This window comes from Chengkuizengella sp. SCS-71B (assembly GCF_040100845.1).
In the GTDB taxonomy this organism is placed as follows: Bacteria; Bacillota; Bacilli; order Paenibacillales; family KCTC-33759; genus Chengkuizengella.
Window position 1 is genome coordinate 1,267,586 of the sequence record NZ_JAZHSH010000001.1, and the last position, 57,671, is coordinate 1,325,256.

35 protein-coding genes and 6 pseudogenes (2 of these 41 running past the window's edge) are annotated in these 57,671 nt (G+C 35.8%); 28 read left to right on the top strand and 13 right to left on the bottom strand.

Going from position 1 to position 57,671, the window contains the following annotated elements; all coding sequences use genetic code 11:
• The 8 genes from VQL36_RS06335 to VQL36_RS06370 all read right to left on the bottom strand — a co-directional run.
• On the bottom strand, positions 1-925 hold the 5' portion of the coding sequence (locus VQL36_RS06335; RefSeq protein ID WP_349248500.1) for an MFS transporter. 284 nt of this gene lie to the left of the window's left edge; only the first 925 of its 1,209 coding nucleotides appear in the window; it begins with the start codon at positions 923-925; its stop codon lies beyond the left edge, outside the window.
• 70 nt (positions 926-995) lie between these two features.
• Positions 996-2,243, bottom strand: a complete 1,248-nt coding sequence (locus tag VQL36_RS06340; RefSeq protein WP_349248501.1) for an ATP-grasp domain-containing protein — start codon at positions 2,241-2,243, stop codon at positions 996-998.
• 54 nt (positions 2,244-2,297) lie between these two features.
• Entirely contained in the window at positions 2,298-3,482 is a 1,185-nt protein-coding gene (locus VQL36_RS06345; RefSeq protein ID WP_349248502.1) for a PLP-dependent aminotransferase family protein, read from the bottom strand.
• A gap of 30 nt (positions 3,483-3,512) precedes the next feature.
• Positions 3,513-5,042, bottom strand: coding sequence for a pyridoxal phosphate-dependent decarboxylase family protein (locus tag VQL36_RS06350; RefSeq protein ID WP_349248503.1), 1,530 nt, complete (start codon positions 5,040-5,042; stop codon positions 3,513-3,515).
• Positions 5,039-5,842: an SDR family NAD(P)-dependent oxidoreductase gene (locus VQL36_RS06355; protein ID WP_160647567.1), complete on the bottom strand. Its 804-nt coding sequence runs from the start codon at positions 5,840-5,842 to the stop codon at positions 5,039-5,041. Before VQL36_RS06355 ends, VQL36_RS06350 begins: the two co-directional genes overlap by 4 nt.
• Before the next feature lie 21 nt (positions 5,843-5,863).
• Complete coding sequence (locus VQL36_RS06360; protein WP_349248504.1) at positions 5,864-6,211, bottom strand: hypothetical protein; 348 nt, start codon at positions 6,209-6,211, stop codon at positions 5,864-5,866.
• Between the two features lie 13 nt (positions 6,212-6,224).
• Complete coding sequence (locus VQL36_RS06365) at positions 6,225-6,767, bottom strand: hypothetical protein (protein WP_349248505.1); 543 nt, start codon at positions 6,765-6,767, stop codon at positions 6,225-6,227.
• 3 nt (positions 6,768-6,770) lie between these two features.
• A complete protein-coding gene (locus VQL36_RS06370) occupies positions 6,771-7,091 on the bottom strand; it encodes a hypothetical protein (protein ID WP_160647565.1) in 321 nt (106 codons plus the stop codon).
• A gap of 543 nt (positions 7,092-7,634) precedes the next feature.
• Here VQL36_RS06370 and mmgD point away from each other — a divergent pair.
• The 13 genes from mmgD (at position 7,635) to VQL36_RS06435 (ending at position 23,405) form a co-directional block, all read left to right on the top strand.
• Positions 7,635-8,750, top strand: a complete 1,116-nt coding sequence (mmgD, locus tag VQL36_RS06375) for a citrate synthase (RefSeq protein WP_349248506.1) — start codon at positions 7,635-7,637, stop codon at positions 8,748-8,750.
• A 93-nt stretch (positions 8,751-8,843) separates the two neighbouring features.
• Entirely contained in the window at positions 8,844-10,292 is a 1,449-nt protein-coding gene (locus tag VQL36_RS06380) for a bifunctional 2-methylcitrate dehydratase/aconitate hydratase (protein WP_349248507.1), read from the top strand.
• A 126-nt stretch (positions 10,293-10,418) separates the two neighbouring features.
• The gene (locus VQL36_RS06385; protein ID WP_349248508.1) at positions 10,419-10,853 is read left to right on the top strand and encodes a DUF6526 family protein; all 435 of its coding nucleotides are present in this window, start codon (positions 10,419-10,421) and stop codon (positions 10,851-10,853) included.
• Between the two features lie 264 nt (positions 10,854-11,117).
• Positions 11,118-11,636, top strand: a complete 519-nt coding sequence (locus tag VQL36_RS06390; protein ID WP_349248509.1) for an AraC family transcriptional regulator — start codon at positions 11,118-11,120, stop codon at positions 11,634-11,636.
• Positions 11,637-11,715: 79 nt separating this feature from the next.
• The gene (locus VQL36_RS06395) at positions 11,716-12,825 is read left to right on the top strand and encodes a glycoside hydrolase family 105 protein (RefSeq protein WP_349248510.1); all 1,110 of its coding nucleotides are present in this window, start codon (positions 11,716-11,718) and stop codon (positions 12,823-12,825) included.
• Positions 12,826-13,013: 188 nt separating this feature from the next.
• Entirely contained in the window at positions 13,014-15,314 is a 2,301-nt protein-coding gene (locus VQL36_RS06400; RefSeq protein ID WP_349248511.1) for a helix-turn-helix domain-containing protein, read from the top strand.
• Between the two features lie 157 nt (positions 15,315-15,471).
• Positions 15,472-17,031 (top strand): extracellular solute-binding protein, encoded by a 1,560-nt coding sequence (locus VQL36_RS06405; RefSeq protein ID WP_349248512.1) that lies wholly within the window; start codon positions 15,472-15,474, stop codon positions 17,029-17,031.
• Between the two features lie 259 nt (positions 17,032-17,290).
• Positions 17,291-18,265, top strand: a complete 975-nt coding sequence (locus tag VQL36_RS06410) for a sugar ABC transporter permease (RefSeq protein ID WP_349248513.1) — start codon at positions 17,291-17,293, stop codon at positions 18,263-18,265.
• A gap of 15 nt (positions 18,266-18,280) precedes the next feature.
• Positions 18,281-19,156: a carbohydrate ABC transporter permease gene (locus VQL36_RS06415; RefSeq protein WP_349248514.1), complete on the top strand. Its 876-nt coding sequence runs from the start codon at positions 18,281-18,283 to the stop codon at positions 19,154-19,156.
• 13 nt (positions 19,157-19,169) lie between these two features.
• Positions 19,170-20,279 (top strand): hypothetical protein, encoded by a 1,110-nt coding sequence (locus VQL36_RS06420; RefSeq protein ID WP_349248515.1) that lies wholly within the window; start codon positions 19,170-19,172, stop codon positions 20,277-20,279.
• On the top strand, positions 20,276-21,550 hold the full coding sequence (locus VQL36_RS06425) for an MFS transporter (protein ID WP_349248516.1): 1,275 nt from the start codon (positions 20,276-20,278) through the stop codon (positions 21,548-21,550). Before VQL36_RS06420 ends, VQL36_RS06425 begins: the two co-directional genes overlap by 4 nt.
• Positions 21,519-21,845, top strand: coding sequence for a cupin domain-containing protein (locus VQL36_RS06430; protein ID WP_349248517.1), 327 nt, complete (start codon positions 21,519-21,521; stop codon positions 21,843-21,845). Before VQL36_RS06425 ends, VQL36_RS06430 begins: the two co-directional genes overlap by 32 nt.
• Before the next feature lie 15 nt (positions 21,846-21,860).
• Positions 21,861-23,405, top strand: coding sequence for a glycoside hydrolase family 28 protein (locus tag VQL36_RS06435; RefSeq protein WP_349248518.1), 1,545 nt, complete (start codon positions 21,861-21,863; stop codon positions 23,403-23,405).
• A gap of 17 nt (positions 23,406-23,422) precedes the next feature.
• Here the strand turns inward: VQL36_RS06435 and VQL36_RS06440 are convergent, their stop codons facing one another.
• Positions 23,423-24,412 (bottom strand): LacI family DNA-binding transcriptional regulator, encoded by a 990-nt coding sequence (locus tag VQL36_RS06440; RefSeq protein ID WP_349248519.1) that lies wholly within the window; start codon positions 24,410-24,412, stop codon positions 23,423-23,425.
• Positions 24,413-24,765: 353 nt separating this feature from the next.
• Between VQL36_RS06440 and pelA the strand changes: the two genes are divergently transcribed.
• From pelA to uxaC, 10 genes are all read left to right on the top strand, one after another.
• Positions 24,766-28,365 (top strand): pectate lyase, encoded by a 3,600-nt coding sequence (gene pelA, locus VQL36_RS06445; RefSeq protein WP_349248520.1) that lies wholly within the window; start codon positions 24,766-24,768, stop codon positions 28,363-28,365.
• Between the two features lie 122 nt (positions 28,366-28,487).
• Positions 28,488-29,318, top strand: a complete 831-nt coding sequence (kduI, locus tag VQL36_RS06450; RefSeq protein ID WP_349251136.1) for a 5-dehydro-4-deoxy-D-glucuronate isomerase — start codon at positions 28,488-28,490, stop codon at positions 29,316-29,318.
• Between the two features lie 40 nt (positions 29,319-29,358).
• Positions 29,359-30,114, top strand: coding sequence for a 2-dehydro-3-deoxy-D-gluconate 5-dehydrogenase KduD (kduD, locus tag VQL36_RS06455; RefSeq protein WP_349248521.1), 756 nt, complete (start codon positions 29,359-29,361; stop codon positions 30,112-30,114).
• Between the two features lie 14 nt (positions 30,115-30,128).
• Positions 30,129-31,274 carry a Gfo/Idh/MocA family oxidoreductase gene (locus VQL36_RS06460; protein WP_349248522.1) on the top strand — a complete coding sequence of 382 codons (1,146 nt, stop codon included), beginning with the start codon at positions 30,129-30,131 and terminating at the stop codon, positions 31,272-31,274.
• Complete coding sequence (locus VQL36_RS06465; protein WP_349248523.1) at positions 31,258-32,346, top strand: Gfo/Idh/MocA family protein; 1,089 nt, start codon at positions 31,258-31,260, stop codon at positions 32,344-32,346. Before VQL36_RS06460 ends, VQL36_RS06465 begins: the two co-directional genes overlap by 17 nt.
• Positions 32,347-32,380: 34 nt before the next feature.
• The gene (locus tag VQL36_RS06470) at positions 32,381-33,334 is read left to right on the top strand and encodes a sugar kinase (protein WP_349248524.1); all 954 of its coding nucleotides are present in this window, start codon (positions 32,381-32,383) and stop codon (positions 33,332-33,334) included.
• 53 nt (positions 33,335-33,387) lie between these two features.
• Positions 33,388-34,047: a bifunctional 2-keto-4-hydroxyglutarate aldolase/2-keto-3-deoxy-6-phosphogluconate aldolase gene (locus tag VQL36_RS06475; RefSeq protein ID WP_349248525.1), complete on the top strand. Its 660-nt coding sequence runs from the start codon at positions 33,388-33,390 to the stop codon at positions 34,045-34,047.
• Positions 34,048-34,105: 58 nt separating this feature from the next.
• Entirely contained in the window at positions 34,106-35,617 is a 1,512-nt protein-coding gene (locus VQL36_RS06480) for an altronate dehydratase family protein (RefSeq protein WP_349248526.1), read from the top strand.
• A gap of 21 nt (positions 35,618-35,638) precedes the next feature.
• Complete coding sequence (locus VQL36_RS06485; RefSeq protein WP_349248527.1) at positions 35,639-37,147, top strand: tagaturonate reductase; 1,509 nt, start codon at positions 35,639-35,641, stop codon at positions 37,145-37,147.
• A gap of 56 nt (positions 37,148-37,203) precedes the next feature.
• On the top strand, positions 37,204-38,607 hold the full coding sequence (gene uxaC, locus VQL36_RS06490) for a glucuronate isomerase (RefSeq protein ID WP_349248528.1): 1,404 nt from the start codon (positions 37,204-37,206) through the stop codon (positions 38,605-38,607).
• A 122-nt stretch (positions 38,608-38,729) separates the two neighbouring features.
• Here uxaC and VQL36_RS06495 read toward each other — a convergent pair whose 3' ends face one another.
• From VQL36_RS06495 to VQL36_RS06510, 4 genes and pseudogenes are all read right to left on the bottom strand, one after another.
• Positions 38,730-39,716 carry a pectate lyase family protein gene (locus VQL36_RS06495; protein WP_413789562.1) on the bottom strand — a complete coding sequence of 329 codons (987 nt, stop codon included), beginning with the start codon at positions 39,714-39,716 and terminating at the stop codon, positions 38,730-38,732.
• Positions 39,696-40,724, bottom strand: a pseudogene (locus tag VQL36_RS06500) (RICIN domain-containing protein); the annotation flags it as partial. The gene VQL36_RS06495 and the pseudogene VQL36_RS06500, both read right to left, overlap by 21 nt.
• Positions 40,719-41,714: pseudogene (locus VQL36_RS06505) on the bottom strand (pectate lyase family protein); the annotation flags it as partial. The pseudogenes VQL36_RS06505 and VQL36_RS06500, both read right to left, overlap by 6 nt.
• Positions 41,715-41,960: 246 nt before the next feature.
• Positions 41,961-42,386 (bottom strand): annotated as a pseudogene (locus VQL36_RS06510) (carbohydrate-binding protein); the annotation flags it as partial.
• A 1,176-nt stretch (positions 42,387-43,562) separates the two neighbouring features.
• Between VQL36_RS06510 and VQL36_RS06515 the strand changes: the two are divergent.
• The 5 genes and pseudogenes from VQL36_RS06515 to VQL36_RS06535 form a co-directional block, all read left to right on the top strand.
• Positions 43,563-46,742, top strand: a complete 3,180-nt coding sequence (locus VQL36_RS06515) for a glycoside hydrolase family 9 protein (RefSeq protein WP_349251138.1) — start codon at positions 43,563-43,565, stop codon at positions 46,740-46,742.
• A 60-nt stretch (positions 46,743-46,802) separates the two neighbouring features.
• A pseudogene (locus VQL36_RS06520) lies at positions 46,803-48,566 on the top strand (glycoside hydrolase family 9 protein); the annotation flags it as partial.
• A gap of 261 nt (positions 48,567-48,827) precedes the next feature.
• Positions 48,828-52,289: pseudogene (locus VQL36_RS06525) on the top strand (glycoside hydrolase family 48 protein); the annotation flags it as partial.
• Between the two features lie 48 nt (positions 52,290-52,337).
• Positions 52,338-53,612: pseudogene (locus VQL36_RS21135) on the top strand (cellulose binding domain-containing protein); the annotation flags it as partial.
• 71 nt (positions 53,613-53,683) lie between these two features.
• A protein-coding gene (locus tag VQL36_RS06535) for a glycoside hydrolase family 6 protein (protein ID WP_349248529.1) crosses the window boundary here: on the top strand, positions 53,684-57,671 show its 5' portion. The gene runs 11 nt beyond the window's last position; the window shows 3,988 of its 3,999 coding nt (coding positions 1-3,988); the start codon lies at positions 53,684-53,686; its stop codon lies beyond the right edge, outside the window.

A 57,671-nucleotide genomic window follows, 5' to 3' on the forward strand; every position in this document is an offset into this window, starting at 1 on the left:
TAACAGGAAAAATAGCGGTAAGGATCATAGATATGGTGAACATAAATATTCCTGCAAGTAAGATTTTTATATTGCCAAACTTATGAATAAGTAGAGTTATGATCATCCCAGCTAGAAGTGATCCAATCCCATATAACATTTCATGAATACCATATATTTTACCATCTGCCTGCAAGGTTGCTTCAATATAAATTGGAAATACATAATTTGTAACCATAATAACAATATAAGGGGTAAATGCAGAAAATAATAACAAAAATAAAAATGGACGCTCTTTTAAGTAAACGTATCCTTCACGCATTCTTTGCCAGAAGGAAGTGTCTATCATTTCATGGTTGAGTTGTTCTTTTTGAATGTAAGGTATCGTTGACAAAATCACAAAAGCAATCACGTAAGTGATCGCATCGATGATTAATATCCATTGAAGTTCAATTTTTTCAATTAATATACTGGCAATGCCTCCTGCAATAACAGCAGATAATTGTCCTTGAATTTCCATTAACCCGTTTAAGGTTTTATATTGACTGTGGTCAAATATTTCTTGATTCATGGCAAACATCGTAGGATAAAATAATGAATCATATAACATGCCGATGGAAAATAAAACAACAAGATGCCAAGTATTATAATTTCCATTTATAAAACCTATCAAAACGAATAAACTGATAATGATAAATCCAATCATTTCAGAGTATAATAATAATTTTTTGCGTGAGTGTTGATCTACTAGATTTCCAATAAATGGAGCTATTAAAAATAAAATGATGGTTAATAACAGGGTAACATATCCCAAAGTACTTGCTCCATTTTCTCTGGTCACAATCATCCAGGGAATTGCAATCATAGTGATACCAGAACCAATAGATGAAAAAATATTTGCCGCTAATATTTTAATAAAACGTTTATCTCTAACAATTAGACTCATTATGAAATTGATTCGCCTTTCAGTTAAGTAGGCTCCATAGGAGCTTTTTCATTATGTTATAAATATATGATTAGGTAATGGAAAAAACGGAATGATTAGATTCTAAATTTCTTATTTTATAGTAATCTTCTTCAATTTGTTTAGAATTAGTACTAGTTAAATAAATAAATCCTGGATGATCAATGGCTTCCTTTGTGATAGAAATATGCTCTCCTATCTTCTTTTTCATTTCGATATCTGTAAAGGATGGCAAGTTTTTAATATCATTTAATCCAGGATAGCTATGTATAGTGCCATTTTCATTGGATATTAAATTTACTATAGTTAAAAAATGATTTAGTTTGTAAGGTTTATCCATAAGGCTTTTTATTTTTTCAGGTTTAACATAACAATCAGCAGTTAATGAAGCATGACTATAATTCAAAGCACTCATCATAATATCTTCTTTATATGCCATTCCCATTATTCTTGCACCTGTCTCTATTAATACAGGGCCTTCTTTAGTCAACATCACTTCAGTATGAGAGGGGCCATGTACAATTCCTAGTGCAGTAAGCACATCTTTCACATAAGGAATGAGCTGATCTTGAACTACTCCTTCAGATTCTAAAAGTTCCGATTTGTCATAAATCGTATATTTCCCATCAATTAGAATCATACTTTCTTGCCAAATATCACTTATGTAGTGCTGGCCATTAAGGCTAATTGCGTTAATAATGTATTGAGTTCCTTCTAAGTATGTTTGGGCAAGTACTTCATCATTTTTAAACCCTAATATATTCGTTTTATTGTATATATTATGAAAAGCTAAGTAAACTTCCTCTTTTGAGTTGCAAAACCTCACGCCATCAGAACTAGCACTATTGATAGGTTTTATTACAATAGGCCACTTGTTTATATTTCTGATCCATTTTAGTATTTCACTATATTGATTGGTTTTAAAATGGTCTACAGTTTTAATACCTTGAGATTTTACTGCCTCAGTCATCAAGAACTTATCTCTTCTAGATTTACTAAGTACTTCTACATTTCTTATTAAATCTAAATGATAAGATAACAAATCTGAGAGTTCTACTCCTTCTTCTGCTCCAGGAAGTACAAACTCAGGATGATAGGGTTTTAATTTTAGAATTAGTTTTTCTAAATCTCCATCATAAATAAAACTCTCTTCAAACTGATATTTATGTATATGAGAGGCATTGACATCCAGTTCATCCATTGTACTTCGTACATGAATCACTTTGTATCCGTATTTGTCAAAGTGATAAGGAAGCTGGCTTCCACTTGAATAAGCGTCAACGATTACACAGCTTTTCATATGTCATCTCCATTTCTTCTAAGATTAAAGGGGTACTATTAAATGAAAACAATTCTATACTTCTAATAAACTAGCAATGAACATAATTCCCTTTGTAATTTGTTCTTCATCTGCATAACTGAAAGAAAGTCGCAAAAATTCTGATCCATCACAGGGATCGATAAAAAAATGCTTTCCAGGAATGAAACTAACCCCTTTAGTTAGAGCTTTTTTCAGTAGTTTATCAGTATCTATAGTAGGTAGATGTACCCAAATAAAAAATCCACCACTAGGTTCAGTCCAATGGATAGTTGTAGGCATGTATTTTGAAAGGGCCTCTTTTATAAATAAAAGTCGCTTGCTGTAATCGGATCTAACTTGTTGAACATGTGTAGAAAAATCACAATGTTTTAAATAGTACGCGGTGACTGCCCAGGAGAAAGCATGATCTGCATCCTTCTTAAAATGAGACATTGCTTCAACCATTTTTTTTGGTGCTACTGCCCATCCAATTCGTAAACCTGGTGCTATTACCTTAGACATGGATGATAAATAAATAACTCTATCAAATTTATCAAAAGATTTAATAGGTGGAAGCTCTCCTTTAGATGCAAGTTGACCATAAGCATCATCTTCTACAATCAGAAAATCATACTCTTCGGCAAGTTTTAATAACTGAGTTCGTCTGCTCAAATCCATTGAAATACCAGTTGGATTGTGGAAGGTTGGCACCGTATAAATCAGTTTTGGAAGTTGAATTCTATTTTTTCGCCTATACGCCAAGTCCTCAGCTAGAAAATCAACATCTAGACCCTTTTGATCCATTGGGTAACTTATAAAGTTGGGCGTATAGTTTCTAAAAATTTCTATCGCTTCCATATACGTAGGGGATTCCAAGGCAACTAAATCACTTTCATGCAACAATACTTTAGCTGTAAGATCTAGTGCTTGGGTACTCCCAGCGGTGACAATCATTTTTTGATTATCTAAATGAATACCACGAATGTAACTATTTTCCTTCAATAATATTTTCAAATTCTTTTTTGATGGACTTCCTTCATACTGAAAAGGCAGATCTCTTTCTTTGTTTGATAGATTTAATGCAGCCTTCATTAAATCCTCAATCGGAATTGCGTTTGGATGAGGATATCCAGCATGCAGATTAATATTTTGTGAAAAAGGTTTAGGCGCCCATTGGCCTGGTGGTCCAACTTCGAGCGCCTTGTGAATAAGAGGTGGAAAAAAACGTTCAAAATTCATTTAAACACCCTGCAATTCAATAGTTTATGTTTATTTTAACATGATAGGAGAGGGGAAATCCTGATTTACCTCTTTGGCTATTTTTTGTATTGTATCCCATAATGTTTTTATATCATCTAAATTTTGTTTTATATTCCCTATTGAAATTCTAATAACATATCCTTCTCGTATTACCGCGTGTGATAGGTAAACGAGTCCCGATTGATTTAGTTTTTGCATAATTTGAGCATTTAGCTTATCTAAATATTTCTTGGATTCCTCATTTTCATCTAACTTCAACTCTGTCCAAATATTTTGTAAATGTTCGGGAACATAACGAATGCATAAAAGTGGAAAATGTGAAGTTGTTACACATTCAAAATCAGGGTGTAAGTTCACTTCTTTTTCTAACCATTCAGTAAGTTGGATGCTTCTTCTCATTCTACTAGTCAAACCCTCTAATCCAAAACTACGGATGATCCACCATAGCTTTAATGATCGGAAGCTGCGCCCTAGTTGTAACGAGAAATCCATATAATCGATGCTGCCATCTTCATTTTCCGTTTGTAAATATTCTGGAACTAAACGAAAACTATTGGAAAGTGCTCCCTGTCTACGACAAAACATAGCTGTAACTTCAAGTGGAGTATAGAGACATTTATGTGGATTGACCACAATAGAGTCACCAAGCTGTAAATCCTCAGACTTATTCTTTATTTCTGGAACTACATTCCAAAAACCCCCATAAGCTGCATCAATATGCAGCCAAATTCCATGCTTTTTGCAAATATCTGAAATAGAAGACAGTGGATCTACTGATCCTGTAGCCGTAGTTCCCACTGTTGCAACTACTGCCATAGGTCGAAATCCTTTTTCTAGATCGGATAAAATCACTTTTTCTAATTCCTCAGGAATCATTTGGTAATATTCATCTGTAGGAATTCGAACTGCATGATCTGTTCCTATTCCTAGAGCTATAGCAGCTTTATCCACTGAACTATGTGCTTGATCGGAAGTATAAATTCTTAAAGTTGGTAGCACTCTTCCAGTAAGGCCTTTGGTGCGAACCTCCAAATCAGTTAAGGCATCTCGTGCTGCGACAAGCGCGTAAAAAGTTGCTAAAGAAGCATTATTTATTAAAACACCATCTGAAGAAGGATCATAACCTACCATTTCTGTAATCCATCTAAGTACTATTTTTTCGAGAGCAGATGCAGCTGGAGAAGCCTTCCAAACCATAGCATTTACATTTAATGAAGATATGAGAAGATCAGCCAAAATACCTGGGAAACTTGCTGTAATACTAAAATAAGCATGAAATGATGGATGATTCCAATGTGTTAAATGAGGAATGATTTTTTCCCATGTTTCATCCAATGTTAAATCAAACGATTCTGCTTTGTTGGGTATAGGTCCATCTAACATATTTAATAATTCTTTTGGGGTTATGTCTGTACTGACAGGCGTTTCACGTATGTTTTCAAAATACTCTCGAATTAATTGAATCAGTTTTTGTCCTTGTTCTTCGAACTCATGTGGAGCCCAATCTCCTAAATTCAAATTTTCGTTATCCGTTTTCATTTTATACCATCCTCTACAAATAATTCATGGACAATATGATCATGATCAGTTGGTCGATCTTCCCAGTCCCAAGCACCAGAAACACTCAAATTAGCTCCAGATATATAAGAAGCACGTTCGGAAACTAAAAAGGCAACTGAATCAGCGATCTCTTCTGGTGTTCCCAATCTCTTCATAGGAACACGTTGACGCATCCATTCCACTTGTTCAGGTGACTGATATCCATTTTCAATGAGCCCTGGTGAAATACAATTCACTGTAATTCCGTAGGAGGCTTCTTCAACTGCTAAAGAACGAGAAAAAATGATAACACCTGTTTTGGCAATGGAATAAGCAGCAACATTAGGTGCACCACGAACGATATAGTTTGGACTTAGACCTATATTTATAATACGCCCCATCCGACGTTTGCGCATTCCAGGTATAACGGCTTTACACATATAAAAAACACTGTGTAAGTTGCTTTTAAATACTTCATCCCACTCGTTTACAGCAATTTTAGAAATCGGTTTTAGATGAAATTCACCAACATTATTAACAAGTATATCTATGGATCCTAGTTGATTTGTAACTTGAACAACAAGTTTATCAACGTCATCAGGATTCGTTACATCCGCTTGAAAAATCATTGCTCTTCTACCTAGCGAATCAATTTGATTCATTACTTCAATTGCTTTTTCTTTTTGTCCACGATACACAATAGCCACATCCGAACCCTGCTTAGCAAGTTCTAAAGCAATGGCCTTTCCAATACCTCTAGAGCTACCTGTAACCAATGCAACCATATTAGTTAAACTCATATCAAACACCTTTCTATTATCTTATTTGATGTGACTATGACTATGACTATCATGGTCATGTTCTACTTCTACTTCTAATTCATGAAAGTAAATAATGTTTCGTGGTTTTAAGCAATATTTGGCATAAAATGCTGTTAATAGAGATTCCTCTTTATCTCTGAGATCAACATGGAGTTCTTGACTTTTCCAAGGGTATTGCATGATAACTTCATTTGGCTTCTCTGAATTCTGATAAAATGAAGCATGACCGCACCAGCCTAGATGTTCATGAGCACCTGGACCTACTAAATCATCCATTTCCTGCATTAGTTCCAAGGCTTGCTTTTCAAGACCATTTTTTAAATACCATGTTTCCATTACAGTAATCATTTAAAATTCCCCCTTATTTATTTGTTTTGCGTTTTTCTTTATAAAAATTTTGCATGAGAGAGACCCCATCATCAACAAAATGCTGACATACCAATCCATGGTGCTCACGATTATGAGCTTGAGTATCCATAAATTGATTCCAAGATTTCGTAATCAATGAAGGCCATTGATGTTTATCTCCTAATTTCTGTACCATTAGATCACGCAGTTTGCGAAATTTGTTCAGCATTAATTTATGATCAATGTTTAATACCCCGCTGAAACCATCATTAAGAAACGGAGGCATCATCGAGGGTCTGATTAATTCCTCATAAGATTTGGGCGAGAAGTCCGACGTATACTTCATAGTAGCAGTGGAAGCTTTCATTAGATTAGAAAGTCTATCAAGTGATTTAGTTAGCAAATTCCATTCTCTTTGATTCAAAGCTTGAATACTCGAATCCAGTAATGTATTCATAGTAATGATAATAATTTGAAACGATTGGTGTCCTTGTTTCCAGCGCAATACTGCTTGCTGGTAAGCTGTTGAAATAGTTTCTACCGAGTTTGTTTGCATAACTTAACTCTCCCTTTGTTCACTTTGAGAAATATCCACCCATTTTTCCAATGTAACTTGGAATACATTTAACCAACCCTTAAGAATTTCATATTTCTCTATTGCCTCCAAGCTAGTACCATCTAGGTCATGTAATTGGTCTTCATATAAAAGAATACAATTTTTAGACCAGTCAATCAGATCAGGATTGTTTCTTTTTAATCGAAAATAAAGATCATATTCTTCTTCAGAGGACCTTCCTGAAAATAAATCTGGTACTTTTGAATTTTTTGGAATGGATAGAGGTTTTATTAAACCATAGTCCAGATCTAGTTCACTACTCATCTCAAAACACCTCCTTATATAATTCTTGAAGGCAATTAAATAACTATAAATTTCTAGAAATTACATAAGATTATATTCTAGAAAATAAATCAAATACCTTCAAATAAATGGATATTACTTGCTGATTGAATCACCATTCATAGTTATCATTTCTTACAACAGAATGCTTCACAACACTTAATAAAGGAGTAGATCACCAATTCTGTTAAGTAAAAAAATTAAAACCTGAGACTGGAAATGATTCCCTATGTTTAATACATCATTCACTTTACATAATAGATCTAATTAATAAAAACACTGTTTATGTTCATATTTAATTAAAAATTGGGAAATAATCTATTTTTCTCCTATATTCTAAATATTTTCATAAAACAATATACATATATGTATATTTTATGTAAGCGGGGATTGCCAATCAGGTCTCTATCTAGAACTGACCTAAATATTCATTTAGTCAAAAAAGTGATATTATTATATAATAAACATATATTGAAAGTGCTTTCTTATTTATTATTTTGATATAAAAAAAGAGGAGGAATATGTATGCAGACTGAAAAACAATACATACCAGGTTTAGAAGGGGTGATTGCTAGTGAGACGAATATATCCTATCTAGATGTGGAAAATGAGGAAATTGTGATTCGCGGTTATGATTTGATTGAACTTGCAAAAAATTTGAAGTATGTAGATATCATATCTCTTCTATTAGATGGTTATCTACCAGAAAATGAACAGCAAAAGAAGCTAGAGCAACAATTGCAAAAAGAGTATGAACTCCCTGAAAATATTTTATCCATATTGAAATTACTTCCATCTAAAACCCACTCCATGGACGCATTGCGTACAGGTATTTCTGCTTTAGCTGGTTATGAAGAAGACCTTGAAGATCGATCACAAACTTCGACCCGTGATAAAGCAATTCGACTGTTAGCTAAAGTACCTAATATCGTAGCTAACAGTTATCATGCAAAAGTGAAGCAACCTTTCATCGAACCTAGACAAGATCTATCCTACAGTGCTAACTTCTTGTATATGATTACTGGAAAAACGCCTTCAGAAAGTGAAATTGAAGCATTTGATCAGCTATTAATGGTTTACAGTGAACATGAAATGCCTAATTCTACGTTTGCAGCAAGAGTTATTACTTCAACACAGGCAGATATTTATGGAGCGTTAACGGGAGCTGTTGCTTCACTGAAAGGAACCCTTCATGGTGGCGCGAATGAGGCAGTCATGAAAATGTTATTAGAAGCAGAAACAAAAGATAAAATTGAACCTTTGATTTTAGAAAAGCTGGCAAATAAAGAGCGTATTATGGGGTTTGGACACCGAGTTTATATGAGGAAAATGGATCCTCGCGCATTACTAATGAAGGAAGCATTGTTGAAGCTAGTTGAAGAAAAAGGGAATAAAGAATTATATGATATGTGTGTCATCGGTGAAGAAGTGATGAAACGAGAAAAAGGATTGTATCCAAATTTAGATTATTATGCTGCACCTGTATATTATTTATTAGATATTCCAATTGATCTATATACACCGATCTTTTTATCCTCTCGTATTGTTGGCATTAGTGCACATGTAGATGAACAAAATCAAAATAACCGGTTGTTTAGACCTAGAGTGAAGTACTTAGGACCGCGTAATCTTCATCCGTAAGTAGTTCGTGGATTTACAGAGATTAGTACCCTGAACATCTCGGTATGATAAACTATAAATATATTAAATTTTAAAGATGAAAGGAATCATAATATGAGTCAAATTACATCTCCAAATGCAGAAACACAAAACTTTGATTCTCTCATAAAAGAGATAGCAGAATATGCAGTAAATTACAAAGTGAATAGCAGTGAAGCATATGATACTGCTAAATACGTATTAATTGATTCATTAGGATGTGCAATGCTTGCTTTGCGATTTCCAGAATGTACAAAACATCTTGGTCCTATCGTATCCGGAACCATTGTAGAAAATGGAGTGCGTGTACCTGGTACACAATTCGAACTAGATCCTGTTCAAGGTGCTTTTAATATTGGAACTATGATTCGCTGGCTTGATTACAACGATACTTGGTTGGCACAGGAATGGGGACATCCATCAGATAATTTGGGTGCTATATTAGCTGTAGCCGATTATATGAGTCGTCAGAGAATAATCGAAGGCAAAGAAGCACTATTGATGAAGGATGTGCTAACCGCCTCGATTAAAGCACATGAAATTCAAGGTGTGCTAGCGTTAGATAATAGTTTAAACAGAGTTGGACTTGATCATGTCTTGTTTGTAAAGGTTGCTTCTACCGCTGTTGCCGCGGCAATGTTAGGTGGTACATTAGAGGAAGTGATGAATGCGGTTTCAAATGCTTGGATTGATAATGCCAGTCTTAGAACCTATCGACATTTTCCAAATACAGGATCAAGAAAATCGTGGGCTGCAGGAGATGCAACAAGCCGAGCTGTATGGTTATCATTGATGGCTAAAAAAGGAGAAATGGGTTACGCTACTGCACTGACAGCTGAGAAATGGGGTTTTCAGGATGTTTTATTTAAGGGTGAGCAATTAACACTTGCCCGTCCTTTTGACTCCTATGTGATGGAGCAAGTGTTATTTAAAGTTTCATTCCCAGCAGAGTTTCATGCTCAAACAGCTGTAGAATGTGCAGTGAAACTTCATGATGAAATAAAGGACCGTTTAGAAGATATTGACAAAATTACAATCAATACTCATGAGGCTGCAATTCGAATTATTGATAAAAAAGGACCTTTGAAAAACCCAGCAGATCGTGATCATTGCTTACAATATATGACTGCGATTGGTTTAATTTATGGAGATTTAATAGCAGAACACTATGAAGAAGAATTCGCTGCAGATCCTAGGATTGATCTCTTGCGTGAGAAAATGATAGTCGAGGAAAATGAACAATATAGTGTGGATTATTTAGATGCAGATAAACGATCTATTGCAAATGCAATACAAATCTATTTTAAAGATGGTAGTAAAACAGACAAAGTGGAGATTGAATATCCTATAGGTCATCGCAAGAGAAGAGCAGAAGCTAAACCAAAACTATTAGAGAAATTCGAAAATAATCTAGCTACAAGATTCCCTGCGAAAAAAGTAGAAAAAATGGTTGAGCTTTGTATGGATCAAAAAAGACTTGAAGAAACTGCAGTGCATGATTTTATGAAATTATTAGTCATTTAAATTAATTTTTATAAAAGTACCCTTCGTATGTTTGATCGGAGGGTATTTTTACTTGAAGATAAAAACCACAGAAGCATAATATATTTTGCATTTTCATAGAAATTTAGTATAGAGGAGGAGATTAAAATGAAAGAGCAAAACTATCGTAATCATGCTCGGTTGCACCCAATATATCACTATTTTGGTGCATCCATAGTACTGATGGTCTTTATTGGTACAATCATTAATTTAATTTTATCCATATCAGCAGGGGAAAAAATTTCTATTGCTCTTCTTTGGGTTGGAAGCTCTATTGGACTATTTGTAGTTTTTGGACTTGTAAGGATATATTCCATCAAGGTTCAAGATCGTGTAATTCGTTCGGAAGAAAATTTGCGTCATTATGTTCTTACAGGTCGTTTGTTAGATCCAAGTTTAACAATGAGTCAAATTATTGGTTTGCGATTTGCAAGTGATGAAGAGTTTCCAGCTTTATGTGAACAAGCGAGTAAAGAAAATCTAGATAGGAAACAAATTAAAAAAGCAGTGAAGAATTGGCGAGGAGATTATTATCGTGTGTAAAGAGTTATAAATTAAGATATAAAAAAGCGCTGAAAAGTGCTTTTTTTTGGTTTACTTCAAACAAGATATTGAAAAAGATTTATCCACCTATTAAATGATTACAAATATATGTTTTTCACTTTTAAAATTTTCATTTGGAATTTTAGAAAATTTTTAGTAATATTTATCAGGAAATTTAATCAGTATTGCTATAAAATTAAAATATACTTTCAAAATAAAATAACAACGTTGTTATTGTTGGGATGAAAGGAGGTTTGAATTATTTTGAAATTTTCCCTTCAAAATGGAAAGATTAAATTAAAAATTGAAGTACTTAATGAGTTTAATCATTATATTAATGTAAATAAAGATGAATTAATGTTTCTATTAATCGAATTGTTAAAGCAAAATAAAACTTGTGTTCATTTTAAGGATGATATGTTGAATCATCAGCATTCTTTAAGCATAACTGATCTTATGAAAGAATATGTCATTCTACATTTAAATGATGAAACACTTACATTAAAAAAGCTATCTAGTGAAGTTTTTTACATGAATAGAGATTATTTAGGAAAGTTGTTTAAAAAAGAAACAGGAGTAAATTTTACTCAATATGTTTTAAATGAAAGAATAAAAAAAGCAAAGAAAATGTTAGAAAAATCGAAACAGATAAAAATACAAAAGGTCGCGAAGTGTATAGGATATGGCAACAACTCTTATTATTTTAGTAAAGTATTTAAAAAACATACTGGATTCTCACCTAGAGAGTATAAATCCATGTTATTAAGTTCTGAATCTGATTGACAAGATTAATAAACCTGAATTATGCTATATTTATAATAACAACGTTGTTATTTCGTTGGAATAGAAAGGGGAAAAATCAATGCATAAAAATGTAACTCAACAAAAATTTAAATTTAGTTCGCCGCTTGAATGGGGTGAAGCCGCATGTCAATCTATTAATGAGACTTATTTTCCAGGTGATCTTCCTCCAGCAAATCGCTGGCACTATCATCAAGGCGTTTATCTTTATGGCATGATAAAATTGTGGGAGCAAAATCAAGATAGAAGTTTGTTTGAGTATATTAAGGGGTATGCAGATCATTTGATTGACGAACATGGAAATTTTATTTTTAATCGATCTGAGTTAGACTCCATTCAAGCAGGAGATATTTTATTTACTCTTCATCAACAAACTGGAGATGAACGTTATCGTAAAGCGGCAGATAAGCTATTATCATTGTTTGACACATTCAATCGCACATCTGAAGGAGGGTATTGGCACAAGGATAGATATCCGTATCAAATGTGGCTGGATGGTTTATATATGGGTGGTTCATTTGCTATGTTTTATGCAACATATTACGGTAAATCAGATTTATATGATATGGTGTTAAAACAGGAGAGATTGCTGCGTAAGTATACAAAGGATGATCAAACGGGACTATATTATCACGCTTGGGATGAAAGTAAGGCAACTTCATGGTCTGATCCTGTAACTGGAAAAGCACCTGAGTTTTGGGGTAGAGCTATTGGATGGTATATTTTTGCATTAACTGATTTCCTAGATTTATTACCAAACGATCATGCTGGCAGAAATGAAATCCACCAGGCATTAAAGGATGTAATATCATCCGTTATAAAGTATCAAGATTTAGAAACTGGATTATGGTATCAGGTTGTTGATAAGGGACACCATAAAGATAATTGGTTAGAAACTTCATCCTCTAGCTTGTTTGTGTATGCAATCGCTAAATCTATTAATAAAGGCTATATTACTTCAGCATACAAAGAAACAGTACTTAAAGGCTTTGATGGGTTGATCTCAAAGATTTACTTTAATGATAACGATCAATTTGTTATGCCTGATATATGTGTAGGTACAGGTGTAGGGGATTACCCACACTATATTGGCAGGTCTAAATGTGAAAATGACTTGCATGGTATAGGCACTTTCGTTCTATCTTGTGTTGAAATGAGTAAATTAGTTTAATTTTAAAATAATCTTAATATAAAGTTAATTTTTACTTTTGTGATTAATTTTACATTGACAATGTTTATTAAATCTACCTATTATATGATAAAGAGAATACTAGAGATTTAAATCAAAGATAATTTGAAAACGTTAACATTTTGAGTGTTTTTTGGAATTTATAGCAAGAAACAACAAGGGGTTTTCATATGAGGAAAAAGAGCTTATTAACTAAATTGGTTTTGTTCGGATGTATATTAAGTATTATGCCTGTTTTATTTGTTGGAACCTTCTCTTATATCCAGTCATCTAAACAAGTTCAAAAGCAAATTAACTTTAGTGAAGTTCAATATATAAAACAACTTAATTTAAATATTGAACAAATATTTGTTACCTTAAATCTTACTTTAAATAATTTAATTAATTCTACTGTTATGGAACAAGCCCTTCAAAGTGAGATGAATTATAAAGAGTTTCAACTCTACAATAACTTAAGAAAAGAAATTAGCCACCTTCAATCTTTTGATTCGAAAGTTTCTGATGTTGTTATTTTGAGTAAACAAGAGGATTGGCTCGTCAAAAACTCTGGTTTATATCGTTTAAAAAGCCACGATGATTTTGATAAGTACATGAATTTCTTTGAGTTGAATTCTAATTCCGAATGGGTATTACTAAAATCACAGGATTTTTCAGACAACTTTTTTAATGCAAATTGCGAATACTCTATTAGTTTAGTGAAAAAATTACCAGCTAGAGTAACAAATAAAGATGGATTAGCTTTTGCACATATTCCTACTTGTAGCATTTCTGAAATCATTACTAAAGAACGTGAATTTGATAAAGTGATGATTATAGATGGAAGTAATCGCATTTTAGTACATGAGGATCAAGAGATGATTGGTAAAACGTTGATAGAAACCCCTTATTTTACTGATGAAATTGAATTTAATGAGAATTCAGGACAATTCCAAGTCACTGTAGAAAATCATCATAATACAGTAACGTATTATAAATCAGATTTTAATGGATGGATATATCTTTCTATTGTATCTCTAGACAATATGACCGTTGAATCCAAAAAAATAGGTTGGTTTACTTTATATATATGTGGTTCTATTATTATGATTTCTATTCTATTTGTATGGTTAACGACTAGAAAACTGTACTTACCAATTGGCAGGTTAATTCAATTTGTTCAGGAACGTTTGCCTATTGAAAATGAAAAACCGCAAGGTGAGCTTCAATACATTCAAAAATATATGCAGGAGTTGTTTTCCTCAAATTCAAAATTAGAAGATGAAGTTCGAGATCATAAGCAACAGGTTCGGTCACTATTTATAAGCCGGTTATTAACAGGAAATATTCGTGTTTCAGAAATGGAAAATAAACTAGCGTATTTTGGATTACAACAAAGAGTGAATCAATGGAAAAAAATAATGATGTTAACTGTTCAAATCGATACAATTGAAAAAACGCGATACGAAAATAAGGATGTTGATCTATTATACTTTGCAATTTCTAACATCGTAGAGGAGATTATATTAAAGGACAATCGATTGCCTTCAGTGTGGATTGATCAAACTCTAGCAGTCTTAGTTGGATTTGATGCTGAAGATATAAAAATAACTAATGACAAAATCTATGAATTAACTGAAAAATTACAAGGACTTATTCGGGTTTACTTAGATTTATCTGTAAGTATAGGAATCAGCCTAGTATATGAAGATATCAGCTTCGCTCCAAGAGCCTATCAAGAAGGTTTAGAAGCATTAAAACATCGCATAAAATTAGGTACGGGTGTCATTATTCATTATGGCAATGTAAGTTCTACAAATCATTCCATAGTCATTCAATATCCGCAAATTGCTGAAATGGAGCTTTTAGATGCAATTAAACTATCTGATAAAGGAGAAGCTCTTACACAGTTGAACAATTGGATGGACAAAGTATTTAATCAATCACAAACTTTAAATGAATATCAAGTGTATTTGATGAGATTGCTTAACAACATTATGATTATGATGCAAGAAGCTAGTATTCCATATGAACAAATTTATCAACTAAGAACTCCCCCGCATGAGGACTTATTAAAATTACAAGTGAGAGATGATGTAGAAGATTGGTTTAAAAATAAATTATTGCTTCCTCTTATACAGATTTTTGGAGATAGAAGAGACTCCTTATATCATAATTTATCTGAGGAAATGATTGATATGATTCATTCACAATATGATAAGGATTTGACACTAGAAGAATGTGCATCAAAATTACATTACAATGCTAACTACCTGAGTAGTGTTTTTAAAAAAGAAACAAATACCACTTTTAGTGAATATTTATCTAGTTATCGTTTTAGAATTGCTAAGCAATGGTTATTAACTTCAGATATGACAATTAAGGAAGTAGCGGATAGGTTAAAGTATAATAATTCACAAAACTTTATACGATCTTTTAGAAAACAAGAAGGGATGACTCCAGGAGAATACCGTAAAAAGTATAAAGGAAATTAGCATTTATGGGATAATCATTTCCTTAGATTAGTCTGAAAAACCTTTTAAAATGCAGTATTTTAATTAAAACGATCTCAAATATGAGAATGTGATTATATACGAAATGAAAAGAGTGAGATTAAGATGAATATGTAAATAAAAAAATGGAGGTCGAAAAATGAATAAAGTCAAGAAAATTCTTACTCCAATCTGCGTATTAGCATTATCTGTTGGGTTGTTCGCAGGGTGTCAAAGTAATACTCAAGAAGCGGATCCACCACCGAAAGAAAGTGGAAAAGAAAACACAAAAAAAGAAAATAATGAAGAAAAAGTAAAAGATCCAATTAGTATTACTATTATGGCTCCATTAAAAGAGCCTGAGTCTCCACCAGATTTACTATTAAATGAGATTGAAAAGTTAACAAATACTGAATTAGAATATCAATTTTTCCCTGATGAGAATTATGAGGAGAAGTTAAATACTTCTTTAGCTACAGAGAGTTTTCCGCAGGTTGTCTATTTAAAAAATGCTAACTCCTTCTTATTGTTTAAAGAAGCAATACGTGATGAACAGTTTTGGGAACTTGGACCTTACTTAAGCGAATTTAAAAATTTGAGCAGTCTAAAGGAAACTACGTTAAATAATACAAAAGTAGATGGGAAATTATACTCTTTATATGTAGGAAGGCCATTATCGCGTGCTGGAGTTATTTATCGTCAAGATTGGGCTGACAATTTAGGGATAGACTCACCAACAGATGTCGATGAATTATTTGAAATGTTCAGGGCATTTACTGAAGACGATCCAGATGGAAACGGTTTGGACGATACGTTTGGACTTACAGATCGAAACGATCTTGTATACGGAGCGTTTAAAGCAGTTGCTTCTTGGCATGGTGCGCCAAATAACTGGGGAGAAAAAGACGGGCAACTTTTACCTCAGTTCATGTTTGATGAATATATTGATGCTATGGATTATATGAAGAAGGTTCATGAAGCTGGATATATGAATCAGGATTTCCCTGTTACTAGTAAATCAGACCAAAGGAATCTTTTCTATAACGGTACAGCAGGTGTGTATATTGGAACAATGTCTGATGTAAGCACAATTAATAATGAAACAACGAAAAACTTCCCAGATGCAGTAATGGACGTTCAAAACTACATTGAAGGTCCTCATGGAGAGTTTGGTACGTGGTCTGCACCTGGATATGGAAACCTTGTTCTTTTTCCAAAATCATCTGTAAAATCTGAAGAAGAGCTTAAAGATATTCTTGGTTTCTTTGATAAAATGATGACACCAGAGGTTTCAACTTTGATGTACTGGGGAATTGAAGGTGAGCATTATGAAGTAAAGGATGGAAAAGCGTCTGCATTTGCAGATAAAAAAGATCAAATTAAGCGTGAGGTTAAAGCTTTTAAAGACAGTGTGATTGGTGAAGTTCAAACTAGTGGAAGACTAGATGGTTTTTATGAGTTGCCTGCACGTATTAAAGCAGAAGAATTGATTTTAGACAATAACGATTATTTAATATTTGACCCAGCAGCAGCTTTAGATTCCGATACGTATGCAGAAAAAGGCTCTAGACTACTAGATTCAATCAATGATGCAACCTATAATTATATCCTTGGTGAAATTGATCGAGCTGGTTTTGATCAAGTGGTTGAAAATTGGAAGAATAATGGTGGTAACGACATTATAAAAGAAATTAATGAAGCATGGGATGCAATAAATTAATTACATAAACCCCCATGTATTACGAACCTTGCTCTAACGATGAGCAAGGTTCGTTTTAAATTTAAAGATAAGAATGATTAGATTAATGGTTATTTGGTATGTAAGTTTCCTACTAATCATTATCTTTGATTACCTAGAGTACAACCCATAAACCGTTAATATATTAAGGTTTATGGGATCATGATTATAGACGTTATTTCTATTTCTAACGTAAGATTTGCTTAAGTTATAGAATAAATAAGTGGAAAGGAAGTAGGGAATGAGTGAAATTCAGTTAGATAGTGATCTCCATTATAAGCAAGAATCTGTATTGAAGCAGAGAAAAACAAGTTCAGAACGTTGGAGACGAATCAAAAGAAATAAGCTTCTCTATTTAATGATTTTACCAGGTGCTTTATATTTTATTATTTTTAAATATGTACCGATGTATGGCTTGGTCATTGCTTTTCAAGATTACAAACCTTATAAAGGGATATCAGGAAGTGAATGGGTTGGCTTTGAGCATTTTACGACATTATTTAATGATCCTCAATTTTGGCAAATATTTGCGAATACATTGATTTTATTTGGAATGAATCTTCTTTTCTTTTTTCCAATTCCTATTATTTTAGCCCTGATGTTAAATGAAGTACGGCACTCTCTTTATAAACGAACGATTCAAACGTTAGTTTATATTCCACATTTTATGTCTTGGGTTATTATCGTTTCCATTAGTTTTGTTATGTTAACACTCGATGGTGGACTGATTAACGATTTGATCGTATGGATGGGTTTTGAAAAAATAAATTTCTTATTAAGTCAAGAATGGTTTAGGCCTATGTATGTCCTCCAAGTTATCTGGAGGGAAGCGGGTTGGGGAACGATTATTTATTTAGCTGCAATCGCTTCAATAGACCCTCAATTATATGAAGCTGCTAGAATGGATGGAGCAAGCAGGTTAAGACAGATTTGGCACATTACTTTGCCATCTATCCGTAATGTAATTGTTCTTTTACTTATTTTAAAAATAGGTGACATCCTTGAGCTAGGTTTTGAACATGTGTACCTACTTCTCAATTCAGTAAATCGTGAAGTTGCAGAAATATTTGACACCTTTGTATACACAGCCGCATTAAAAAATGGACAGTTTAGTTATGGTACTGCTGTTGGATTTTTTAAATCATTTGTTGGATTGATTATGGTTATAGCAGCGAATAAGCTCGCTAAAAAATTTGGGGATGAAGGATTATATTAATAAGGAGGATTTAACATGGTAGAGGATAAAAAGCTAGGCAGCAGATTATTTCACATTACGAACTATACTTTATTAGGCATCATTGGCTTAATTACAATTCTCCCTTTTATTCATATCATAGCGGGTTCCTTTACAACGACTGCAGAACTTGCACGTAAACCTTTTGTACTTATACCAACAGATTGGAGTTTGGATGCTTATCGTTTCGTGTTTTCTACAGATACGATTTTTAGAGGATTAGCGAATTCGATTGGTATTACTTTATTTGGAACTTTGTTCAGTATGTTTATCAGCTGTTTGATGGCTTATGGATTATCAAGAAGAGATTTAGATGGTCGAAATGTAATCATGTTTTTTGTTGTTTTTACTATGTTGTTCAGTGGTGGAATGATTCCTACTTTTTTAGTTGTAAAACAACTTGGATTAATAGATTCTTATCTTGCGCTCATTATTCCATACACGATTAATGCATTTAATATGATCATTTTAAAAAGTTTTTTCCAAAACTTGCCTGAAGGTCTTGAGGAATCTGCAAAGATTGATGGCTGTACTGATTTCGGTATTTTCTTTCGAATCGTTCTTCCTTTGTCTATGCCTGTACTTGCTACCATTTCTTTATTCTATGCGGTTACTTATTGGAATACGTATTTACCGGCAATCCTTTATTTAAACGATTCAGATAAATGGCCTGTACAGGTAATACTTAGACAGATTGTCGTTCTTGCAACTGGATTAAACGTTGATGATTCAGGATTTGAAGATTCAGCACCACCATCTCAGGCTGTAAAAATGGCGGTCATTGTTATTGCTACTCTACCAGTATTGTTGGTTTATCCTTTCTTGCAGAAGCATTTTGCTAAGGGAGCATTTGTAGGATCCATTAAAGGTTAGGTGTTGTGTTTAGATGAATAACAATCATATGTTTATAGAATTGTTAAGTGAAGTAGACTTCTTATTCGAAGATTTTTTTCTCTGGCTTGCTGGACAATACGATGCTGAAAGCGGTGGGTTTTATTATGCAAAAAGTTCTGTATCAGATGTAAGGTTTAAACCAGATATAGAATCCACAGCACAAGCACTTAATATATTAATTAGAAATGAATTATTAAAGGATATGCCAGCAGTAATTCAAAATAAAATGATTCATTTTTTTCAATCTAAACAGATCCAACAAACAGGCTATTTTTATGATGAAAATGAGGATATGAAAAAAGATGAGGTTATGGTTCATAGAGCGATTAGTTATTCGGCAGGCGCTTTAAGAAAATTAAACAGCAAACCGTTGTATCCACTTCCCTTTCAAGCAAACTCAGCACCTGATTATGTCAAAAGCCCAGAAGCTTATATGGAGAAATGGGAAAGTATTGATATGAGCAACAGTTGGAGAGGTTGTGACCTTTTAGCAAACTCCTGTTTTTATATGTTAGATATGCCTGAAACAGATAGAGAGCCATATATTACAAAGGCCACTCAGTATTTAGAGAAAATACAAGATCCTGTTACGGGGTTATGGGGGCAAGGCAGTTTATATGTAAAAATATCTGGAACGTTTAAACTCCATACCTTTTATAGCAAATTGAATATACAAATGCCAAATACGGATAAGATTTATAAGAGTATTTTACATTGTTTAAGGACAGAGGAAGCGGTGGATATGTGTTATATTCGTAACCCGATCAACTTGTTGTCTTATATGAATGTACAGATTTCGATTGATGAATTAAGAGATATAATTGAAATTTCAGTACAAAATATGAAAAGGTTAAAAAGAAAAGATGGAGCGTTTTCTAGGGAGCTTGAACGTTCCCCATCTGCCCCTAATATAGCTCAAATAAAACATGGGAAATATTATCCGAATATGCCGCCTCCTGTTCATTTAAGTCAAGGTTTGTTAGAAGGAGATATGAATGCTAGCACTCAAGCAGTTTTGATTAGACTTCAACTTTATCAGTTATGTCAATTAAAAGCTCCAAGATTAAATGAACAATTTCCTTTTTATTCGTATATATCATGAAAAAGGGTGTGCAGTTGCTTAAGAAATTCAGTATTCCTCATGAGAAGAAATTTTCTAAGGAGGCAGTTTGGACATTAACGAACCATACCGTATATCAATTTGCGAATTCATTATCTATTATTTTTATTAACTTATACTTGTGGCGCTTGACGAATAGTCTTTTTATTAATGGTTTATTTAATCTTATAACATTAATTTCAGCACCCATCGGTACAATGATAATGGGTAGATTTGCCAAACAAAAAGATCGACTTGTTGTGTACCGCTATGGAATACTGCTTACAGCTATTTTTTATTTATGCATTCTATTCACCCAAGAGAAGATGGTAGATTATTTTTATATTTTTGCTATTTTGAAAGGTATTTCAACTGCTTTTTATTGGCTTGGGTATTTCACCTTAATGTTTGATGTATCCAATAATCAAAATCGCCATCGATATTTAGGCTGGAACTTGATATTAACACATATCGCTACCTTAGTTGGTCCAGTGGCAGCTGGTACGATCATTAGTCAATCTGATGCATTATCTGGATATCCTATCGTTTTTATGATTGCGTTTTCCTTATTTTTAATTGCTGCGATTGGCAGTTTCAAAATGGAGAAAAGCGAATTTCATCATAAAAAGTACTATATGAAATATCTCCCGATGATGCTTAGAAAACGCCCATCACTTATAAAAACATTACTCGGATGGTTTATCATTGGTTTTCCTCAAGGTATTTTAATTTATATTCCATCGATATTATTGTTTGATGTCATTCAAGATGAAGGAATTATTGGAAGCCTAAATGCGATCTTCCTTGCGTTATCTATTTTATCAAGTTATATGATCACTAGATTTGCTAAGTTGGAATTTACAAAAATGTATTTATTGATTGCAGGTTTTGGTTTTACATTTGCCTCTATGTTTGTAGTTTGGGAGCTTTCCATTTATACACTTATTTTGTTCATGTCCATTCACGCTGTGTTTAAACCTTTACAAGCAAATTCATATGCAGCCCATTATTATCAATGGATTGAGAAGTTGCCTTTAAAGCAACATTTCAGAGTTGAGTCTATCGTAATTCGAGAGACTATTATTAATACGGGGAGAGCATTAGGGGTTTTTATTATTATGATGTTATCTCAGGAATTAAATTCGGTTTCGCTCCCTTGGATACTTTGTTTTGTATTGATGTTTCAGTTGATCATTCCAAGCTTAGTGGATGGACCCTATTTTAAAAAAGGAGTGGATTTTCATGCTAAAGACAGGCGTTTGGGAGGAAGTTGATGAGGGGGTTTCGAGAAAAATACATCCTCCAGGAAAACACATCATGATGATGGAAGTTCGTTTTCAAAAAGGAGCTGTAGGAGCCCTGCACAGTCATCCACATGAACAATACACGTATTGTTTAAAAGGGAAGATGGAGTTTACGATTGATGGTGAAAAAAAAGTACTGCAACAAGGGGATACTCTTCATATACCTTCAAATGCTTTACACGGTGTCATTGCACTTGAATCAAGTATTTTATTAGATACCTTTTATCCATTAAGAGAGGATCTATTAGAGCTAGAAAATGATTAAAAAGGAGGCAGGATGATGTCATTTTTTAATATTATAGATTATGGAGCCAAAGGGGACCGTGCTTCGGATAATACTGAAGCAATTGCTGCAGCCCTTGAAGATTGTTCTTCTATGGGAGGCGGCACGGTTTATATCCCCGCGGGTACTTTTTTAACAGGTCCAATTACACTTCGCAGTCATATTACGTTGTTTATAGAAGCTGGTGCTAAACTACTTTTCAAAGATGATTTTAATCAATATCCTCCTGTAAAAACTAGGTGGTCTGGTTATGAGTGTTATGGTTACCACCCTTTAATATATGGTTATGGTTTGACAAATGTAACCATCAAAGGCGGTGGAATTATTGATGGACAAGGAGAAGCTTGGTGGAAGGTGAATCGAAAACTGCGTAAAAAAGAAAAATACGTATCAGAACGAACGAAAGAAATTGCCGAGTTAAATCGAAGTTTAACAGATTCTGTACATAACAATATCGTGGAATGGGAATCTCAGTTTTTCAGACCTCCTTTGCTGCAATTGATGCATTGTGAACAAGTGACATTGGAAGGTGTAACATTACAGAATTCTCCGTTTTGGAATACTCATTTGGTGTATTGTGACAATGTTAATGTACATGGTGTTAATTTCAAAAACCCTTCAAATACTCCTAATGGGGATGGTTTTGATATCGATTCATGTTCAAATGTAAGAGTATCAGATTGTCATTTTGATGTAGGTGACGATTGCCTTTGTTTAAAATCAGGAATTAATGAAGACGGAAGAAGGGTAGGGAGGCCTACAGAGAACATTACCATTACTAACTGTACAATGCTGCATGGTCACGGTGGAGTTGTATTTGGTAGTGAAAACTCAGGAGGAATTCAAAACGTTACTGTTTCAAATTGTGTCTTCATTGGCACAGATCGTGGCATCCGTATAAAAACGAATCGTGCGCGAGGCAGTTATATACAGAATATATTAGTGAACAACATTTATATGGAGGATGTATTTTGCCCATTTGCGATTAATTCCTTTTACAGGCATGGGGTGGATGATAGAGATCCAAATATGAACAACCCCAATGCTATTGAAGTTACTGAAAAAACCCCTCGAATAAAACATATCCAAGTAAAAAATGTAACTGCAAAAAAATGTCGCGCTGCAGCTGGCTTTATTTACGGTTTACCAGAAATGCCAGTTGAGGAAGTTACACTATCTCATGTAAATATTGAAATGACTAAAGATCCTAATGAAGTTGGAGGTGAACCTGACATGGTGAAAGAGAAAAAAGTCATGGCAGGTGCGGGGATTTATGGAAAACATATTCAGGATTTAGTGTTGGATCATGTTCGGGTTGAAACTAGACAGGGAGAAGCGTTAGTACTTGAACAGAGTTCACAGATCGAGCTAAATCATTTTTCTATGAAAAATAAACATGACCAAACTTCTGTTGTTAGCTTAAATCATGTTCACGATATATATATTGATGGGAAGGATGCACTTTGTGCAGAGAAAGCAGATTATCTACAATATGATGCGAATACTTGTAAGCAACTTATATATTGTGGTGAAAAGTTATAAGATTACAATATATAGGACTATCTTTTATTAGAAGTTGAAGACCGAATGATAAGTTCAGGATCTAAGGAAATAACATTTGGTATTTCCTTTTTTTCTGAAAGTAGTAATAGTTGTTTAGTGATATAATCTGCAATTGTCATTAATGGGACTCCTACAGCCGTGACTGGAATATTAAGCTCAGCCATTTGTGGTATATGGTCATAACTAATGATTGAAAGTTCATCTGGTATATTTATATTGAGTTCGTTCACGGCTCTTAAGAGTCCCCGTGTGATATCATAACTTCCGCAAATGACCGCTGTTGGGCGCTCAGACTCATTTAATAAAGCTTTTTTTGCAGAAGAATATCCGCTATATAAATCCATATTGTTTGTTCTTATTAACATATGATCTTTAACTGTTATTCCAAAACTGTTCATTGTTTTGATAAAACCTTCAACCTTCTGTTCCTGTAAAGGATCTTTTGTTGAAACATCTCCAATATAAGTAATGTGCTCATGTCCTAAGTGAATGAGGTGCTCAACTGCAAGTGATATGGCTTTTCCACGGTTTGCATCAACGGTTGGATAAATTTGATGATCTGAAATACCGTAATATAATAGTGGAACATTTGAAATTGGTGCTGTGTTTATAAAAGTACCTTCTAAATCATCAAAAACGAGAATGGCATCAACTTGAATGCGATTAAACGCTTCAATCGCAGATTCAACTTTGTTAATGGACAGTAAGGTTGTATAGGAATATTTTTCAAGTCTTATATTGATTTGAGTAATTAAAGCAGAAAGAGTAACTCTTTCTACTGAAGGCCAAACGACCCCAATGGTCCACATTTTTTTAGAGACTAAACTTCTAGCTAAGTTATTAGGTTGATAACCCATTTCTTTTGCAACATTTAAAATTTTCTTTTTCGTTTTTTCTGTAACTAACGGGCTGTTTCTCAGCGCTTTTGATACTGTTGAAAAACTAACCCCTGCTTGCTTAGCAACATCTTTTATCGTAACTGACATATTTAAATCTCCTTATATAGAGCATGTTCAAGAAGTTCTCAAACCCAAATTTTTGAACAAGCATTTCATTTTTGTGAAATATTGAACTAATGAAAAATATGATACAGAAATTATTATATAAAATAATGTAAGAAATTAAAATAACAACGTTGTAATCTAATGCTAAAAATCTAAAATTGTAAAATAATCTTTAGTTAAGATGGCTTATGAGGAGTAATAATCCTTATGTTTGACATAGTTCTAAGCAAATGATTGTAGGCGTTATATGCTTTCTATGAGTATAATCAATTTCTAAACCTATTAGAGGTTGTTCAAAAATCCACTTTTGTTAAATAAGGAGGAATCAACGAGTCATGATGAAAAAAATCTGTACAATTGTTTTAGTTCATTTTATGGCAGCATTTACGGTGTTAACGGCTATTTCTACTCCAATTAGTTTAGTTAATGCGGAAGAGGGTACTGAAGAGATTGTTGTTGTAAATGCTAACTTTAATGAAGATATGGTTGGCGGTGCTCCATCAGGTTTTGATGTCTCAGAAGGAGGGGGTACAGTTACTGTTGTTGAAACAGATGCATCTAATCGTAGTGTATTTCTAGATGACACTAGTGATTCAACCAATGTATCACTAAGTACAAACTTTGAAGCATTGGGGGATCAGGTAACTGTAGACATGAAATTCATGCAGCCAGCATATACGAGTTCCACTAAGGTTGCTAGATTAAAAGGTAAAGGTCAAGCTGCTGTCATTATTGAAACGAAAAAGGTGAATGATGTAAATAGCATTACTTATCGCCATTCAGGTGATACATACGAACCATTGATTTCGGTGGAAAATGGTGTTTGGTACGATATTCAAATCGTATCAGATCTAACTGAACAGGCAGCAGATGTATACATCAATGGTGAACTTAAAATTGAAAATGCACCATTTTATAAAACTGCAGAACAAATTGATTTTTTTGAAAGTTTTACACCTAATAGCAGTACAAAAGGACATCAAGTAGATGATATTGTAATTAAAGGTTTTCCTGCAGGTTCAGATAATGGAGGTGGGAATAATGGAGGAAATCCACCTTCAGATGAGGGGATATATGAGGCTGAACATGCAATAGGTTCAGGTACAATCGTAGATAACAAACATCCTGGTTACACAGGTGAGGGATTCGTTGATTTTAATCCAAATCAACCTGGAGGATATTTAGAATGGACAGTTGAAGTTGCTGCAACAGATGAATATAATCTAGGTTTCAGATATTCACATGGTAAAGATGATAACAGACCAGCAGAAATTCAAGTGAATGGTGAAGTTGTTGAAACTGCCCTTGGGTTTCCTTCAACAGGTGATTTTACAAATTATAAATATGTTGGTGTTAATGTAGAATTGGATGCAGGGCAGCATGTTATTCGCTTGACAGGAACAGGTCCTGACGGTGGGGCAAATATCGATCATTTACGTGTTATTGATGCTGATTTAGTGGATGAAGAAGAACCAGATATTGTAACCGAAGAAGTTGGACTATCTGAACTATTGGACGAAGTAATGATAACAAAATTGATAGAAGAGAAGGTCCTATTACAAGGAGAAAGAGATTTAACACAGAATATTACAAGAGTAGAGTTTATGGCACTAATTAATAATTTGTTCGGTTTTTCTTCTGAGGAAACCTATAAAGGAATTGAAGTAAAAGAACAAGTTTGGGAAGTTTCCACTGAAGAATGGGCAGCTTATGTATTAGAAACAGCACAGGATGCCGGTTATATTAATAGTTATAAAGACGGAGAGATCAAACCAGATCAGTCTATCACTAGAAAAGAATTAGCAGCGATCATTAATCATTTGCTAGAATTAAACGAAAATTCACAATCAGATCAAAGTGATGCCTCTATCGGTATTCTCATTTCAGAAGGGATCATGGTACCTCAATCAGGTGGAGCGTTTGGAGCGAATAAACCATTATCCTATCAAGAAGCGTTAGAAATTATAAGTAGAGTTGCTGAGAGATTGATTGAACCTTATGAAGAGACAATTGTTGTGAACGCAGATTTTAATGCAGACGTATTGGGAAGTGCTCCTGCTGGTTTTGAGGTTGATACAGCAGGTGGTACAGTGACAGTAGTGGAAACGGATGCAATGAATTATAGTGTGTTTTTAGATGATACGAGTGATTCAACCAATGTAGATTTAAGAACTAATTTTGAAGCGTTAGGACATAAGGTTACCTTAGACATGAAATTTATGCAGCCATCCTATACGAGTTCTACGAAAGTTGTTAGATTAAAGGGTGATGGAGATGTTGCTGTTGTACTAGAAACGAAAAAGGTAAACGATGTGAATAGTATTTCATATCGTCATTCAGATGATTCACATGAACCTTTAATAGCAGCTGAAAGTGGTGTTTGGTACGATATTCAAGTGGTTGCAAATATAGGGACTCAAACAGCAGATGTATTCATCAATGGTGAATTGAAAATTGAAAATGCTCCATTTTATAAATCAGCTGAGCAAATTGACTACTTTGAAAGCTATTCGCCAAATAGCAGCACAAAAGGTCATGTTGTAGATGACATTGTCATAAAAGGAACATTAGTATCTGAACTGCAAGAACCTGATTATGTGCATATTGCCAGAGCAGAAGCGATTTCAGATGAATTAGTATTAGTAGCTTTGAATGGAACTTTTGAGAACTTTGATGTACAGGATATTAAACTTAGTACTTCTACGGCTAGTTGGAGCAGTCTTTATAATGTGTTAGATCATAACTTAGCTGTTGATAAAGCAGCTGTTACGGAAGATCGATTTGGCAACACTCTTCTTGTCCTTCATACGTTAGATAAATTAGGTGAGGGAGCCACTTATTTTGAAGAAGAAAACCGAAGTTACACAGGGGATCTGGATGCAGCAAAATTACAAGCAGATCATTTAATAACGTGGCAGATGGATCATGGCGGTTGGACAAAAAGCATGGAGGATAAATATATTCGACCATGGGACGGTGTAGAAAAACGTTCTACACAATTGGGTCCAGATGGTGAAACGGAATTAGGGAGTATAGATAATGATGCTACGGTGAAACAAATCCGATTCATTTCTGAAGTGTTTAGAGAAACGAATGCAGATCAATATAAACAAAGTGTATTAAAGGGAATAGATTTCTTGTTGACGATGCAGTATGAAACAGGAGGTTTCCCTCAGGTTTACCCTAAACGTGGAAATGATGGGGAAGCGATTCAATACTCTAATGATGTAACCTTTAATGATGATGCGATGGTGAATGTATTGGAGTTATTTGATGATATTCTGAATGAACAATATCCTTTTGATACAGGAATTGTAGATGAAGAAGTTAAAATGCAATTGCAATCTTCTCTAGATGCTGCGATTGATTATATTTTAAAATCACAAATTGAAGTGGGCGGTAAACTAACGGCTTGGTGTGCTCAGCATGATCCGTTCACCTATGAGCCTACGGGTGCCCGTACTTATGAACATCCATCTATTTCTGGTTCAGAGTCGGTTGGTGTTGTAAAGTTTCTAATGTCTATTGACAATCCAAGTGATGAAGTAAGAAATGCTGTGAAAAGTGCGTTAGAATGGTTTGATGAAGTGAAACTTGAAGGTATTCGTTATATCAGTGCGGACCCGAATGGTGAATATTTTGTAGAGGATCCTAACTCAGTTGCTTGGTACAGATTTTATGACCTTGAAACGATGGAGCCTATTTTCTCTGGACGTGATGGTGTGATCAAACGTACAATTCAAGAAATAGAACAGGAAAGAAGAGATGGATATTCATGGGGAGGCAGTTACGCTAAATCCCTATTGGAAACAGCCAAAACGACAGGTTATTACGTAGGCAAGGTATATGCACGAGTAAATGCAACAGAATCTGTTGATATGAATGGAAGAAAACTAAAAGATGAAGAAATTAAACAAGTGACAGATGGAATGTAGTATATACCCGACTTAAATAATCCTAGAAGATGGTTTGGTATTCATTTCTAGATAAATTAGCTCCTCCTATGGGGGAGGAGCTTTCATATTTTTTCAATTTAATAGGAGGTAGATTTATGTCTATAGAAGTGAGACACGCGAGTCATCCAGAGGATGTGAAACGTTTTGATACGAATAAATTAAGAGAGCGTTTTCTAATTGAGGATTTATTTGCGAGTGATCAAGTAAATATGGTATATAGCCATTATGATCGTATGATTATTGGTGGTGCTCTACCAGTTGATAAAACACTAACTTTAGATGAAAAAGATACTTTAAAAACAGAATTTTTTCTTGAAAGACGTGAAATCGGATTTATTAATATTGGCGGTCCAGCAGTAATAGAGGTAGATGGTGAGAGTTATGAACTATCACGCTTGGATGCTCTCTACGTAGGTAGAGGGAAGGAGCAGTTGAAATTGAGCAGTGTTGATTCGAATCAACCAGCAAAATTATATTTTTGCTCATGTCCTGCTCATGAGAAGCTTCCAGTACAAAAGGCAGCGATAGAAAATGCAAATCCTTTGAACTTAGGTTCTAAAGATGCGTGTAACGAACGGACCATTTATCAATATATTCATGAAGGCGGATTGAAAAGCTGTCAATTAATGCTCGGTTTAACGATTTTAAAATCAGGAAGCATATGGAATACAATGCCTGCACATATTCATGATCGGAGAATGGAAGCCTATTTGTATTTTGATCTGGAAGAACAGGCAAGAGTGTTGCATTTAATGGGAGAACCGAATGAAACTCGTCATATTATTGTAAAAAACGAACAGGCTGTTATATCTCCAAGCTGGTCTATCCATTCTGGTTCAGGCACTAGCAATTATTCTTTCATTTGGGCAATGGCTGGTGAAAATTATACATTTAAAGATATGGATATGATTAATATAGAAGATTTAAAGTAATCGCAAGAAACATTAAGAGGGGAATGAGGTGTTAACTTAAATGGTTACTTATGATTTGACGGGTAAAACCGCGATGGTTACAGGTGCGGGTCGCGGTTTAGGAAAGGCGATGGCGATCGGTATGGCACAAGCTGGGGCAGATGTTGTACTTTTGACGAACAGAACTCCAGCAGAGGCAGTAAAACAGGAAATTGAAAATTTAGGTGTAAAGGCATCCATCGTTGTAGCTGATTTGGGGGACAAAGAAAAAACAGAAATTGCAGCAAAAGAAGCGATAGCTGCATTTGGAAAAGTAGATATTTTGATTAATAATGCTGGCATTATCCGTAGAGCACCTGCAGCAGAACATGCTTATGAAGATTGGGAAGCTGTAATGAATGCAAACACGAATTCTATTTTCATATTAAGTCAAGTACTTGGTAGAGAGATGATAGAGAGAGGGTACGGAAAAATCATCAATATCGCTTCTATGCTTTCTTTCCAAGGAGGCATTACAGTTCCAGGATATACTGCAAGTAAACATGCAGTAGCTGGTTTGACCAAAGCGCTTTCAAATGAATGGGCATCTAAAGGGGTACAAGTCAATGCTATTGCCCCAGGATATATGAGTACGGATAATACAGAGGCATTACGAAGTGATGAAAATCGAAATCGTCAAATTTTAGAAAGAATTCCTGCAGGTCGATGGGGAACTCCAGAAGACCTTGTAGGTGCAGCGCTTTTTCTCGCATCTTCAGCTTCCGATTATGTGAATGGTCATATCCTTTGTGTAGATGGTGGTTGGATGAATAGGTAAAGGAGGGTAAATCTATGCGATTGGTTCGTGTAGGCATCATAGGTTTAGGATTGATGGGTATTCGTTATGCTAAGTATTTTAAGGAAGGTAAAGTTGAGGGCGCTATTTTATCTGCAGTAGTAACTTCTCGTAAGGAGCGAATGGATTGGGTAAAAGAAACATTTACAAATAAAGTGGATATTTACAGCAATTTAGATGACTTGATTACTAGTGGAAATGTAGATGCTCTTATCATTGCTACTCCTCATTATCATCATCCTGCTGCGGCTATACAAGCCTTCCATGCTGGATACCATGTGTTAATCGAAAAACCTGCTGGTGTCTATACGAAGCAAGTAAGAGAGATGAATGAAGCAGCTGCAAATTCGGGAAAAGTTTTTAGTATTATGTACAATCAACGCACGAATCCTCTATATATAAAATTAAGGGATCTAATTGAGTCGGGAGAACTTGGAGAAATCTATCGAACGAATTGGATAGTTACAAATTGGTATCGAACACAAAGTTATTATGATGCTGTCTCTTGGAGAGCAAGTTGGGCTACTGATGGTGGCGGTGTACTTATGAATCAGAGTCCTCATCAGCTTGATTTATGGCAATGGACAACGGGGATGATGCCTAAAAGGATACGTGCATTTTGTCATTTTGGTAAATATCACAATATTGAAGTTGAAGATGATGTCACAGTCTATGTCGAATATGAAAATGGAGCTACAGGCGTTTTTATTACTAGCACTGGTGAAGCTCCAGGGACAAATCGTTATGAGCTTTCCGGTACACTCGGAAAAATTGTGATTGAAGACAATAAACTATCCTTCTGGCGTCTGCGAGAACCTATCCATGAATTTAATGAACGTTATAAAGATGGAGGGTTTAAAAAACCAGAGTGCTGGGAATGTGAGGTTCCAACTCAAGGTGAAATCAAGGATGGTCATTTAGAAGTGATTCTAGATTGGATAGATACGATAAGAAATGGAACCCCTTTACTGTCCCCAGGGGAAGAAGGAATGAAGGGTTTGACATTGGCCAATGCCATGTTATTATCCACCTGGACTGATAATTGGGTTGAACTTCCTATGGATGAGGATTTATTTTATGAGTATTTAATACAAAAAATTCAAAGCTCTGACAGGAGTGATCGTCATGGCAAAACGCATTAAGTTTAGCTTAATTGGCGGGGGGTTTCGTGCACAATTTTACTTAAGAATAGCTCAGGCCTTGCCAGATCAGTTTATTGTATCGGGAATGGTTGTTAGAGATGAGATAAAAGGAAGGCAATTGGAGGTTCAGTGGAACGTAGTTACTTATCGATCAATTGATGAATTGCTTCAAAATGAAAACCCAGATTTTGCAGTGTTGTGTGTGAGTAGAATGGCTAGTCCAAGCTATCTATTTGATTTAGCGAATCGAGAAATTCCTGTACTTGCGGAAACACCTCCTGCACCTGATTTCGATGGTTTATTAGCATTGACAGATCTAATGGAGCGTGGAGCAAAGATTCAGGTCGCAGAACAATATGTTTTTCAACCGATGCATGCTGCTTATTTAAAAGTTGTAGAGTCCAGAAGGCTAGGGGATGTAAACGAAGCGACTGTTTCTGTTTCTCATGCTTATCATGGAATGAGCTTGATTCGTAAAATGTTAGGAATTGGTTGTGAGGAGGCGCAAATTCAAGCGATGCGTTTTCAATCTCCTTGGGTATCTGGCCCCAATCGAAAGGGTATTCCTGAAGCAGAAAAAATTGTGATGTCTAGAAGAGATATCGCATGGATCAGATTTGGCGATAAATTAGGAATTTATGATTTCACAAAAGATCAACATAGATCTTGGATTCGCTCTAATTCTATTTCTTTGCGCGGGGTGCGTGGGGAGATATTTGATCAACGATTAAATGTACTTGAAGATTATAAAACACCGCTTTATTTGGATTTTAAAAGAATAAACAAAGGTGAAGAAGGAAATTTAGAAGGATATTTTCTAGAGGGAATTTTGGCTGGGGAAAGATGGGTATATAAAAATCCATTTGCTCCAGCCCGATTATTTGATGACGAGATTGCGATTGCTGATTGTTTAATAAAAATGGCTGACTATATCTCAGGAGGACCTAGCTTCTACAGCTTATCTGAAGCAGCTCAGGATCATTATTTAGGGCTGTTAGTTGAGAAAGCGATTGAGACTGAAAGTATTGTAACTTCAGAGAATCAACCTTGGCATGAGTTTATGAATAAATAAAAATATGTAGAACTTTATGTAGAGGAGGTAAATGATGAATAAGCAGTTAGAGGTAGTCACCTTTGGCGAGAGCATGGGGTTGTTTACCCCTCCAATGGACAAAACTTTAGAATCAGCAAAACAGTATTTTCGTTCATTTGGTGGAGCGGAAAGTAACGTTGCTATCGGGTTAGCTAGACTAGGGCATTCTGTTGGATGGTTTTCACGGTTAGGCCAAGATCCAATAGGTGTATCTATTTTGAAAACCTTAAGAGGTGAAAATGTAGATGTAACTAGAGTTCAGTTAAGTGAAGGCGTTTCGACAGGTTTTATGATGCGGCACATTAAAACAGGAAGAGTAGAAGTGTTTTATAATCGAAAATCATCAGCAGCAAGTATGATGAAACCAGAAGATGTGGATGAGCAATATATAAAACAGGCTCAAATATTACACATTACTGGGATTACACCTTCTCTTAGTTCATCATGTCGTGAAACGGTTTATTATGCTGTCAATATTGCAAAGCAGAACGGGATAAAGATTTGTTTTGATCCTAATTTAAGATTAAAGCTATGGAGCATAGAAGAGGCTCGCTCAACATTGATGCCGCTTATAGAAAAAGCAGATTATTTCCTGCCAGGATTAGAAGAGCTAGAGCTATTATTTGAGACTAAGGATTGGGATGTTATTCAAGATAAGTTAAAGCATTTAAAAGCTACATCGATTGTAAAAGGGGGCAAAGGAATTAATTATGTTGTTTCTAAGGATGGAACAAGCGAAGTATTGTATGAATTAGCCGATAATGTAGTTGATGCCATTGGTGCTGGAGATGCATTTTGTGCTGGTTTTTTATCAGGTGTATTAAATGGATTATCTCCATGCAAAGCGGTGGAAAGAGCTCATTTAAATGCATCTGTTGTCATTCAAGATCATGGTGACTGGGAGCCATTACCTGAAGCTAAAACAATAGATCAGTTGATATCAAAACAACAATTTGTAGAGAGATAGATATCCCAAAAAGTGAACCAAATTCATAAAGAAATGAAGTGGAGAGGTTATAGATGAAAAAGTATGAAACTTTAAAAAAAATAAATCAATATGGTGTAGTTGCTGTTTTAAGAGGGAGGTCAGCAGAGGAAGTATTGAAAATGTCTGAAGCGGCAATTGCAGGTGGGATTAAAAGCATTGAAGTAACAATGACGGCACCAGGTGCGTTAGATATCATTGAAGAGTTATCAAATAAATATGGTCAGGACACGCATCCAGAGTCCCCCGTCATCGGTGCTGGAACAGTTTTAGATGATGTAACTGCTCGATTAGCCATTTTAAAAGGAGCATCATATGTAGTTTCCCCAGCGTTCCAGCTTGAGACAGCCACAATGTGTAATCGATATCGCATACCTTATCTTCCTGGAGTCATGACAGTTAGAGAAGCACTGACTGCAATTGAAGCAGGTGCAGACATTGTAAAGCTATTCCCAGGAAATATATATAGTCCTTCTACGATCTCAGCATTTAAAGGACCTCTTCCACAGTTGAATATTATGCCTACAGGTGGCGTAAATATAAATAACTTACACGAATGGATTCAGGCGGGTGCATTTGCAGTAGGCATTGGATCAGATTTAACCAAAGAAGCAGAGAAGACAGGAGATATATCCATTGTAACTCAAAAAGCAGAAGCTTACATGGAGGCTTATTATCGGGCCAAGGACCAATAATAAAACCTTGTATATATTTAGAGATTTATAAATTATGGTATAAAAAAGAGGTGAAGGAATGTTAGATGAAAAAAATAACAACGTTGTTATCATTCATGAAAGTGATTCAGTAGCTATCGCACTGAAAGATTTTGAAGAGGGGGAGCGTATTTTTCTAGGTGGTAAAGAAATTATAATAAACGAGATGATTCCATATGGACACAAGATTGCAATCAAGGATGTTCCCAAGGGTGAAGATATTATTAAATATGGCTATCCAATTGGACATTCTACTGGAAACATCGTTACAGGAAGCTGGATTCATAGCCATAATATGAAAACGAACCTACAAGGTGAACTAGATTATGAATATGAAAAAGTAGAACAAAGTCCAGCCAAACAAGTTTATTCCTTTGACCAAACGTTTAAAGGTTATGTAAGAGATAATGGAGACGTAGGGATTAGAAATGAAGTCTGGATTATAAATACGGTAGGGTGTATCAACAAAACAGCAGAACTATTAGCCAAGATGGCCAATCAACAATTTCAGGATGAATCTATCGATGGTGTGTATCATTTTCCACATCCTTTTGGCTGTTCACAGCTTGGTGACGATTTAACTTATACACAAAAGCTATTAAGCAACTTAGTCCATCATCCGAATGCAGCCGGTGTTTTAGTTTTAGGTTTAGGCTGTGAGAATAATTATATAGAGTTATTTAAAAAAGTTTTAGGTGATTATGATAATCGTAGAGTTAAGTTTTTAGAGGTTCAAGCTGTGTCAGATGAGATGGAAACAGGGCTCAATTTAATAGAAGAAGTGGTTGAATATGCTAAAAAATTTAAAAGAGAGGATATACCAGTTTCAAAGTTGAAAATTGGTTTGAAGTGTGGAGGTTCTGATGGTTTTTCAGGGATTACTGCGAATCCGTTGGTTGGTAGATTTGCCGACCACCTTATATCAAGAGGCGGGACAGCTGTATTAACAGAAGTGCCTGAAATGTTTGGAGCTGAAACAATCCTTATGAATCGAGCAAAAAATGCAGAGATATTTTCTAAAATTGTAGAGCTTGTGAATGACTTTAAGCGTTATTTTATTCGACATGATCAAGTTGTTTATGAAAATCCTTCACCTGGCAACAAAAAAGGGGGAATTACAACGCTTGAAGAAAAATCACTTGGCTGTATTCAGAAGGGTGGTTTTGCGATAGTTAACGATGTTGTTCAGTATGGCGAAAGAGTGGATGAGATGGGATTAAACCTTTTACAAGGTCCAGGAAATGATCTCGTATCTGTAACCGCATTAGCTGCCTCAGGTGCTCACATCGTATTATTTACAACGGGAAGAGGAACTCCTTTTGGTGGTCCAGTTCCTACCGTTAAGATATCTACTAATACAGATTTATATGAAAAAAAGAAGAACTGGATTGATTTTGATGCTGGACAGCTTTTAAAAAATAAAGATATGAATGAATTAAGTGAAGAATTATTTGAGTATGTTTTAGATGTAGCATCTGGGAAGCTAACTGCGAACAATGAATTATATGGATTTAAGGAAATTGCCATATTTAAAGATGGTGTAACGATGTAGAAACATGGATAGGAGGAAATTATGAAAATCGATCAGCTTAACCGTGAATGGATATCAGAACATCAGATGATGTACAACATAACAACATCTGTTCATATGGAAGAGAAGGTTTTACAAATTGGAGAAGGTAATTTTTTACGTGGATTTATTGATTGGATGATTTTTAAATTAAACCAAGAGGGGAAGTTTCAAGGGAAGGTTGTAGCTGTTCAACCGACCAAACACGGCAAGGTAGTGCCAAAACTAAATCAGCAAGATGGATTGTATACAACAGTATTAAGAGGCATTGATCAAGGAAAAAAGGTAGAAAATATTGAAATCGTAGATTCTATCAATCGTGGAATTAATCCTTATGTGCAATGGGAGGAGGTTTTAAAGGTCGCGGAATCTCCTAACATACAATTTGTATTTTCAAATACAACTGAAGCAGGACTATCTTATAAAAGTGAAACTTATGACCCTTCTCAATCACCTGATTCTTTCCCTGGGAAATTAACAGCACTTTTATATCATCGGTTTAAGAAACTCGGAGAAGCACCAAATTCAGGATGGATTATTATTCCTTGTGAATTAGTAGATGCAAATGGTTTGCTGTTAAAAAAGCTTGTGATTAAAACGGCTGAAAACTGGAATCTTCCAGATCATTTTATTCAATGGATTCAAACTGAAAATGTATTTTGCAACACGCTGGTTGATCGAATTGTAACAGGATATCCTAGAGATCAGATAGAGGAATATAATGAAAAACTAGGATATGAAGATATTTTGTTAACAACAGGAGAACCTTATCACCTTTTTGTGATTGATTCTCATAAGGACGTGAAAGAGTTACTGCCATTTCATGAAGTTGGATTAAATGTACATTGGGATGAGATAAAACCGTATCGAGATTTAAAAGTAAAGTTGTTAAATGGCCCTCATACTTTAATGGCCGCTGTTGGATTTTTATGTGGCATTGAAACTGTAAAGGAAGCGATGGAGGATGAGCTAGTTGGTCCCTTCATTCAAAAAAGTATTAATGAAGAGATCATACCAACATTTGATGATGAAAAAAAGGCAAAAGATTATGCAAATAGTGTAATAGAACGATTTATTAATCCTTTCAATAAACATATGTTAAAAGATATTGCTTTAAATACAGTATATAAATTTAAAACTAGATTATTGCCAACTCTTAAACTTTACCAAGAAAAATTTCAGTATCTCCCTAAACATATTTGTTTTTCATTTGCAGCTATATTTGTTTACTGTAAGCCATCAAAACAAGAAAAGAATGAATTTATAGGTTCTCGTTTTTCAGAAGATTATGTAATAAAAGATAAAGTAGAAATTTTGCAGCTATTCTCTGAAGTTTGGTCACATTATGATGGTAGTAATCAAAGCATACAAAAACTAACTGCGAAAGTGTTGAGCGATAAATCCATTTGGGATGAGGATTTAAATGAGATTATAGATTTGAATCATATGATCGCAACTTATATCAATGATATTTTAGAGTTCGGAATGAGGGACAGTTTGAAAAAGATATAATAAAGATTTTGGTGTATTGGTGAAAATGCCATAAAAAATATAAATGAGGTGATTTGATGACTTTTTTAAGTGAAAATATGATGTTAAAGAGTGAAAGTGCTCAGATATTATTTCATAATTATGCAAAACAAATGCCGATCATTGATTTCCATACCCATCTTAGTCCACAAGAAATTGCTGAAAATAAAACTTACAATAATATTACTGAATTATGGCTTTCGGGAGACCATTATAAATGGAGAGCTATGCGCTGGCTTGGATTTGATGAGAAGTTCATTACAGGTGAAGCTTCTGATAAAGATAAATTTATGACATGGGCTAATACATTACCTTATACAATGGGGAATCCGATCTATGTTTGGTCACACATGGAGTTAAGCCGATATTTTCAAATTAATGAATTATTGACTCCAGAAAATGCTGAACACATTTGGGAGATTTGTAATGAGAAGCTGCAGGATAGTTCTTTTAGTACACAGAACATATTGCAACAATTTAATGTAAGAGTTATAAATACAACGGATGATCCGATCGATTCATTAAACTATCACAAGCAAATCAAACAGCAGAACAATGTAACTACTGAAGTTCTACCAACTTTTAGACCTGATCAGGTATTGAATATTGAGCAACCAAACTTTAAAGAATATATTAATAAATTAGAACAAGTGACAGAGCAATCGATCTCAAATTATAGCGATTTAATTTCAGCTGTTGAGAGTAGAATTCATTATTTCCATGAAAATGGATGTCGTATTTCTGATCATGCTTTTACGGAATTGCCATTTCATCCAGTCTCGGATGAGGAAGCAGCTTCTATTTTTAAAAAGGGTTTAGAAGGACAGGGGCTAACACTAGATGAAATTCATAAATATCAAACAAAAACGATGGTCCATTTAGGACAAATGTATGAATCACTTAATTGGACAATGCAATTACATATTGGAGCAATAAGAAATAATAATTCACGTATGTTTTCAATCTTAGGCAAAGATACTGGGTATGATTCCATTTTAGACTATAAACTTGCGGAAAATTTAAATGGATTTTTAAATGAGTTAGACAAAGAAAATACGCTGCCAAAAACGATTGTTTATACTTTAAATGCAGCTCAAAACGATGTGATTGCATCTGCAATTGGTAATTTTCAATCATCAGGAGCTAGAGGGAAATTGCAATTTGGTTCAGGGTGGTGGTTTAATGATACGAAAGATGGAATGCTGAATCAAATGAAAACATTAGCGAATATTGGTGTATTAAGTACTTTTGTAGGGATGTTAACCGACTCTAGGAGTTTTCTTTCCTTCCCAAGGCATGAGTACTTCCGCAGAGTTTTATGTGATTTATTCGGAAGTTGGATAGAAAATGGAGAATTGCCAGCAGATTATGAATTTATTGGCAATATCATTCAAGACATAAGTTATAAAAACGCTTTGAACTATTTTTCAAATAATATTTAATAGAAGATTAATAGAAACCTTCTTAAAATAAGATAATTTTCAAAAGTTGAAGAACCTCCATAAACACTACTAAAGTGGTTTTGGAGGTTCTTTTGGTCAATAGCTATTAACTTGATGGTTTTTTAAGGGTCTATTTTCCCTACACCAGCATTAGAGATTACAATTGATTTTACATTTTCAACTGGATCTAACGAATAAGTATACGGTGGTGTGTAACTAACTGTAGAAGTTGTTGGTTGATTTCCAGTATTGTTTTGGAATATATTATTTGACACGTCCCAGTATCCGATTTCACTGCTGTATAAAGAGACAATTGGATCTTTAGAGTTTTCAAAATGGTTATTTTCTATTTTAAGTGTTGCTCCCATTCTAGAATTAATTCCTGTATCGATGATGTTGTTGTAGTAATTATTATAAAGATGCCCTTGACCAAATCTAAAAAGAGGTCCCCGCGAGAACACGTTTTCCCAACGGTTATGATGATATGTTATTTTACGGTCATAATTATCACTGTCAGAAGATCCAACTAGCGCTGTTTTCCAGCTATCGTGTACGTAGTTATAGGAGAAGGTGATATATTCAGCATTATTCTTCACATCAAACAAACCGTCATAATAATCTTTGTCCACATCTAAACTGTTATACAATTCATTGTGATCCACCCAAACGTTGTTGGAAGGCCCTACTATGCTGATGGCATCTTTATCTCCAATATCAACGTGATGAATAGTTAAGTTTCGTATAATAATATTACTTGCTCTCCAAACTTTGATGCCGATCCCGTTTAATTCTCCGCTTGTACCAACGCCAAGTATGGATATGTCTGAAACATCTTTAACGTCAATTTTGTTGTTAGACGAATTTGCTGGTGTAATGGTTCCATTTATATAAATCTTTAATGGTAAATTTGGATCTTTATTATTGATTGCATTCTGTAAGTCTGTACCTGTACTAACAGTAACTACAACTGCATTGGCTCCTTCACCACCAGTAGTGCCTCCATTCAGTGCTGCAAATCCAACCAGATCATTTATATTGCCAGGGGGAGTTCCTCCTCCAGCACTTTGAGGTGTGGCGTTTACTTCTATAGAATTATTACTTTCACCAATGTTATTTACCGCACTGATCACATAATAATAGGTTGTACCATTTGTAAGTCCTGTATCTGTGTAAGCTGTGGATGTCAATCCTGTAGCAATCGTTGTATAAGGTCCTCCTGTGCTTGTTGAACGTTTAACATTATAGCTGTTTGCAATTGATACAGTATTCCAAGATAAAGAAACGGAAGCATCTGAAGCATTTGCATTAACATTAGATGGGGCACTAGGAATAACATCGCCACCACCTGAACTATTAGCTTCAACGATTTGCCATTGCTGATGGTCTCCACCCTGGTAGGTCCATTGGCCAACATTACCGCCATTTGCTAGAGAAGCATTTTGCACTTCTAAGGCTTTATTACTATTTTTGTTAATGAGTTTAAAGTAACCGTTACCAACGTCTTCGATTGTCCAAGCATGTGCCTGACTGCTTCTTTCTCTCATTTGTACAACATCAGCGCCATCATCTTTAGATTTGTTTAAAATATAAATCAGTTTTCCACTGTTTACATTAACAATATGGTAATATCCTTCTCCAATACTCTGAATTTGCCATTGTTGTTCAGGCAAATCACTGCGTGTCATCTGAATTAAAGTATCATCGTCTTGTATACCTGCATTAAGGACTTCTATAGCTTTTCCACTATTTTTGTTGATGAGAATGTAATTTTTATTTGGATCTATAATTGTAGATTCAGGTGTGGCGCTGACTTCAGCAGAGTTAACACTTTCGCCAACTCCATTTACAGCAGTGATTACATAGTAGTAGGTAGTCCCATTTGTTACATTGGATTCATTGTAGCTAGTACCAGTTATTCCACTAGCGACAGTTACGAATGAACTACCAGAAGTAGTTGAACGTTTGATATTATAGCTGTCGGCATTACTGATAGTATTCCATGACAGCAACACTGAGTTATCACCGGCACTTGCACTTAAATTAGAAGGGGGGTTAGGAATCTCCTCACTGCCACCGCCGGAACCTCCACCGGAACCTCCGTCACCACCTGTATCTATGACTCCAACACCAGCATATTGAATAATAAAAGATTTTACATCTTGTACTGGATCTAACGTGTAATTATATGGTGGAGAATAACTTACAGTAGAAGTTGTTGGTTGATTTCCAGTAGTGTTTTGGAATAAATTATTTGAAACATCCCAAAATCCAATTTCGCTACTATAAAGAGATACGATTGGATCTTTTGAGTTTTCGAAATGGTTATTTTCAATTCGCAGAGTAGCTCCCATTCGAGAATTTATTCCTGTATCAATGATATTATTGTAGTAGTTGTTATAAAGATGTCCTTGACCAAATCTGAATAGTGGACCTCGAGAAAAAATGTTTTCCCAACGATTATGATGATACGTAATTTTACGATCATAGTTATCACTGTCAGATGACCCTACAAGTGCGGTTTTCCAACTATCATGAACATAATTATATGAGAAAGTAATATATTCAGAATCACGTTTTACATCAAATAATCCATCATAATAATCCTTATCTACATCAAGGCTATTATATAATTCATTATGATCGACCCAAATATTATTTGCAGGTCCCTCAATGCTAATTGCGTCTTTATCCCCAGTATTAACGTGGTGAATAGTTAAGTTTCGAATAATAATGTTACTTGCCCTTGTGATTTTTATACCTATTCCATTTAGCTCACCATAGGTATCTACACCAAGAATAGAGATGTCTGAAACGTCTTTTACATCAATTTTACTATTGGATGAATTTGCTGGTGTAATTGTTCCATTCACGTATATTTTTAAAGGTCTATTTGGATCCTTGTTACTTATTGCATTTTGTAGCTCAGTACCTGTGCTGACTGTAATGACAACATTATTATCACCGTCACCACCCGTAGTACCACCATTCATGGCTGCGAAACCTACAAGATTATCTAAATCTGAAGGTATTGAATTACCTGATCCCTGAGGAGTAGCACTGACTTCAGTAGAGTTATTACTTTCTCCTACTCCATTTACTGCTGAGATTACATAGTAGTAGGTAGTGCCATTTGTTACATTCGAATCAGTGTAATTAGAGCTCGTCACATTGCTTGCAATTGTAGAGAAAGAACCACTAGAAGTAGTTGAACGTTTTACATTATAACTGACTGCGTTACTGACTTCACTCCAAGATAAACTTACCGAACCATTATTAGCTAGTGCACTCACATTCGAAGGTGTGTCAGGACTAACCTCTCCATCGGTAATCCCATCATCAACAAATTTTAATAAGTCAATGTTCGCACCTCCTTCTGATGAAATACCTGTTAATCTAATTGTATTTATTCCTTCATTAAGAGATACACTTTCTGAAACGATTTGCCAAGATGTCCAACTTCCTGTTCCAGGGAAGGATAAACTAGCATTAGCAACGGAGTTATTCACCTTAATTTCTGCTGGTCGATCAGTAGAGGCATTTGCATATCGAAAATTTAAAGTATACATTCCAGGGGTGCTAACATGTACATTCCACTCTATATATCCCCCAGCTTGATTTGGGTCAAAATTTACATATCCTGTACCTTCGTATCCGCTATGTTCTGTTTCAATTATAGCATCAGACTTAATAGAAGCGTCTTCAGCTTGATAGATTTCTTCCACTGAATTAGCCTGTAAAGGAGTAGATAATAATAATGAGGTTAATAAACAGAATACCATGAGAATGCTTAATTTTTTTTTCAAGATAATCTCCCTACTTTCTTAAAGAGTATTAAATATCAAATGTGCAATATCGTAATTCAATCAATAATGAAAACGTTGTTATTTTAAGATATGAAAATATGACAAGAAATAATAACGTTGTTATTTCCATAATTAAAGCGTTTACATTTTTTTATAAATAATCCTCCTCTCTTAAAAGCTATTATATATCACATTTTCTATAATGAGATATGGTATTTTAAAAAAATACTGAAATGTAACATGAAATTATCTGATTTATACAGGAATAATGGTTGAATGATATATTCTTCTAAGTTATATTAATAAAAAGTGTAGGAAAATTATACAAATAAAAAACAATAATTAACAACGACAGGATAAAAGTGTATAATTATAAAATAAATAGTATAATTAGACGTTGTGGTCAATTTAATTCTATTATTTATTTCTTATACTAATCTCTCTTTCTACTAGTTTTAGCAACTTCAATCAAGGTAATAAATATGATGATGTAAATTTTTAGTAGTTAATTGCAACAAATTAACATTAGAAAAGGTTATTATTTATAATTTAAATTGGTATCATCGCGGTTATTATTAATTAAATTGTTTGGTTACATAAAAATATTTTTCTTAATAATTTAAAGTAAAATATTAAATTATTTTAGTGACAGAAAAGGTGCAATTTATTATTGTTTAGTTAAATAAAATTTATATTCTATATTAATGTCTTCGTTTTTCTTATTACCACTATTTTACTCTTTCTAGTTACACTACACACATTAAAGATTATGTTAAAACATAAAGTCCAAATTTATAATCTCACAGTAAATTCCTACAAGATAGATTTATATTTTAATCCTCTATTAAAAAAAATCACTTCACTAACAACTTTCATTATTTTAGGTTTTTATTTTAAAAAATATGGATTTATATCCTCTTAACAGGAGCTAAGCGAATAAGTGCTTTTGTGGATGAATATAGATTGTATTGTGTCTTTTCCAGAGAAATTTCAGTCATAAGATTGAAATTTTATTTATTTTATTAAAGGGGGTGAATTTAGTATTGATTTCATGACAGTTTAGAAAAATTTAATGATCAGGAGGAAAGTACATTGAAAATTTTTCGAAGTATGACGGTTTGTTTTCTGTCACTACTGGTATTGTTTTCTGGTATGTTTGGAAATTTTCAAAAAGGAAATGTAGTAGACGCTGCACCAAATTTGTATAATTATGCAGAAGCACTTCAAAAGTCAATTTATTTTTACGAAGCACAGCGTTCTGGTGAATTACCTGAAGATAACAGGGTAGAATGGCGTGGTGATTCAGGATTAAATGATGGTGCAGATGTAGGTTTGGATTTAACGGGTGGTTGGTATGATGCTGGAGATCATGTGAAGTTTGGGTTTCCAATGGCAGCATCTACAACAATGTTGGCTTGGTCAGTTTACGAATATAAGGATGGTTACATACAGGCAGGTCAATATGAAGAAATATTAGACAACATTAAATGGGCTACAGATTACTTTATTAAAGCTCACACAGCACCCAATGAATTGTATGGTCAAATAGGGACTGGTGGAGTGGATCACGCGTGGTGGGGACCTGCTGAAGTTATGCAAATGGCTCGTCCATCCTACAAAATTGATGCAAGCTGTCCTGGTTCTGATTTAGCAGGTGAAACTGCTGCTGCTTTAGCAGCTTCATCGATTATTTTTAAAGAAACAGATCCATCTTATGCGTCCACTTTATTACAACATGCAATCGAGTTATATGATTTTGCAGATCAATATCGAGGAAAATATTCGGATTGCATTACAGATGCTGCTTCATTCTATAACTCTTGGAGTGGATATGAAGATGAAATTACATGGGGAGCGGTTTGGCTGTATTTAGCAACGGATGATGAAACCTATTTAAATAAAGCCATCTCTTCTACAGCAGATTGGGGTACAGAAGGTCAAACGCCTTATTGGGGTTATTTATGGACACAGGCTTGGGATGATAAACATTATGGAGCTCAAATTTTACTGTCTAGAATTACTGGAGATAGTCAGTTTATAACCTCAACAGAACGAAATTTAGACTATTGGACAACTGGGACTGAGGATACAGGGCAAAGGATTACTTACACACCTGGCGGTTTAGCTTGGTTAGATACGTGGGGTGTTTTAAGATATGCTGCAAACGCTTCTTTTTTAGCGTTTGTATATTCAGACTGGTTAGAAGCGAGTAATCCAGTAAAAGCACAAAAATACCGTGATTTTGCAGAAAGCCAGATTTTATATATGCTTGGTGATAACCCTGATAATCGCAGTTATGTAATCGGTTACAGCAATAATCCACCAGAGCATCCTCATCACCGTACTTCTCATGGATCTTGGGCAGATAGTCAATCTGTTCCACAAAATCATCGACATGTGTTATATGGTGCTTTAGTTGGTGGACCAGACCAAAATGATAATTATACAGATGATATCGGCGATTACGTTAGTAATGAGGTTGCCACAGATTATAATGCTGGTTTTACAGGTGCCTTAGCAAAGATGAATTTAATGTATGGTGCCGGACAGCAACCACTACCAAACTTCCCACAACCAGAAGTACGAGAAGATGAAATGTTTGTAGAGGCATCAATAAATAGTTCAGGAGCAACTTATACTGAAATTAAGGCTTTGTTAAACAATCGTTCGGGATGGCCAGCAAGAATGGGAGATAAATTATCCTTCAAATATTTTATGGATCTGTCTGAAGTGTACGATGCAGGTTATTCAGTTAATGACCTAACTACTTCAACTGCTTACAATCAGGGCGCAACAGTATCAGGTTTTATCCCTTTTGATATCGATAACAATTTATATTATGTTCTTGTGGATTTTACCGGTGTTGAAATATACCCAGGAGGCCAATCAGCTTATAAAAAAGAAGTGCAATTTAGAATGGCAGCACCATCAGGAACAACATTCTGGGATCCAAGTAATGATTACTCATATCAAGGATTAGCTTCTGGTTCATCAGTAATTAAAACGACATATATTCCAGTGTTTGATGATGGAATGAAGGTGTTTGGTGATGAACCTGGTCCCGCTGTACCTCCTAGTATACCGACAAATTTAATTGCAACAGAAGGGAATGGGCAAGTTACTTTAAGCTGGAATCATGCAACTGGAGCAAATAGCTATAACATCAAAAGATCTGGAACTAGTGGAGGACCTTATTCTTATGTTGAATCAACTTCAAATAACATTTTCACAGATCTGGGTTTAACTAATGGGGAGACGTATTTTTATGTGATCACTGCTTCAAATAGTACTGGGGAAAGTTCAGATTCATCTGAAGTAAGCGGCACACCATTTTTACCACAGCCTGGATCGTTTATTTTATCCGCTTCAGCAGGTGACGGACAGGTGGATCTCAGTTGGAGTTTGTCTAGTGATGCTGACCATTATGATGTGTTAAGGTCCCAAACAAGCGGAGGACCTTATACAACAATTGCAAATGGAATAACGTTAAGAGATTACACGGATACTTCCGTTTCGAATGGAACGACTTATTATTATCAATTAGTTGCAAATAATGGAGCAGGTACAACAACCTCAAATGAGGCTCAAGTTACTCCACAATTACAGCAGCCAGGTAGTTTTACTTTATCTGCAACAGCAGATGATGGAAAGGTGGATTTAAGCTGGACTACTTCTGCCTATGCAAACAGTTATGAAGTGTTACGATCAACTTCCATGAGTGGACCGTTTAATAGCATACAATCAGGACTTTCAACTACTTCTTTTTCAGATACAACTGTTACAAATGGCACAACTTATTATTACAAAGTGGTAGCATCAAACAATGCAGGCAGTGTAGAATCTAATGCTACAGAAGTGACTCCAAACGCACCGGTAATGGGAGATTTAGTTTTACAGTATAAAGCAGGGGATACAAATGCTAATGACAATCATTTCAAACCTCACTTTAATATTGTAAACAATGGGGATAGTCCAGTGTCTCTCCATGATTTAACGATACGTTATTACTATACGATAGACAGTAATCAATCACAGCAATTCCATTGTGATTATGCAACTATAGGGTGTGCAAATTTAAATGGAACCTTTGTAACGATGAGCCCATCCTCAGGTGCGGATCATTACTTGGAGGTTAGTTTCACACCAAGTGCAGGCAGTATTTCAGCTGGAGGTCAAAGTGGGGAGATACAGACACGTAATAATAAAATTGATTGGAGTAACTATGATGAAACGAATGATTACTCCTTTGATGCGAGCAAACCTCAATTTACCGATTGGGATCATGTGACTTTATATCAGAATGGTCAATTAGTGTGGGGTATTGAACCATAAGCCATTATGGTGATATTTTATTTTACTATTTTTTGATAGATGAAAGGAGAAAAAATATTCATGGGGAAAATATTTTTGTTTAATAATAATAAGTTAAAGAGAAAATGTTTTGTGATCTTCACCTCATTGCTGCTCATATTATCTACCATAAATGTATCTATTGTTCAAGCAGACTTTGATACTGGTAACGTGCGTGTCAATCAGATCGGTTATCTACAAGGTGCAGATAAAGTTGCCACAATTATCAATAACTCTACATCATCCCTCAATTGGGAGTTAAGGCAAGTAGGAAGTGGGGATGTTGTTGCTAACGGAACGACTTCAGTGTATGGAAATGATCAAGCTTCTGGTGATTTTTTACATCATGCAAATTTTTCATCGGTAACTGCTTCAGGTAATTACACGTTATGGGTAGATGGAGAAGGTGAAAGTGTTCCTTTTATAATTGGTACAGATTTATATCCAAATTTAGCGAAAGAAGCAATGGAGTATTTCTATTTTCATAGAATGGGTACAGATATTGAGGCGCAATATTTAACAGATCCGACTTTTGCCCATAGTGCACTTCATCCAGGGGATAGCAGTATTAGCTGTTATAACGACTGGTGTAACGGAGATATTTTAAATGTAAAAAATTCATGGGCAGATGCTGGGGATTTTGGCATTTATTCAGTAAATCAAGCCATTTCAGCTTGGACACTGTTAAATTTATTAGAAAGATATCCATCCGTTTTCCCAGATGGATCTTTAAATATTCCTGAGAATGGGAATGGTGTCCCAGACATATTAGATGAAGTGAATTTTGGTTCAACATTTATGAAAGGGATGTTGCCTGTTTCAGGTGGATTAGCCTCGCATAAGGTTCACAATAACAACTGGAGTGCTTTTCCACTCACAAATATTGCAGATGAAAATGGAGCGGAAAGATTCGCACAGCCCCCTTCTACAAATGCTACGTATGCTGTTGCTCGTAACCTTGCACATTTAGCTAGGTTGCTGAATGCTTATGACCCAGTTTATGCTGCAGAGTTATGGAATACTGCGGAACTAGCATGGACTAGAGCAGAAGCCAATCCAAATGTAGATTATACAGGTAGCACAGGTGATGCAACTGGCGGTGGGGATTATGGCGATACGAAAAACAGTGATGATCAATATGCAGCGGCAGTTGAGTTATATTTAACAGCTTACGCATTGGGAGATAGTGATGAACAAACCTATCAATCCTCCGTAATGAACTCACAGCATTATAAAGAAATAAGTCATTTCGGTTGGGCGGAAGTAACGGGTACAGGAACATTATCGTTATTGACAGCTGCAAATGATCTTCCAGCACAAGACATCACAGATATGGAGAATAATGTTTTAACACATGTTGATAACAACGTTATTAATATTTTGAACTCAGAAGGATATCCTATTCCATTACCTGGAAGTGAAACCTATCCTTGGGGTTCCAATTCATTTATTGTGAACTCAATGATATTTATGGCGTTTGCTTATGACATTAGTGAAGATATTACTTATTTAAAAGGCATTCATAAAACGATGGATTATCTTATGGGTAACAATGCTATGAAACTTTCATATATTACAGGCTACGGTGAGTTTTATGAAACAGATACACATGATCGTTGGGCTTGGGGGAAATATCAAGGAGGAACACCTTATCCAAAAGGATGGTTGTCAGGAGGACCAAATAACGATAATTCAAATGATCCAGCTACACCACAAGGGCAACCAGCAGCCAAATCCTATGCAGATAAAGACACAGCACCTAGTGCTTGGGCATCTAAAGAGAATACAATTAACTGGAATGCTCCATTAGTTTGGATATCTCAGTATATCAATGATACACAAGGAAATTTAAGTGTACCTGAAGCTCCAAATGCACCTTCTTCATTAAGTGCTGCACCAGGCAATGGTGAAGTATCACTAAGTTGGAACAGTGTGTCTAACGCAGATAATTATATTATAAAACGCGCTGCTTCATCAGGCGGTCCATATACAGCGATAGCGAATAATGTAACAGGCACGACGTATACAGATGTAGGTTTAAGTAATGGTACGACCTACTATTATGTGATTAGTGCAGTAAATGAAGTAGGAGAATCTAATAATTCTAGTCAAGTATTTGCTACGCCTGAAGAACCTGGGGGTTCATCTCTAAATGAAGAACGATTCTTAACGATGTATGCACAAATCAAAGATCCAGCTAGTGGATATTTTTCACCGGAGGGGATTCCATATCATTCTATTGAAACTTTATTGAGTGAAGCTCCTGATTACGGACACATGACAACTTCAGAAGCCTATAGTTATTGGTTATGGCTTGAAACGTTATATGGTTACTTCACGAATAATTGGACACCATTAGAGGAAGCTTGGGATAACTTGGAAACCTTTATTTTACCAATTAATGAAGGGGATGGTGTAAATGAACAGCCGACGATGAGTTATTACACTGCATCTAGTCCTGCTACTTATGCACCTGAACATCCATATCCAGACATGTATCCAAGTATGTTGAGCAATTCAGTTCAAGCTGGCTCAGATCCGTTAGATGCAGAATTGAAAGCAACTTATGGAGATAATGAAACCTACTTGATGCATTGGTTACTTGATGTGGATGATTGGTATGGATATGGCAATACTTTGAATCCTTCTCATACAGTAACGTATGTAAATACGTTCCAAAGAGGGGAACAAGAATCGGTATGGGAAGCAGTGACTCATCCTTCACAAGATGATTTTACATTTGGTAAACCAGGTGAAGGTTTTGTTTCTTTATTCATAGATGACGGAGCGGCACCTGCTCCACAGTGGAGATATACGGCAGCTACAGATGCGGATGCTCGTGCAGTTCAAGTCATGTATTGGGCGCAACAGATGGGTTATAACAATCCAACTTATTTAAATAAAGCGAAAAAGATGGGAGATTATTTACGGTACGGTATGTACGATAAATACTTCCAAGAAATAGGAAGTGCAGCTGATGGAACTCCAACACCAGGGACTGGTAAAAATGCAAGTCATTATCTTATGTCTTGGTATACAGCATGGGGAGGTGGACTTGGCGATATGGGCTCAGGTAACTGGGCATGGAGAATAGGTTCCAGCCATGCACACCAAGCTTATCAAAATACAGTAGCTGCTTACGCATTATCTGAAGGTGGATTAATTCCTGAATCTGCTACATCTCAGGAAGACTGGGAGCTATCTTTAGTGCGTCAATTAGAGTTTTATACCTGGTTGTTATCTGCTGAAGGTGGTGTAGGTGGAGGAGCTACCAATAGTGTTGGGGGAGATTATTCTAGTTATCCTTCGGGTGTGAGTACATTTTATGATTTAGCCTATGACGAAGCTCCTGTTTATCATGACCCACCATCAAATACATGGTTTGGTTTTCAAACATGGCCGCTTGAGAGAGTAGCTGAATATTATTATATTTTGGCTGAGAAAGGAGATACTAGCTCAACGAATTTTCAAATGGCAAAAGAAGTGATTGATAAATGGATTGATTGGTCTATTGATTATACTTTTGTAAATGAAAAACCGATGACAGATGATGATGGTTATTTCTTAGACAGTAATGGAGATCAAATATTGGGCGGTCTGAACCCAGATGTAGATACAACTCCTGAGCCGGGTCAGTTTTATATTCTTGGTGGTCAGGAATGGAGTGGTCAACCTGATACATGGAATGGATATGAAAACTTTACTGGAAATCCTGATTATCATGCAATTGCTAAGGGTGCCAGTCAAGATGTAGGGGTATTAGGAAGTTACATCAAAGCGTTAACCTTCTACGCAGCAGGTACAAAAGCTGAAAATGGGGATTATTCAGTACTGGGAAATCAAGCTAAGGATATGGCAGAGCAATTATTGAACGTAGCATGGAGTTTTAACGACGGCATAGGGATTGTAACTGAGGAACAAAGAGGAGATTATTATCGTTATTTTGAAAAAGAAATTTATTTCCCTGATGGATGGACTGGAACATTTGGTCAAGGTAATGCCATCCCAGGAGCAGGTGGAATTCCTTCTGATCCAAGTAAGGGTGGGGACGGAGTATATATTAGCCATCATGAATTACGTCCAGAAATTAAAAATGATCCAAACTGGTCTTATTTAGAAAACTTATACAATTCTTCTTGGAATCCGGATACCGAAACATGGGAGAATGGAACACCAACCTTTACTTACCACAGGTTCTGGTCACAAGTGGATATGGCAACAGCTTATGCAGAATTTGATCGATTAATTGGGGAGACTACCCCAACTGAACCAAATGCACCAACTGGGGTTACTGCTCTTCCTGATGATGGAGAAGTAAACTTAAGCTGGAATAATGTCTTTAATGCTGACAATTATAACGTAAAACGTGCAACTGTTTCTGGTGGACCATATACAACGGTAGCAAGTAATGTAACAGCTGCAAGTTATATTGATTCTACAGTAAACAACGGCACAACGTATTATTATGTAGTCAGCGCAGTAAATGATATCGGAGAATCAGCAAATTCTAGTGAAGTTTCAGCTATTCCTAACCCACCGCCAGCACCAGGCAGCTTTACCTTAACGGCAGAAGCAGGAAATGGGAATGTGGACTTAAGCTGGACTATATCTTCTAATGCGATTAGTTATGATGTGAAACGGAGTGAAACTCAAAGCGGTCCGTTCACTTCAATTGCATCAGCTTTAACAGCAAATACCTATAATGATACGAATGTTGTAAATGGCACAACGTACTATTATGTCATTACTGCAAATAACAGCTCTGGCAGTACCGATTCCAATACTGTTTCAGCAGCTCCACAACTTCCACTTCCAGGTAGTTTCACTTTAAATACACAAGCCAGTAATGAAACGGTAAATCTTTCTTGGTCTGTTTCTTCATTCGCAGATAGTTATTCCGTTGGTCGATCTACATCAAGTAATGGTAGTTATACAACCATAGCCACTGGATTAACATCGACAGCCTATAGTGATACTGGCTTAACGAATGGCACAACGTATTATTATGTTGTGACTGCTGAGAATGGATCAGGAACAACAGATTCGAATACAGCCAGTGCAACGCCTCAACTTCCAAGTGATCTTAAACTCCAATACAAAGCAGCGGATACTAATGCTGCAGACAATCAATTTAAGCCTCACTTTAATATGGTGAACACAGGCAATAGTTCCGTACCTCTAAGCGAGTTGACAATTCGTTATTATTACACTGCGGATGGCAACCAATCCTTTGAATTCCATTGTGATTATGCTGTTGTAGGCTGTGGGAATGTAAGCGGAGCCCATGTACAAATGAGCAATCCAGCAGAAAATGCGGATCATTATTTAGAAATTAGTTTTTCAGCAGGAGCTGGAAACTTAGCTGCTGGAGGACAAAGCGGAGAAATTCAAGCGCGAAACAATAAATCAGACTGGAGCAATTTGAACGAATTGAATGATTATTCCTATAACGGGAACCTTACGGACTTTACAGAATGGAATCAAGTAACATTGTACCAAAATGGTGCGCTCATATCAGGGGTAGAACCTGATGGATCAGGTGGTGGAAATCCGACCCCTCCAGCAGCACCAACGGGTTTGACGGCTAGTGCAGGAGATGGTCAAGTTGATTTAAGCTGGAGTTCAGTCAGCGGAGCAGACAGCTATAACGTGAAACGTTCAACCAGTGCAGGTGGAACCTATACAACAGTAGCAACAGGAGTAACCTCTACTAATTATACAAATACAGGATTAACAAACGGAACCACCTACTATTATGTGGTGAGTGCGCAAAATACAGCGGGTGAGAGTGCCGACTCAACAGAAGCAAGTGCCACACCGCAAAGTAGTGTCACCATTCCTGGAAGCCCAACCGGATTAACAGCTAGTGCAGGAGATGGTCAAGTTGATTTAAGCTGGAGTTCGGTCAGCGGAGCAGACAGCTATAACGTGAAACGTTCAACTAGTGCAGGTGGAACCTATACAACAGTAGCAACAGGAATAACCTCTACTAATTATATAAATACAGGATTAACAAACGGAACCACCTACTATTATGTGGTGAGTGCGCAAAATACAGCGGGTGAGAGTGCAAACTCAACAGAAGTAAGTGCGACACCGCAAAGTAGTATCACCATTCCTGGAAGCCCAACCGGATTAACAGCTAGTGCAGGAGATGGTCAAGTTGATTTAAGCTGGAGTTCAGTCAGCGGAGCAGACAGCTATAATGTGAAACGTTCAACCAGTGCAGGTGGAACCTATACAACAGTAGCAACAGGAGTAACCTCTACTAATTATACAAATACAGGATTAACAAACGGAACCACCTACTATTATGTGGTGAGTGCGCAAAATACAGCGGGTGAGAGTGCAAACTCAACAGAAGCAAGTGCAACGCCATCAGGAGGGGGTACAGCTAGTGATCTAGTTGTGCAGTACAAAGCAGCGGATACTAATGCAACAGACAATCAGTTTAAACCACATTTTAATATTGTAAATAATGGAAATACAGATGTAGCATTAAATGAGTTAACAATCCGTTACTACTACACGATTGATGGTAACCAAGCACAGCAGTTCCATTGTGATTATGCTGTTGTAGGCTGTGGGAATATAAGCGGAACCCATGTAGCTATGAGTCAGTCTACGGCAGATGCTGATCACTATATAGAGGTGAGCTTTACTGCGGGGGCAGGAACGTTAGCTGCTGGAGGGCAAAGCGGTGAAATTCAAACGAGGAACAATAAAACAAACTGGAGCAACTATAATGAAAACAATGATTACTCGTTTAATGCCAGCATGACTGCATTTACGGATTGGAATAAAGTAACGTTGCATCAGAACGGACAATTAGTGTGGGGTATTGAACCTTAAATTAGGATTTAATTCAAGGGCACTCAGTATGATCTGAGTGCCTCTTAAAATAATGATGAGGAAGTGAAATGATGAGTTATAAAAAATTGTGCAGCAAAAACATCATACTTATGCTTACGATTCTATTAATATTAAGTTTACTTACTGGCATCATTCCAAAATCTACTTCAATAGTTTATGGTGAAGCACATGTTGATAATCCATTTGAAGGGGCAACTTCGTATGTGAATCCTGATTATGCTGAATTAATAGACTCTTCTATTGCACTTGTAAATGATAGTGACCTAGCCTCAAGAATGGAAACAATAAAATCTTACCCTACAGCAGTTTGGCTTGATCGCATAGCGGCCATCCATGGTGGAGATGTAAATAACGGACGTAAAAGCTTAGCTGATCACTTGGACATTGCACTTGCACAAAAGCAAGGTGACACTCCAATTACCGCTACAATTGTTATTTATGATCTTCCAGGTCGAGACTGCGCTGCCTTAGCATCCAATGGTGAACTACCACTTTCAGAAGAAGGCCTACAAAGATATAAAACAGAGTACATTGATCCTATAGTATCCGTATTTTCTGACCCTAAGTACCAGGATATTCGAATTGTAACGGTCATTGAACCTGACGGACTACCTAATCTAGTAACGAATCTAAGTGATCCTGAGTGCGCGGAAGCGAACTCAAGCGGTATTCAAGTAGAAGCTACTCAATATGCACTTAATCAACTTCACCCTATTGATAATGTTTACATTTATATGGACATTGCTCATTCTGGTTGGTTAGGATGGGACAACAATTTACAAGGAGTAGTTAGTTTGTATACCGATGTAGTCCAAAATACAACGGCTGGTTTACAAAGCATCGATGGATTTATTACAAATACATCAAATTACACTCCACTTGAAGAGCCATATTTAACAAATCCAAATTTAAATATCGGTGGTCAGCCTTTGAGATCCTCTAATTTTTACGAGTGGAACCCTAATTTTGATGAAGTTGATTTTACAGAGGCATTATACAATGCTTTTGTAGCCAGTGGATTTCCACAAGATATTGGTTTTATTATCGATACTTCACGTAACGGTTGGGGGGGAGATGATCGTCCAACTGAAGCTAGTGGTGATACAGTGAATAGTTATGTTGATTCAGGACGTATTGATCTTAGAGAACATCGCGGTTTGTGGTGTAATGTCGATGGTGCAGGAATGGGATTACCTCCACAAGTGGCTTCTGGTGAGTTTGAAAATACTCATTTGGATGCTTTTGTATGGGTAAAACCTCCTGGAGAATCTGACGGTGCTAGTGAGTTTATTGATAATGACGAAGGGAAAAATCCCGATCCAAACTGTGATCCAGAATATACAGATGGTGCTAATGCTGGAGTACCTACAGGGGCTATGCCTGACGCACCTATAGCAGGACACTGGTTTCATAATCAGTTTGTCATGTTAGTGGAAAATGCTTACCCAGCTATTCCGCCTGCTGATAATACTGCACCGAATGCTCCTAATGGATTAACTGCTATCGCAGATGACGGTGTTATAGGTCTGAGTTGGAGTAGTGTAATCGGAGCAGATAGTTATAATCTCAAACGTTCAGCAACTTCAGGAGGTCCTTATACAACGATCGGAAACAATCTTACAAATACAAATTACTCAGATACAGGACTAACGAATGGATCAACGTATTATTATGTAGTCAGCGCAGTAAATGATATCGGGGAATCAGCAAATTCTAGTGAAGTTTCAGCTATTCCTAACCCACCGCCAGCACCAGGCAGCTTTACCTTAACGGCTGAAGCAGGAAATGGAAATGTGGACTTAAGCTGGACTATATCTTCTAATGCGATTAGTTATGATGTGAAACGGAGTGAAACTCAAAGCGGTCCGTTCACTTCAATCGCATCAGCTTTAACAGCGAATACCTATAATGATACGAATGTTGTAAACGGCACAACGTACTATTATGTCATTACTGCAAATAACAGCTCTGGCAGTACCGATTCCAATACTGTTTCAGCAGCTCCACAACTTCCACTTCCAGGTAGTTTCACTTTAAATACACAAGCCAGTAATGAAACGGTAAATCTTTCTTGGTCTGTTTCTTCATTCGCAGATAGTTATTCCGTTGGTCGATCTACATCAAGTAATGGCAGTTATACAACCATAGCCACTGGATTAACATCGACAGCCTACAGTGATACTGGCTTAACGAATGGCACAACGTATTATTATGTTGTGACTGCTGAGAATGGATCAGGAACAACAGATTCGAACACAGTCAGTGCAACGCCTCAACTTCCAAGTGATCTTAAACTCCAATACAAAGCAGCGGATACTAATGCTGCAGATAATCAATTTAAACCTCACTTTAATATGGTGAACACAGGCAATAGTTCCGTACCTCTAAGCGAGTTGACGATTCGTTATTATTACACTGCGGATGGCAACCAATCCTTTGAATTCCATTGTGATTATGCTGTTGTAGGCTGTGGGAATGTAAGCGGAGCCCATGTACAAATGAGCAATCCAGCAGAAAATGCGGATCATTATTTAGAAATTAGTTTTTCAGCAGGAGCTGGAAACTTAGCTGCTGGAGGACAAAGCGGAGAAATTCAAGCGCGAAACAATAAATCAGACTGGAGCAATTTGAACGAATTGAATGATTATTCCTATAACGGGAACCTTACGGACTTTACAGAATGGAATCAAGTAACATTGTACCAAAATGGTGCGCTCATATCAGGGGTAGAACCTGGTGGTGGAAATCCGACCCCTCCAGCAGCACCATCGGGTTTGACGGCTAGTGCAGGAGATGGTCAAGTTGATTTAAGTTGGAGTTCAGTCAGTGGAGCAGACAGCTATAACGTGAAACGTTCAACCAGTGCAGGTGGAACCTATACAACAGTAGCAACAGGAGTAACCTCTACTAATTATACAAATGCAGGATTAACAAACGGAACCACCTATTATTATGTGGTGAGTGCGCAAAATACAGCGGGTGAGAGTGCAAACTCAACAGAAGCAAGTGCGACACCGCAAAGTAGTGTCACCATTCCTGGAAGCCCAACCGGATTAACAGCTAGTGCAGGAGATGGTCAAGTTGATTTAAGCTGGAGTTCAGTCAGTGGAGCAGACAGCTATAACGTAAAACGTTCAACCAGTGCAGGTGGAACCTATACAACAGTAGCAACAGGAGTAACCTCTACTAATTATACAAATGCAGGACTAACAAACGGAACCACCTATTATTATGTGGTGAGTGCGCAAAATACAGCGGGTGAGAGTGCAAACTCAACAGAAGCAAGTGCCACACCGCAAAGTAGTGTCACCATTCCTGGGAGCCCAACCGGATTAACAGCTAGTGCAGGAGATGGTCAAGTTGATTTAAGCTGGAGTTCGGTCAGTGGAGCTGATAGTTATAACGTGAAACGTTCAACCAGTGCAGGTGGAACCTATACAACAGTAGCAACAGGAGTAACCTCTACTAATTATACAAATGCAGGATTAACAAACGGAACCACCTACTATTATGTGGTGAGTGCGCAAAATACAGCGGGTGAGAGTGCAAACTCAACAGAAGCAAGTGCAACGCCATCAGGAGGGGGTACAGCTAGTGATCTAGTTGTGCAGTACAAAGCAGCGGATACTAATGCAACAAACAATCAGTTTAAACCACATTTTAATATTGTAAATAATGGAAATGCAGATGTAGCATTAAATGAGTTAACAATCCGTTACTACTACACGATTGATAGTAACCAAGCACAGCAGTTCCATTGTGATTATGCTGTTGTAGGCTGTGGGAATATCAACGGAACCCATGTAGCTATGAGTCAGTCTACGGCAGATGCTGATCACTATATAGAAGTGAGCTTTACTGCGGGGGCAGGAACGTTAGCTGCTGGAGGGCAAAGCGGTGAAATTCAAACGAGGAACAATAAAACAAACTGGAGCAACTATAATGAAAACAATGATTACTCGTTTAATGCCAGCATGACTGCATTTACGGATTGGAATAAAGTAACGCTGCATCAGAACGGACAATTAGTGTGGGGTA

What these genes read in the sequence shown, in the direction of transcription:
- VQL36_RS06340 (WP_349248501.1), bottom strand. Translation starts at nt 2,243, where the DNA reads ATGAAAAGCTGTGTAATCGTTGACGCTTATTCAAGTGGAAGCCAGCTT.
- VQL36_RS06345 (WP_349248502.1), bottom strand. Translation starts at nt 3,482, where the DNA reads ATGAATTTTGAACGTTTTTTTCCACCTCTTATTCACAAGGCGCTCGAA.
- VQL36_RS06350 (WP_349248503.1), bottom strand. Translation starts at nt 5,042, where the DNA reads ATGAAAACGGATAACGAAAATTTGAATTTAGGAGATTGGGCTCCACAT.
- VQL36_RS06355 (WP_160647567.1), bottom strand. Translation starts at nt 5,842, where the DNA reads ATGAGTTTAACTAATATGGTTGCATTGGTTACAGGTAGCTCTAGAGGT.
- VQL36_RS06360 (WP_349248504.1), bottom strand. Translation starts at nt 6,211, where the DNA reads ATGATTACTGTAATGGAAACATGGTATTTAAAAAATGGTCTTGAAAAG.
- VQL36_RS06365 (WP_349248505.1), bottom strand. Translation starts at nt 6,767, where the DNA reads ATGCAAACAAACTCGGTAGAAACTATTTCAACAGCTTACCAGCAAGCA.
- VQL36_RS06370 (WP_160647565.1), bottom strand. Translation starts at nt 7,091, where the DNA reads ATGAGTAGTGAACTAGATCTGGACTATGGTTTAATAAAACCTCTATCC.
- mmgD (WP_349248506.1), top strand. Translation starts at nt 7,635, where the DNA reads ATGCAGACTGAAAAACAATACATACCAGGTTTAGAAGGGGTGATTGCT.
- VQL36_RS06380 (WP_349248507.1), top strand. Translation starts at nt 8,844, where the DNA reads ATGAGTCAAATTACATCTCCAAATGCAGAAACACAAAACTTTGATTCT.
- VQL36_RS06385 (WP_349248508.1), top strand. Translation starts at nt 10,419, where the DNA reads ATGAAAGAGCAAAACTATCGTAATCATGCTCGGTTGCACCCAATATAT.
- VQL36_RS06395 (WP_349248510.1), top strand. Translation starts at nt 11,716, where the DNA reads ATGCATAAAAATGTAACTCAACAAAAATTTAAATTTAGTTCGCCGCTT.
- VQL36_RS06400 (WP_349248511.1), top strand. Translation starts at nt 13,014, where the DNA reads ATGAGGAAAAAGAGCTTATTAACTAAATTGGTTTTGTTCGGATGTATA.
- VQL36_RS06405 (WP_349248512.1), top strand. Translation starts at nt 15,472, where the DNA reads ATGAATAAAGTCAAGAAAATTCTTACTCCAATCTGCGTATTAGCATTA.
- VQL36_RS06410 (WP_349248513.1), top strand. Translation starts at nt 17,291, where the DNA reads ATGAGTGAAATTCAGTTAGATAGTGATCTCCATTATAAGCAAGAATCT.
- VQL36_RS06415 (WP_349248514.1), top strand. Translation starts at nt 18,281, where the DNA reads ATGGTAGAGGATAAAAAGCTAGGCAGCAGATTATTTCACATTACGAAC.
- VQL36_RS06420 (WP_349248515.1), top strand. Translation starts at nt 19,170, where the DNA reads ATGAATAACAATCATATGTTTATAGAATTGTTAAGTGAAGTAGACTTC.
- VQL36_RS06425 (WP_349248516.1), top strand. Translation starts at nt 20,276, where the DNA reads ATGAAAAAGGGTGTGCAGTTGCTTAAGAAATTCAGTATTCCTCATGAG.
- VQL36_RS06430 (WP_349248517.1), top strand. Translation starts at nt 21,519, where the DNA reads ATGCTAAAGACAGGCGTTTGGGAGGAAGTTGATGAGGGGGTTTCGAGA.
- VQL36_RS06435 (WP_349248518.1), top strand. Translation starts at nt 21,861, where the DNA reads ATGTCATTTTTTAATATTATAGATTATGGAGCCAAAGGGGACCGTGCT.
- VQL36_RS06440 (WP_349248519.1), bottom strand. Translation starts at nt 24,412, where the DNA reads ATGTCAGTTACGATAAAAGATGTTGCTAAGCAAGCAGGGGTTAGTTTT.
- pelA (WP_349248520.1), top strand. Translation starts at nt 24,766, where the DNA reads ATGATGAAAAAAATCTGTACAATTGTTTTAGTTCATTTTATGGCAGCA.
- kduD (WP_349248521.1), top strand. Translation starts at nt 29,359, where the DNA reads ATGGTTACTTATGATTTGACGGGTAAAACCGCGATGGTTACAGGTGCG.
- VQL36_RS06460 (WP_349248522.1), top strand. Translation starts at nt 30,129, where the DNA reads ATGCGATTGGTTCGTGTAGGCATCATAGGTTTAGGATTGATGGGTATT.
- VQL36_RS06465 (WP_349248523.1), top strand. Translation starts at nt 31,258, where the DNA reads ATGGCAAAACGCATTAAGTTTAGCTTAATTGGCGGGGGGTTTCGTGCA.
- VQL36_RS06470 (WP_349248524.1), top strand. Translation starts at nt 32,381, where the DNA reads ATGAATAAGCAGTTAGAGGTAGTCACCTTTGGCGAGAGCATGGGGTTG.
- VQL36_RS06475 (WP_349248525.1), top strand. Translation starts at nt 33,388, where the DNA reads ATGAAAAAGTATGAAACTTTAAAAAAAATAAATCAATATGGTGTAGTT.
- VQL36_RS06480 (WP_349248526.1), top strand. Translation starts at nt 34,106, where the DNA reads ATGTTAGATGAAAAAAATAACAACGTTGTTATCATTCATGAAAGTGAT.
- VQL36_RS06485 (WP_349248527.1), top strand. Translation starts at nt 35,639, where the DNA reads ATGAAAATCGATCAGCTTAACCGTGAATGGATATCAGAACATCAGATG.
- uxaC (WP_349248528.1), top strand. Translation starts at nt 37,204, where the DNA reads ATGACTTTTTTAAGTGAAAATATGATGTTAAAGAGTGAAAGTGCTCAG.
- VQL36_RS06515 (WP_349251138.1), top strand. Translation starts at nt 43,563, where the DNA reads ATGTTTGGAAATTTTCAAAAAGGAAATGTAGTAGACGCTGCACCAAAT.